The sequence below is a fragment of the Chitinophagaceae bacterium genome (assembly GCA_016717285.1).
Taxonomy (GTDB): domain Bacteria; phylum Bacteroidota; class Bacteroidia; order Chitinophagales; family UBA10324; genus JACCZZ01.
Genome location: JADKFU010000003.1, coordinates 57,672 through 115,342, shown reverse-complemented (window position 1 = coordinate 115,342; position 57,671 = coordinate 57,672). Strand labels below are relative to the sequence as shown.

General features: G+C 41.2%; 47 protein-coding genes, 1 tRNA gene and 4 pseudogenes (2 of these 52 cut by a window edge). 29 read left to right on the top strand and 23 right to left on the bottom strand.

Annotated features, from left to right (window positions below):
• The 3 genes in view from IPO83_05320 to IPO83_05310 are tightly spaced (at most 1 nt apart) and all read right to left on the bottom strand, a layout consistent with a single transcriptional unit that may run on beyond the window.
• Window positions 1-20, bottom strand: partial view of a hypothetical protein gene (locus IPO83_05320; GenBank protein MBK9730693.1) — the beginning only. 709 nt of this gene lie to the left of the window's left edge; the window shows 20 of its 729 coding nt (coding positions 1-20); it begins with the start codon at window positions 18-20; its stop codon lies off the left edge, out of view.
• Window position 21: 1 nt separating this feature from the next.
• On the bottom strand, window positions 22-261 hold the full coding sequence (locus IPO83_05315) for a LamG domain-containing protein (protein ID MBK9730692.1): 240 nt from the start codon (window positions 259-261) through the stop codon (window positions 22-24).
• Window positions 203-598, bottom strand: coding sequence for a hypothetical protein (locus IPO83_05310; GenBank protein MBK9730691.1), 396 nt, complete (start codon window positions 596-598; stop codon window positions 203-205). Before IPO83_05310 ends, IPO83_05315 begins: the two co-directional genes overlap by 59 nt.
• 253 nt (window positions 599-851) lie before the next feature.
• On the opposite strand from IPO83_05310, the gene IPO83_05305 reads away from it, so the two are divergent.
• A complete protein-coding gene (locus IPO83_05305; GenBank protein MBK9730690.1) occupies window positions 852-1,400 on the top strand; it encodes a DUF1415 domain-containing protein in 549 nt (182 codons plus the stop codon).
• Between the two features lie 373 nt (window positions 1,401-1,773).
• Here the strand turns inward: IPO83_05305 and IPO83_05300 are convergent, their stop codons facing one another.
• From IPO83_05300 to IPO83_05280, 5 genes are all read right to left on the bottom strand, one after another.
• Window positions 1,774-3,651, bottom strand: a complete 1,878-nt coding sequence (locus IPO83_05300) for an aryl-sulfate sulfotransferase (protein MBK9730689.1) — start codon at window positions 3,649-3,651, stop codon at window positions 1,774-1,776.
• 190 nt (window positions 3,652-3,841) lie between these two features.
• Window positions 3,842-4,375 (bottom strand): hypothetical protein, encoded by a 534-nt coding sequence (locus IPO83_05295; protein MBK9730688.1) that lies wholly within the window; start codon window positions 4,373-4,375, stop codon window positions 3,842-3,844.
• Window positions 4,356-4,643, bottom strand: coding sequence for a hypothetical protein (locus IPO83_05290; protein MBK9730687.1), 288 nt, complete (start codon window positions 4,641-4,643; stop codon window positions 4,356-4,358). The genes IPO83_05295 and IPO83_05290 overlap by 20 nt, the downstream gene beginning before the upstream one ends.
• A 258-nt stretch (window positions 4,644-4,901) precedes the next feature.
• Complete coding sequence (locus tag IPO83_05285) at window positions 4,902-6,269, bottom strand: alginate export family protein (GenBank protein ID MBK9730686.1); 1,368 nt, start codon at window positions 6,267-6,269, stop codon at window positions 4,902-4,904.
• A gap of 162 nt (window positions 6,270-6,431) precedes the next feature.
• Entirely contained in the window at window positions 6,432-6,605 is a 174-nt protein-coding gene (locus tag IPO83_05280) for a DUF4249 family protein (GenBank protein MBK9730685.1), read from the bottom strand.
• Between the two features lie 159 nt (window positions 6,606-6,764).
• Between IPO83_05280 and IPO83_05275 the strand changes: the two genes are divergently transcribed.
• From IPO83_05275 to IPO83_05240, 8 genes and pseudogenes are all read left to right on the top strand, one after another.
• A complete protein-coding gene (locus IPO83_05275) occupies window positions 6,765-7,076 on the top strand; it encodes a type II toxin-antitoxin system HigB family toxin (protein ID MBK9730684.1) in 312 nt (103 codons plus the stop codon).
• Complete coding sequence (locus IPO83_05270; protein MBK9730683.1) at window positions 7,073-7,429, top strand: transcriptional regulator; 357 nt, start codon at window positions 7,073-7,075, stop codon at window positions 7,427-7,429. Before IPO83_05275 ends, IPO83_05270 begins: the two co-directional genes overlap by 4 nt.
• Before the next feature lie 137 nt (window positions 7,430-7,566).
• Window positions 7,567-8,805 carry a DNA polymerase IV gene (gene dinB / locus IPO83_05265; GenBank protein ID MBK9730682.1) on the top strand — a complete coding sequence of 413 codons (1,239 nt, stop codon included), beginning with the start codon at window positions 7,567-7,569 and terminating at the stop codon, window positions 8,803-8,805.
• A 490-nt stretch (window positions 8,806-9,295) separates the two neighbouring features.
• The gene (tnpA, locus tag IPO83_05260; protein MBK9730681.1) at window positions 9,296-9,757 is read left to right on the top strand and encodes an IS200/IS605 family transposase; all 462 of its coding nucleotides are present in this window, start codon (window positions 9,296-9,298) and stop codon (window positions 9,755-9,757) included.
• Between the two features lie 487 nt (window positions 9,758-10,244).
• Window positions 10,245-13,210, top strand: a pseudogene (locus tag IPO83_05255) (DNA polymerase III subunit alpha).
• Entirely contained in the window at window positions 13,199-13,861 is a 663-nt protein-coding gene (locus IPO83_05250; protein ID MBK9730680.1) for a 2'-5' RNA ligase family protein, read from the top strand. Before IPO83_05255 ends, IPO83_05250 begins: the two are co-directional and overlap by 12 nt.
• Before the next feature lie 49 nt (window positions 13,862-13,910).
• A complete protein-coding gene (locus IPO83_05245; GenBank protein MBK9730679.1) occupies window positions 13,911-14,318 on the top strand; it encodes a GxxExxY protein in 408 nt (135 codons plus the stop codon).
• 113 nt (window positions 14,319-14,431) lie between these two features.
• Window positions 14,432-15,244, top strand: a complete 813-nt coding sequence (locus IPO83_05240) for a LexA family transcriptional regulator (GenBank protein MBK9730678.1) — start codon at window positions 14,432-14,434, stop codon at window positions 15,242-15,244.
• Between the two features lie 695 nt (window positions 15,245-15,939).
• Here the strand turns inward: IPO83_05240 and IPO83_05235 are convergent.
• A complete protein-coding gene (locus tag IPO83_05235) occupies window positions 15,940-17,814 on the bottom strand; it encodes a choice-of-anchor B family protein (GenBank protein ID MBK9730677.1) in 1,875 nt (624 codons plus the stop codon).
• Window positions 17,815-17,958: 144 nt separating this feature from the next.
• Between IPO83_05235 and IPO83_05230 the strand changes: the two genes are divergently transcribed.
• Window positions 17,959-18,771, top strand: coding sequence for a DUF4198 domain-containing protein (locus IPO83_05230; protein ID MBK9730676.1), 813 nt, complete (start codon window positions 17,959-17,961; stop codon window positions 18,769-18,771).
• Between the two features lie 5 nt (window positions 18,772-18,776).
• On the opposite strand, the gene IPO83_05225 is transcribed toward IPO83_05230, so the two are convergent.
• Both IPO83_05225 and rpoN read right to left on the bottom strand, forming a co-directional pair.
• Window positions 18,777-19,385 carry a hypothetical protein gene (locus IPO83_05225; GenBank protein ID MBK9730675.1) on the bottom strand — a complete coding sequence of 203 codons (609 nt, stop codon included), beginning with the start codon at window positions 19,383-19,385 and terminating at the stop codon, window positions 18,777-18,779.
• 37 nt (window positions 19,386-19,422) lie between these two features.
• A pseudogene (gene rpoN, locus IPO83_05220) lies at window positions 19,423-20,986 on the bottom strand (RNA polymerase factor sigma-54).
• A gap of 153 nt (window positions 20,987-21,139) precedes the next feature.
• Here rpoN and IPO83_05215 point away from each other — a divergent pair.
• On the top strand, window positions 21,140-22,663 hold the full coding sequence (locus IPO83_05215) for an asparagine--tRNA ligase (GenBank protein MBK9730674.1): 1,524 nt from the start codon (window positions 21,140-21,142) through the stop codon (window positions 22,661-22,663).
• A gap of 503 nt (window positions 22,664-23,166) precedes the next feature.
• Here IPO83_05215 and IPO83_05210 read toward each other — a convergent pair.
• Entirely contained in the window at window positions 23,167-23,952 is a 786-nt protein-coding gene (locus IPO83_05210) for an SDR family oxidoreductase (GenBank protein ID MBK9730673.1), read from the bottom strand.
• A gap of 131 nt (window positions 23,953-24,083) precedes the next feature.
• Here IPO83_05210 and IPO83_05205 point away from each other — a divergent pair, with 131 nt between their 5' ends.
• From IPO83_05205 to IPO83_05175, 7 genes are all read left to right on the top strand, one after another.
• Window positions 24,084-24,596, top strand: coding sequence for a 3-hydroxyanthranilate 3,4-dioxygenase (locus IPO83_05205; protein ID MBK9730672.1), 513 nt, complete (start codon window positions 24,084-24,086; stop codon window positions 24,594-24,596).
• A gap of 567 nt (window positions 24,597-25,163) precedes the next feature.
• Window positions 25,164-26,138: a hypothetical protein gene (locus IPO83_05200; GenBank protein MBK9730671.1), complete on the top strand. Its 975-nt coding sequence runs from the start codon at window positions 25,164-25,166 to the stop codon at window positions 26,136-26,138.
• Window positions 26,139-26,243: 105 nt separating this feature from the next.
• Window positions 26,244-27,260, top strand: a complete 1,017-nt coding sequence (locus IPO83_05195) for an alpha/beta hydrolase (protein MBK9730670.1) — start codon at window positions 26,244-26,246, stop codon at window positions 27,258-27,260.
• A 146-nt stretch (window positions 27,261-27,406) separates the two neighbouring features.
• On the top strand, window positions 27,407-27,865 hold the full coding sequence (locus IPO83_05190; protein ID MBK9730669.1) for an SRPBCC domain-containing protein: 459 nt from the start codon (window positions 27,407-27,409) through the stop codon (window positions 27,863-27,865).
• A gap of 232 nt (window positions 27,866-28,097) precedes the next feature.
• The gene (locus tag IPO83_05185; protein ID MBK9730668.1) at window positions 28,098-28,547 is read left to right on the top strand and encodes an SRPBCC family protein; all 450 of its coding nucleotides are present in this window, start codon (window positions 28,098-28,100) and stop codon (window positions 28,545-28,547) included.
• 32 nt (window positions 28,548-28,579) lie between these two features.
• Complete coding sequence (locus tag IPO83_05180; GenBank protein ID MBK9730667.1) at window positions 28,580-28,990, top strand: glyoxalase/bleomycin resistance/extradiol dioxygenase family protein; 411 nt, start codon at window positions 28,580-28,582, stop codon at window positions 28,988-28,990.
• Between the two features lie 243 nt (window positions 28,991-29,233).
• Window positions 29,234-29,656, top strand: a complete 423-nt coding sequence (locus tag IPO83_05175; GenBank protein MBK9730666.1) for an isoprenylcysteine carboxylmethyltransferase family protein — start codon at window positions 29,234-29,236, stop codon at window positions 29,654-29,656.
• Window positions 29,657-30,056: 400 nt separating this feature from the next.
• Here IPO83_05175 and IPO83_05170 read toward each other — a convergent pair.
• From IPO83_05170 to IPO83_05160, 3 genes and pseudogenes are all read right to left on the bottom strand, one after another.
• A pseudogene (locus IPO83_05170) lies at window positions 30,057-31,045 on the bottom strand (dihydroorotate dehydrogenase-like protein).
• A gap of 20 nt (window positions 31,046-31,065) precedes the next feature.
• Window positions 31,066-34,662 carry a pyruvate:ferredoxin (flavodoxin) oxidoreductase gene (nifJ, locus tag IPO83_05165; GenBank protein ID MBK9730665.1) on the bottom strand — a complete coding sequence of 1,199 codons (3,597 nt, stop codon included), beginning with the start codon at window positions 34,660-34,662 and terminating at the stop codon, window positions 31,066-31,068.
• 4 nt (window positions 34,663-34,666) lie between these two features.
• Window positions 34,667-36,297, bottom strand: a pseudogene (locus IPO83_05160) (FAD-dependent oxidoreductase).
• A gap of 265 nt (window positions 36,298-36,562) precedes the next feature.
• Here IPO83_05160 and IPO83_05155 point away from each other — a divergent pair.
• From IPO83_05155 to IPO83_05145, 3 genes are all read left to right on the top strand, one after another.
• Entirely contained in the window at window positions 36,563-37,222 is a 660-nt protein-coding gene (locus IPO83_05155; GenBank protein MBK9730664.1) for a DsbA family oxidoreductase, read from the top strand.
• Between the two features lie 345 nt (window positions 37,223-37,567).
• Window positions 37,568-38,995, top strand: a complete 1,428-nt coding sequence (locus tag IPO83_05150) for an alpha-glucosidase C-terminal domain-containing protein (protein MBK9730663.1) — start codon at window positions 37,568-37,570, stop codon at window positions 38,993-38,995.
• A gap of 319 nt (window positions 38,996-39,314) precedes the next feature.
• Window positions 39,315-39,836, top strand: a complete 522-nt coding sequence (locus IPO83_05145; GenBank protein MBK9730662.1) for a nuclear transport factor 2 family protein — start codon at window positions 39,315-39,317, stop codon at window positions 39,834-39,836.
• 232 nt (window positions 39,837-40,068) lie between these two features.
• Here IPO83_05145 and pbpC read toward each other — a convergent pair whose 3' ends face one another.
• On the bottom strand, window positions 40,069-42,372 hold the full coding sequence (gene pbpC, locus IPO83_05140; protein ID MBK9730661.1) for a penicillin-binding protein 1C: 2,304 nt from the start codon (window positions 42,370-42,372) through the stop codon (window positions 40,069-40,071).
• A gap of 232 nt (window positions 42,373-42,604) precedes the next feature.
• Between pbpC and IPO83_05135 the strand changes: the two genes are divergently transcribed.
• Window positions 42,605-43,021 carry a nuclear transport factor 2 family protein gene (locus tag IPO83_05135; GenBank protein ID MBK9730660.1) on the top strand — a complete coding sequence of 139 codons (417 nt, stop codon included), beginning with the start codon at window positions 42,605-42,607 and terminating at the stop codon, window positions 43,019-43,021.
• A 187-nt stretch (window positions 43,022-43,208) separates the two neighbouring features.
• The gene (locus IPO83_05130; GenBank protein MBK9730659.1) at window positions 43,209-45,632 is read left to right on the top strand and encodes a carboxypeptidase-like regulatory domain-containing protein; all 2,424 of its coding nucleotides are present in this window, start codon (window positions 43,209-43,211) and stop codon (window positions 45,630-45,632) included.
• A 144-nt stretch (window positions 45,633-45,776) separates the two neighbouring features.
• Here IPO83_05130 and IPO83_05125 read toward each other — a convergent pair whose 3' ends face one another.
• Window positions 45,777-47,450 (bottom strand): DUF3494 domain-containing protein, encoded by a 1,674-nt coding sequence (locus IPO83_05125; protein MBK9730658.1) that lies wholly within the window; start codon window positions 47,448-47,450, stop codon window positions 45,777-45,779.
• A 215-nt stretch (window positions 47,451-47,665) separates the two neighbouring features.
• Entirely contained in the window at window positions 47,666-48,226 is a 561-nt protein-coding gene (locus IPO83_05120) for a helix-turn-helix transcriptional regulator (GenBank protein ID MBK9730657.1), read from the bottom strand.
• A gap of 604 nt (window positions 48,227-48,830) precedes the next feature.
• On the opposite strand from IPO83_05120, the gene IPO83_05115 reads away from it, so the two are divergent.
• The 5 genes from IPO83_05115 to IPO83_05095 all read left to right on the top strand — a co-directional run bounded on the left by IPO83_05115 (window position 48,831) and on the right by IPO83_05095 (window position 53,775).
• Window positions 48,831-49,277, top strand: coding sequence for a hypothetical protein (locus IPO83_05115; protein MBK9730656.1), 447 nt, complete (start codon window positions 48,831-48,833; stop codon window positions 49,275-49,277).
• A gap of 58 nt (window positions 49,278-49,335) precedes the next feature.
• Entirely contained in the window at window positions 49,336-50,886 is a 1,551-nt protein-coding gene (locus IPO83_05110; GenBank protein MBK9730655.1) for an IS21 family transposase, read from the top strand.
• A 37-nt stretch (window positions 50,887-50,923) separates the two neighbouring features.
• On the top strand, window positions 50,924-51,673 hold the full coding sequence (locus IPO83_05105) for an ATP-binding protein (protein ID MBK9730654.1): 750 nt from the start codon (window positions 50,924-50,926) through the stop codon (window positions 51,671-51,673).
• A 132-nt stretch (window positions 51,674-51,805) separates the two neighbouring features.
• Window positions 51,806-52,279: a T9SS type A sorting domain-containing protein gene (locus IPO83_05100; protein ID MBK9730653.1), complete on the top strand. Its 474-nt coding sequence runs from the start codon at window positions 51,806-51,808 to the stop codon at window positions 52,277-52,279.
• Window positions 52,276-53,775, top strand: a complete 1,500-nt coding sequence (locus IPO83_05095) for a T9SS type A sorting domain-containing protein (protein ID MBK9730652.1) — start codon at window positions 52,276-52,278, stop codon at window positions 53,773-53,775. The genes IPO83_05100 and IPO83_05095 overlap by 4 nt, the downstream gene beginning before the upstream one ends.
• 2 nt (window positions 53,776-53,777) lie before the next feature.
• Here IPO83_05095 and IPO83_05090 read toward each other — a convergent pair whose 3' ends face one another.
• The 4 genes from IPO83_05090 to IPO83_05075 all read right to left on the bottom strand — a co-directional run bounded on the left by IPO83_05090 (window position 53,778) and on the right by IPO83_05075 (window position 56,001).
• The gene (locus IPO83_05090; GenBank protein ID MBK9730651.1) at window positions 53,778-54,290 is read right to left on the bottom strand and encodes a ribonuclease H-like domain-containing protein; all 513 of its coding nucleotides are present in this window, start codon (window positions 54,288-54,290) and stop codon (window positions 53,778-53,780) included.
• 57 nt (window positions 54,291-54,347) lie between these two features.
• Window positions 54,348-54,635, bottom strand: coding sequence for a helix-turn-helix domain-containing protein (locus IPO83_05085; protein MBK9730650.1), 288 nt, complete (start codon window positions 54,633-54,635; stop codon window positions 54,348-54,350).
• A gap of 118 nt (window positions 54,636-54,753) precedes the next feature.
• Complete coding sequence (locus IPO83_05080; protein ID MBK9730649.1) at window positions 54,754-55,680, bottom strand: hypothetical protein; 927 nt, start codon at window positions 55,678-55,680, stop codon at window positions 54,754-54,756.
• A gap of 248 nt (window positions 55,681-55,928) precedes the next feature.
• Window positions 55,929-56,001, bottom strand: a tRNA-Lys gene (locus IPO83_05075).
• A 124-nt stretch (window positions 56,002-56,125) separates the two neighbouring features.
• Between IPO83_05075 and IPO83_05070 the strand changes: the two genes are divergently transcribed.
• A complete protein-coding gene (locus IPO83_05070) occupies window positions 56,126-56,530 on the top strand; it encodes a hypothetical protein (GenBank protein MBK9730648.1) in 405 nt (134 codons plus the stop codon).
• Between the two features lie 655 nt (window positions 56,531-57,185).
• Here the strand turns inward: IPO83_05070 and IPO83_05065 are convergent.
• Window positions 57,186-57,671 carry the final stretch of an AAA family ATPase gene (locus IPO83_05065; GenBank protein ID MBK9730647.1) on the bottom strand. 2,130 nt of this gene lie beyond the right edge of the window, so 486 of the gene's 2,616 nt are visible here — the last part of the coding sequence; the start codon falls outside the window, past its right edge — the gene reads right to left on this strand; its stop codon occupies window positions 57,186-57,188.

Here is a 57,671-nt window from a genome sequence, read left to right as displayed (position 1 = left end):
TCAAGCATATTGTCTTTCAATTCAGTTTGTGTGCGGCATACATTCCCAGATGCGGACTTCATCCAGCTTTCCTAGAAACTGTTCCGATTGACTGGCGTTCTGTGCGCCGATAGCAGTTTGTAGATTATTTTGAAAGAGGTTTCCACTGAAAGGAAGTTCAATCACCAGGCAACCGTCAACATAATATTTCACCGAACTTCCATCATAGGTACCTGCAATATGGTACCATTGGTTGATGACCAGCACAAACGGATTGGTCATTTGCATAAATTGTGTGGGTCCGCTGTTGCCGCTTATATACGTAGTGAGCTCCAAAAGTTAAGGGCCGTAAAAGGTAATTCGCATTGAATGGATTAGTGTGTTTACTCACCACATCATTACCTCCCGGATTGCCATTCCATTTTATAAGTGCTTCCACAGTAATCTGATTTCCGGACACATCAACATCACCTGCTTTTACAAAATTAACAGCGGAAGGAAGGTCAAGCACCTGTGCAGCAGCAGGCGTCAAAAATAAGAGTGCAATCAGCAACGCACTGACGTTCAGGTAACCTGGAATATATGATTGCTTAAAAAAGGAGTTGCAGAATTGCTTCATCAGCAGTTTAAAAAAGAGGTGCGAAGGTAATTATTTCCTCCTTGTCACGCTTATGCTGAAACCTGGAGGGTGTATACCAAATTATCAGTGGAGAAGTTAAACTGTTCCAGGGTTAGGTTGATTCGAATCAATTTTATTTGCTCATGCTTAACTGTGGCCTACCTTTCGGTTCATCGGGTTTATTTTAAGACCGTTACGATACTTGTCGTGCACATAACTTATACTATCTTACTTTAACATTAAGAGATCGACTATGCCATCTGATGAAATCGTAATTGCTCAAACAAAAAATTGGATTACAAAGGTGGTAGTCGGTTGTAATTTCTGTCCGTTTGCGGCGAAGGAAATGAAACGTGGCGCTGTTCATTATGAAGTGATACGTAAGGGAACATCATCCGTAAAATTGCTGCTGAACACTGCGTTCCGGCAATTAGACCATGATAATACGATGGAGACTACGTTATTGATTTTTCCCCTTTCATTCAAGAGTTTCGATGCTTACCTGGAATTAGTTGCAACATCAGAAAAGCATTTGATAAAGTCCGGTTACGAAGGAATTTATCAGTTGGCGAGCTTTCATCCTCATTATTTATTTGAAGGAACAACCGATGAAGATCCTGCTAACTATACCAATCGTTCGTTATATCCAATGTTACATATTTTAAGAGAAGCAAGTCTCACGATTGCGATTGATCAGCATCCAAACGCTGAAGGTATTCCTGATAGAAACATCAGTTACGCGCGGAGAAAAGGGCTTGCACACATGCAGTTGTTGAGAGAGACTTGCTTTGGTGGTGAATAGAGAAGTATAAAAATTGTTGAATTGCTGAATTGTTAAATGGTTGTGGCGAAGCCGGAGGGAGTAATTGCTACATGGCTGAATTGTTAAATTGTTGTGGCGAAGCCGGAGGGAGTAATTGCTACATGGCTAAATTGTTAAATGGTTGCGGCTAAGCCGGAGGAGAGTGGCTAATTGTAAATTGTGTGGCGAAGTCGGAGGGAGTAATTGCTACATGGCTAAATTGTTAAATTGTTGTGGCGAAGCCGGAGGGAGTAATTGCTACATGGCTAAATTGTTAAATGGTTGCGGCTAAGCCGGTGAGTTTATTCTCCGGCTTCGCCGAACAATTAAACAATTAAACAATTAAACAATTAAACAATTCCCCCTTACTGAATCACCAACCGCTGCTCCAATTTCGTTTTCCCGGCAACAATGTCCAGAAAATAAATTCCTTTCTGCAAGGAAGTAAGATCAAGAGTAAGTGTATTGATCCCTGCATGTAGTTTCTCTTTTTGGTAAATACTTTTTGCCCCAAAAGATTTAAAACAGAAATGGTTGCATTATCAGTTGCAGGAATATCTGCAGTTAAGGTGATTAATCCATTTCCCGGATTTGGGTAAACCTGTAAATTTTTATCACTTGCATCAATATCCCTGATACCTACATTAGGATCCCATTCTGTTTTATACAAGCGGTAAGTATATTCAGTGGAATCTTTAAAACGGAATTCCCAGACTATATTCTTATTGGCATCTATTTCTGTTCCATTTGGTAATCCTTGTTTGTCCGGCAAGCCATAACCGATGAGTGTATTGCCATTTGCAAAACGGTGCACGCTTCCCTGGTTGCGGGTGTACATATTGAATCCGTTTACCTGCGGATGCGTGTAATACCACACGCAATTGGCAGTAAGGTTGGTTTCATCCAATACATATTCTTTTGGTTGGGAAAGTTGGTTGAGTGATGCTTGGGAATTACCATTGTCGAACATGAGGATGTGTCCGTTATCAAGCCGTTGTACATTGTGTGCATGGCTGAAGCTACCATTCGGATCATTTGATGTGATGATCACATTATTATCAATGTCCGTCGCTTTAAGACCTTTCCATTGCCAGAGCATACTTCCGTTACTTACTTTCACTTTGACAATACGATCCATATTGCGCAATGAAACTATAAGGTTGCCATCGTTATCTTTAAAAAAAGCATTGATATGCCAGGGATCAACAGTGGAAGTACCCAGGGCGATGTCAGGAGTTGCGTCGCAGGGCGAGAAATGCTCATCAGTTCTCCATTGAAAAATCACATTATTACTTGCATCCAATTCCTGTATCCAGGAAACATTCACCGTGCAGGAACTGCTTCCTCCGGAGCATTGCGAAATGTCCCATCCGCCTTGCCAATCATAAATAGAAAACCACTTTGTTCCATCCGGAAAAAATAAATGTTCATGCTGACTGGGTGCAAGACCATTTTTGCAATGCACTTCATCAATAATTGCATAACTGGAATCCAAAACTAATACGCCGGTATCAACGCCGGGATCCAGGCGGAGTGCTGTGAGATCGCCATTCAGATTAACATGAAAGTTTGAACCATCAACCACCGATGCCCGGTAGAAAATAGAATCCGCATCAGAGGTCATGATGCCGTAACCGATACCTGAAGAAGCGGTAGGTGAAGCGCCGCTGTTTCTGTGAAAGAACAATTCTCCGGGAGCAAGAGCCGCGCTGTTATTGGTGTAAAGGTTGATGAACTTGAAAGTGTTGTCGCGATTGGTGGTGTTGTCGTGAGGCACATAAATGGACTCACGTGGTTCACTTAACAAGTACCCTCCATCATCATGTGTTGCAAGGTATTCTTCCAGTTGTTGCTTTTGCTCAGGTGTCATTTCCTTGCGAACGGAAAAACTGAATGTTGTTCCGGTGAGCACTTGTCCTGATAAGGTTTTTAAACCGCTGTTAACAGTTACTGTTACTGTTTCACCATATGCGAACGGCGTAGCAGGCGTGATGCAAACGGTTTTGCCATCCGTAGAAAGCACTACGTTGGCAGGAACCACTCCGCTTTGTGATCCTGTAAGAACAATCTTATCAGCAGTAACAGATACTTCATTCATCAATTCGCCATTGCGCAAAATCATATGCGCATCGCGGAAGTTGTTGATGGATCCGTTCATCGGGGAGATGTATTCAAATTGTGCCCATGCAGTGGAAACAGAAAAAATCAGCAACGCAAGAAGCGTCAACATTCGGAAAGTAAGATTTCTCAAGGTGGTTGGATTTTAATTTTTAGCTGCCTGTACTTTTACGTATCTCGAACAGGAGCGATGATGAAAAAATGTTTGCAGGAAAACTTTCAGATGAAATTATTGATGGAGTGATTATCGGAGTCAGTTTGATAAATCAATGCAATGATCTATCGCTTGATCCATTTTGCTGTATGCGAAGCCGTCTCAGATGTCAATTGAATGAAATAAGTGCCCGGAGCAAAACCGGTAAAGTCGAATGGCAACTCTTTTGTTGTGACGTCATGTTTAGTCTCGAAGTAAATACTTCTCTGCCCAATGCATCCTTCACCGAAACTTCAGCATTTCCTTTCAAAGGTTCCTGCAGTTTTAGCACCATGTTACCTTTTGAAGGGTTAGGATAAACCGACAGGGCCTGTGCATTTGACAATTGATGAATGTTGGTAGGCAAACCGCTTCCTGTGTCACCTGCGGCAATTTTATCACCAGGAGTTTGTTCGTATGCAAAGTCTTTAATGATGATATTGGGAACGGTACCATTGGTATTCACATCCAACCTTATCCAGCCGTAATAATTATCGACCCCATCCTGAAATCTGACACCAAGGTATTTATCACTTTGATTATTCCAGATATAAGAAACTGCGCCCACTGTTTGAAAAGCAAAATTTACGTTGATGAAACCGTAGAAGGATGGACCGAAAGGAATGCTGTCACCTAAATCATCTTTAAAAGCAAAAAGGAACATACTCAATTGTATAAGAGTGAATCAGGTTGCTTGGATTAGAACCTGCATCTATCTTTTCATTAAATGAAAAATCATTGCCTAATGGCGCCTTCAGGTTCATGGTTACTTTGAATTCCACATGACCGTCGTTGTTCATGTCGATGCCATAGGTAGTAAGCTCAGGATAAGAAGACGGAACGCTGCCACCAAGTTCAACATCAGGATTAATGTCGGTATAGATAATTTGTCCCTGCGCGGCAAAAAGAAGAAGCAACAATAGAACCGGCAAGCAGTGAATATCCTTTTAACTTTTCGGCAAGGGTAACATATTTGTTCATGAGCTGGTTTTAATGCCCGCAAATTAACGCATCTTGGATGAATAACAAAAATCAATTGGTCGTTGGTGAATAGTCAATGGTGAATAGTCATTGGTCATTGGTCATTGATCATTAGTCTGGTTCATTTCCATGAGGGATAAGTATGACAAATGAAATGATGCGTCAGCCAACTAAGGACTAAGGACTTCCGACTAAAGACTCACTGCTCGCTACTCACTCTTCTTACTAAAGAAAACCGGCTTAAACGTCAGCATCACATACACATACACACCGGTGATCAACGGTCCGCCCAATTGTGAGAAAGCGGATGATTTTACAAATTCCATGGAGCGGGTTGGGAAGAAGAATGCCACACCGGTATTAATATTCACATCTTTGGTAATGTCTTTTATAGCGGCAAGGTTCAACTCTGTTCCCAGTGCTTTTCCGAGAGCCTGCCCCGGATTTTCAACGTCTTCTACCTGGTTTTCGAGTGAATAATAGTGATACACTGCCGACAGGTTCCATTTCTTGTATAAATACCTAACTGATAAGTATCCATCAATCAGTCCTCCATTTCTTGTATCAGTTGGCAAATTCACATACACATCCATCTTGCCATAAAATTTATCACCGGCGCCATACTGCGGATTAAACATGTTAGTAGTACCTGTACTTGAAGTATCAAGCGCATCGCTTCCTGTTAAGTAATCAATACCTACACCTATCTGGAAATCTCTGAATACTTCTACCCAGGGGTTCACTGAAAACATAAAGGCCTTTACGGTTTGGAAAGAATCGGGCACAATGTTGCCGCTTTGATTAATGGTGCGCGTGCGGCCGCTTTGCCCGTAAGCCTCCAGGTTAAGCCCCCACTTATGATGGTCAAAAGCAGTGTTGATGCCATAGGTATATCGCATGATAATTCCGGTGGTGTCAGGCGACTGATTACCATCAGCCAGGATAAGTGCTGATGCACTGTAATTGTAATTGCTGTCCGTTTTTGTTTTGTTCACCCATAAAAAATCGAGTGTTTTGTAATTGGATAAAGAGTAAAAGTTGTTAAAGTAAGTTTGTTTTTCTTGGTTGTAAGAAGCGGCCAGGTCAATCTTCCAGCCGCGATCCAGTGCCAGCTTAAGCATACCTCCATCATGCGAACGACCTTGTTGCGGCCAGTCGCCATCCGTAAGCAGTCGCTTGTTGTCATATTTATATTCCTGGCGTCCTAACCGCAGTCCGATCTTCTTGTTAAAATTATATTGTACCCATGCTTCATGTATTCCCAGCGAAGGAACATCGGTTCCCTGTATCTGGTCGCCCCAGATGCGTGCATCCTGAAAGCTGAGGAAGGCATTAAACCTGTCACTGTTATAAGCTGCATTCAGGCGGGTACGTTGCGAAAAAAGAAGCTGTGGATCACTCAGCGAATCAGGCGGCACCCTGTAACCGTATTGCAATTCAAATCTCGGTCTTATGATTGCGGAGAGTGTAAATGACGATTGAGCATTTGCCTTCAGCAGCGGCGTTAGGATAAAAAGCATAATCATTGGAGTGATGCCCGTAATAAATTGGATTCCATTGATCAGAAATTTTCTCATGGTTGGTTGAGTTGAATGGTCGTTGATTGATTTATAGCTGTGAACCCTCGTTCACATTGTGTTCGCCACGAAAGTAAATAGAAAAGAATAGTTCTATGAAAGGAATGAAAGGAAAAATTTTCAACCAACATTTTACAATTCAATAGCTACAATAAACAAGCGCTAATAAATGCTGTCTCTGGCAATTACCCTGGAACCAAAAATACCATATCCCATTTCAATGTTATTGAAAACAGGCGCCGGCTCTGCAAATGGATTTCCTTCCGTGTTATTTTGTATCCGGAGCGATTCATTGTATAAAAATGTGGAGCGATCGGTAGAGGTAAGTTCTACCATCAGCCCACGCCCACCATCGTCATCCGTATAATAAGAAGGAATGATCAGTGTAAAGCTCCTGCTTTCCCCATTACAGGTATCCGGATCAAAAAGTTATTCAGATCGTCTTTTTGATGAAGAATATTAGTTTTCCAATAGAAAACTTTATATTTTTATGGCGTGTTCAATATCATTACCAGAAAAACACTCCTGGACTTTAGTAACCGGTATCCTGAGGCAGCTAATGCGTTGTATGAATGGTACCATGAATTATTGAAGTCAGAGTTAAAGAATTTTAATGAGTTAAAGAGAATCTACGGGAATGCCAGTATTGTAGGTGATGACCGTGTAGTGTTTAATATTATGGGTAACAAATTTCGTTTAGTAGTACGATTTGTTTTTGAATTCAGGATTATTCAGATAAAATGGTTTGGTACACATTCGGAATACAACAAGATTAAAGTAACTACTATTCAATACAAGAAAAGATGAAACTTAAAACTATCAAAACAAAAAAGGAATATGAGGCCCTGCTCAATTGGGTAGATGTTCAGTTCGATAAAAAAATCAGACGCGATTCTCCTGCGGGTGAGCAATTAGAGATTGCTCTTCTTCTGATAGAAAAATATGAAGATGAGCATTATCCTATTCCTTATCCTGATCCAATTGAAGCGGTTAAATTGAAGATGAAAGAAAATGGATGGAAGAATAAGGACCTTGTAGGCAAGATAGGTAACAAAGGGTATGTGTCTGCTATTCTCAATCGTAAAAAACCTATGACCTTGGAAATGGCTCGTCTATTTCATCGTCAGTTGGGCGTTCCTGCTGAAGTGTTGTTATCGTAACAGAATATTGCTGTTTTGATTACTAGAAGTTAAGGATGATATTTGGAATGAAGGGTTTATCATTCCCGACAAGATTTTTTTCCGTTTCTCAAACTATTGATTAAATTACAATCCTTCATTTTGATTGTAATGTAGTCATGATCCTATCTCCGGATAAAACCATAGTCCACCTTGATCTCGATTGCTTCTTTGTAGCAGTATCGAGGTTGATGAATCCTGCCCTTAATGGCAAACCCGTGCTGGTTGGTGGCAGCAGCGACCGTGGCGTAGTGGCGGCCTGTAGTTACGAAGCCCGCAAGTATGGTATCCATTCGGCCATGCCTATGAAGCTTGCCAAGCGATTGTGTCCCGAAGCATTGATTGTGCATGGCGATTACGAGATGTATACTAAAAAGTCAGATGAAGTAACAGAGATCATCCGCGAGAAAGTGCCGCTGTATGAAAAAGCATCTGTAGATGAATTTTATATGGACCTCACTGGCATGGATAAATTTTTCGGCTGTTATAAATGGGCCACTGAACTGTGGCACAAGGTGAGAAAGGAAACAGGGTTGCCCAGCTCGTTTGGATTATCAGTGAATAAAACGGTTTCGAAAGTGGCTACGGATGATGTAAAACCTGACAGTAACCGGAAAGTAGACCGCGGAACAGAGAAAGACTATTTAGCACCGATGAGCGTGAGCAAAATTCCGATGGTGGGAGAAAAAACGTATCACATTTTGCGGCAGATGGGGATTGAAAAAATTCATACGATGCAACAAATGCCTGTGGAGTTGATGAAGGATGTATTGGGTGAAAATGGCGTCACCATCTGGCAGAAGGCAAATGGCATTGATGATACACCGGTGATTCCATACAGCGAACGAAAATCTATTTCATCGGAAGAAACCTTCGACCAGGACACCATTGATATCACAAAGATTAAATCCATCCTCATCCGTATGACGGAGGCATTGCTCTTCCAGTTACGCGATGAAAACAAACTGGCCAGTTGCGTGACGGTGAAAATCCGCTATAGCAATTTCGATACGCACACCATGCAATCGCGTATTCCTTACACTTCATGTGATCACCACCTGATTCCAAGGGTAAAGGAATTATTCGACAAGCTGTACAACCGCCGCATGCTGATCCGCCTGGTAGGCGTGCGGTTCAGTCATCTGGTAGGTGGCGGTTACCAGATCAATTTATTTGAAGATTCACTGGAACAAATACAACTCTACCAGGCCATGGACCGGCTGCGGAAAAAGTATGGCGACAATTCAGTAGTGCGTGCAGCAGGTATGGGATTTCAGTTGCGGGATTTCAATCCGTTTAATGGCATACGGAAAACGGTGGCAGGAGGTGTACAAAAGAAAAATGTAGCGATGGCCTGAGCACGACCGTTCCCGGCATGTCGGGACGGTCTGCGCAAAGGTCTAAATCCGTCCGGGCAGGATTAAATAAAAAACATAAATGGAAAATGAATCAAGCCCCGGCGGGGCGACATTATGGTAGAAAACAAATCAGAAGAACAACCAAGCCCCAGCGGGGCGACATTATGGTAGAAAACAAATCAGAAGAACAACCAAGCCCCAGCGGGGCGACATTATGGTAGAAAACAAATCAGAAGAACAACCAAGCCCCAGCGGGGCGACATTATGGTAGAAAACAAATCAGAAGAACAACCAAGCCCCAGCGGGGCGACATTATGGTAGCAAACAAATCAGAAGAACAACCAAGCCCCAGCATATGGTAGAAACAAATCAGAAGAACACCCGGACATTATGTAGAAAAAAATCAGAAGAACAACCGCAACAACGACAACCAGCCAGGACATTATGGTAGCATCAACAACATTTAAATCACAACAAAATAATTATATCAATGGCCAACACGTATTCACAAATTTCCATTCAGGTGGTTTTCGCCGTTAAAGGACGGGAAAACATCATCATTCAAAAATTTCGCGACGAATTACATAAATACATTGCTGGTATTGTCAATGACAATAAACAAAAATCATTGGCAGTGAATGGATCGACAGATCATCTCCATGTTTTCTTTGGATTAGAACCCTCCATGTGTATATCTGATTTGGTTCGCGACATAAAGGCCGGTTCCTCCAAATGGATCAATGAAAGAGGGTTTATAAAAGGAAAATTTAACTGGCAGGATGGATATGCAGCATTCTCTTATTCAAAATCACAACGGGACAGTGTGATTAAATACATTATGAATCAAGAGCAGCACCACCGTAAAAAATCGTTTCGTGAAGAATACCTGGAGATGTTGCGGAAGGCAGGAATTAAATTCGAATCACAATACCTCTTTGAGTTTTATGATTAGTGAAAATAAATCTAACGAGAAGGTTATGATAGAGGATAATAAAAAATGTAGAATGAACCGGAGGACTAACATGCTAATCTCGTCATTAAGAACCGTAATGAAAATAATGTCGCCCCTACAGGGCTCTGCTCACAGGACGATTGCTTTCTACCATAATGTCGCCCCGCTGGGGCTTACTGCAACACAATGCTTGAGGGGCAAACAAAATGAAAAAAGTTGGATTTCAGGATAGAGAAAAGCAGGTTGCTAATTGCCTGAGCTCCGTAGGAGCGAAATTAGGGCAGAGGAAAACAGATTGATAATTCATCAGGCAATGTAAGGTCAGCATTATGGCAGAAAAAATCAGAAGATCAACAAAGCCCCGTAGGGGCGAAATTATGGTAGAAAAAAATCACAAGCAACAGAGCCCTGTAGGGGCGAAATTATCGTCGCATGCTACATAGAAATAGTATTGCTAAACACGAATGTTGAAAATGTAACTGCAACCATGTACCTCAACTGCCACACCTGCTTCAGCTTTAAATTCGGCTCGATGAAACCGGAAGAATTGCTTCGTGAAGCAACAGTGAATAACGTGCGGAAAATGGTGGTGAGCGACATCAACAATACTTCCGCTATTCTCGATTGTCACCGCTTTGCCAAAGAGTATCCGGAAAATATCCGGTACAACCGGTTTGCGGCATTGATTTCAGAAACGGTGTACAGCAAAAATTTATCGGCATCGCCAAAAATCACGATGGTTTTTTTGAGCTGAATAATTTTCTCACCTTTTGTCTGCAGGAAGTAGAAAAAGGACTGACGGCAAGAGCAATAAAAATCCCTGACCGCGCACCGGAGTTCGAAGAAGTATTTGTTGTGTATCCGTTCGCTTCGCTGCCTGTAGATTTCATAAAGGAAAAACCACTGAGTGCAAACGAATATATCGGCATCAAACCTTCTGACCTCAACCGGCTAAAATTTTCTTCCTGGAAAAATTATCCTGATAAACTGGTTGTGCTGGCGCCGGTTACTTTTAGAAATAAAATCGATTTCAATGCGCATCGCCTGCTGCGTGCAATGGATAACAACATTGTGCTGAGCAAACTTTCTATAGAAGAACAGGCTTCACCCGATGAAATCATGATGCCTGAAGAAGCATTGTTGTCGCTGTACCGGGATTTTCCGCAAATTATTTACAACACCGAAAAATTGCTGGATGAATGCGCAATAATCGATTTCGAATTCGGCGAAAACAAAAACAAAAAACATTTCCTCGGTAGTGTAGCAGAAGACCGTGAGAAGCTCGTGCAGTTGTGTGAAGAGGGAATGACAAAGCGATATACGAATGCGGATCAGAAAATCAGGGACCGCTACAAAAGAGAAATTGAGGTGATTTCGCAGAAACAATTCAGCTCCTACTTTCTCATCAATCATGATATCATTGAGTTTGCGCGGCGTAAAAATTTCTTTTACGTCGGCAGAGGCAGTGGCGCTAATTCCATGGTGGCGTATCTCTTGCGGATTACCGATGTTGATCCCATAGAACTGGATTTGTACTTCGAGCGATTCATTAATCCTTCCCGTAAAAATCCTCCCGACTTCGACATTGATTTTTCTTCTGACGAACGTAACGAGATAATTGAACACATTTTCCGGAAACATGGAAAGTCACGCACCGCCTTGCTTGCTACCTACAGTGAGATGAAAGATGATTCCCTGCTGCGCGAGCTTGGAAAAGTTTTCGGTTTACCCAAAGCGGAAATTGATGCACTGCAGGATTACCGGAACCTGCAGCAAGCACCTGATCACATCACCCAACTTATTTATCAATACAAAAATGTACTCAAAACATTTCCCGCTCATTTAAGTATTCATGCCGGAGGAATTTTGATTGCTGAAAAACCAATGGCGTACTACACTGCGATGAGCAACCCGCCCAAAGGATTTCCGCTTACGCAATTCAGCATGCAGGAAGCGGAAGATGCCGGCTTTGCGAAATTTGATATTCTCAGTCAGCGTGGATTGGGTAAAATGAGAGATGCCGTTAACATCATACAGGAAAATCAGGACAAGCATATTGACATTCATGATGTAAAAAAGTTCATGAAGGATGAAGCCGTACGTGAAAATCTGAAGCAGGCGAAACTGATGGGTTGCTTTTATGTGGAATCTCCTGCTATGCGCATGTTACTCACCAAGCTGAAAGCAGAACAATATCTCGACCTTGTTGCAGCGAGTTCCATCATCCGGCCCGGCGTGGCGCAGAGCGGCATGATGCAGGAATACATTAAACGGTTTCATGAGCCGGATCATGGTAAATCGCGCGCGATTCCTGAATTGTGGGCGATTATGGAAGAAACATTCGGGGTGATGGTGTACCAGGAAGATGTGATCAAAGTAGCTTATAATTTTGGTGGCTTTTCGTATGAAGAAGCAGACAAACTGCGGAGAGGTATGGGCGGAAAATACCGCGGGAGACAGGAGTTTCTGGAGGTGAAAGAAAAATTCTTTTCCAACTGCCGTGAAAAAGGAAAGGCAGAAGATCTGATCAGCAAGATTTGGTTCCAGATGGAAACTTTCGGAGGATATGCCTTTGCAAAAGGACACTCCGCATCGTATGCCGTTGAAAGTTATCAGTGTATGTTTTTAAAAACGCATTATCCGCTGGAGTATATGGTAGCGGTGATCAATAATGAAGGAGGTTTTTTTGGCAAGGAATATTACATTCATGAAGCCCGCATGTGTGGCGCAACCATTCATGCACCGGAAGTGAACAAAAGCCATGTGCTGACAACAATTCATGGAAAAAATATTTATCTCGGTTTAAACCTGATTGCTGAATTTGAATTTTTGTTACAACAGGAAATGGTAGCAGAACGCAACCGCCATGGTGAATTTTCTTCCCTCGAAAATTTTATCAGGCGGGTTTCTATCCCCGTCGAACAATTGCGCCTCCTGATTCGTATGGGTGCTTTTCGGTTTACCGGCCGCACCAAGACACAACTGCTGTGGGATATATATGCCATTCTGGGCCGCCAGAAAAAATCTGTGGCACGAAGTGAATTATTTGAAGGAGAAAATAAAAAATATGTATTGCCTGAATTATTCAGTGATGCATTCGAAGAGGCAAAGGATGCCATTGAAATACTGGGATTCCCATTGTGTTCTCCTTTTGAATTGATCAAACAACCACTGCCATCAAATTTGCTTGCCGCCGATTTTAAAGCACTCAAAAATAAGATGATTGAGATCACAGGCTATTATGTTACCCGTAAACCTACCTCCACCAAAAAAGGCGAACCGATGATGTTCGGCTGCTTTCTCGATCGCAATGGATTCTTTTTCGATACCAATCATTTTCCGGCCGCCACTAAAAATTTTCCGTTTCGTGGCAAAGGATGTTATCTCATCAAAGGAAAAGTGGCGGAAGAATTCGGATTCTATTCTATCAATGTTACAGAGATGCAGAAGCTTGACTACCTGATGTATGAAGAAGATGCGGAAACAAAAGCGAGATCGAGACCTGATCCTGTTATTACACCTGTGTTAGTGCCTGCTTCCAAACAGTATCAATATTTACTGGTGATCAATCCGCCGCCGCATATCAGGAATGAAGTGGAATTGCTGAAGAAAAGTTTTCACCGGCACTTCGATCATTACCAGGCTGTTGTTTCTAAGCCACATATTACGCTCTGTACTTTTTTAATGAGCGGGGCAAAAGAAGCGGAAGTGGTTAAACAAATTGCTGCCGTGGCCGGAAGGCATGCCGCTTTTAACCTGTCGTTGAAAAATTTCGACAGCATTTCATCGCATACCATTTACATCGATGTGTTGAATCCATATGGTCTTGTGAATGTAGTAACGGATTTGAAAAAGGAGTTGCACTTTGCACCGAAGGAAGGCACATTCATGTTGAAACCGCGTCTTACTATTGCACGTGGATTGGACAAAGAAAAATTCAGCCGTGCTTCCGCCATATTTTGTGAGCGGCCCTACACCGCTTCTTTCGTAGCCGGAAGCATGCTGCTGCTGAAAAAGGAAACAGCATTGAAATTTGGAAAGTATGAGGTGGTGCGGGAGTTTAATTTTGAAGGAGTGAGAAGAGGTGTGGCCGTTCATGCATAGAAAAAATGGAACACTGATGACGCGGATTTAACTGATAAAAACTGATATTATGGAACTATTGCATACTGATACTACAGATAAAATCATTAAGGCCTTTTATAAGGTTAATAATGAACTTGGTTTTGGCTTTCTTGAGAAAGTATATCAAAACGCTTTGCTGTTGGAGTTAGTTGAACTGGGATTGCATTGTGAAAAACAGAAGCAGGTAAAAGTTTACTATCGCGGACAAGTTGTCGGCGAATATTTTGCTGACTTAATTGCAAATGACAGTGTAATCATTGAACTGAAAGCCGCAGAAATATTAGTGGAAGCACACGAGTTGCAATTGATTAATTATTTGAAAGCCACAGAGATGGAGGTGGGATTACTTTTAAATTTCGGGAGGAAACCACAGTTTAAAAGAAAAATTTTTACGAATAACAGGAAAAATAATGGAACACAGATAACGCAGATTTAACTGATAAAAACTGATTAAAAATTGATTCAAATAAATTGATTGAAACCGAAATTAAAATCCGCGTAAATCCGCAAAATCCGTGATATCCGTGTTCCACAAAAAAACCATTAACCATGATCTTCAGCAACAACGTTAAACTGCTTCGCACAAGAAGAAGCAAAACCCAGGACATCGTAGCGCGCGAACTCGGCATGAGCCGTTCCACCCTCAACAGCTACGAAAACGGCAGCGTAAAAAATCCAACACTCGAAGCGTTGATGGGCTTCTCGAAATATTATAAAGTATCAATTGATACGCTGGTGAAAATGGACCTCGGAAAACTCTCCGGCTTTCAACTCTCGGAGCTCGAACGCGGACATGATGTGTACATCACCGGCAGCAAACTGCGCGTGCTGGCAACAACCGTTGACAGCGGCAATCATGAAAACATTGAGGCCGTGAATGTAAAAGCCAAAGCCGGTTACCGGAATGGATATGCAGATCCGGATTTCATCAGGAAATTGCCGACGTTTCAGTTGCCGATTCTGTTCAACGACCGGAAGTATCGCATGTTCCAGATTGACGGCGATTCCATGCTGCCGATTCCCGATCAAAGTTGGGTGATTGGTGAATACGTAGAAAACTGGCACGACATCAAAAGCGGACATGCTTATATTCTGCTCACGCAGGAAGACGGCATCGTTTTTAAAAATGTATTCAACCAATTGAAGAAAAAGAAAAAGCTGGAGCTGCATTCATTGAATACATTATACAAACCTTATGAGCTGGATGTAACAGATGTGAAGGAAGTCTGGAAATTCTGCAACTACATCAGCAGCGAAATCCCCGAACCCGTGCGCCACAAAGATGAGTTGCTGGGGTTAGTGGAAAAGATGGAAGAGGAGCTGATGATTATTAAGAATGCGTTGAAGCTGGAGGCAGTGTAACGCATAGCATAATAAAATCGTAAGAAAAACGGTGCGAGTTGTAAACGAGGCCATTAAAAACAGATCCCCGAATATCGAAAGCAAATTTTCGATCTTCGGGGATCCTTTTTCTAAGTTTTTTTTTTTTTTTAAAAATCAATTTTTTTTTTACCCCCCCCCCCCCCCCCGGCCGCGGGGGGGCCCCGCCCGAAGGCCCACCCCAAAAAAAATTAAAAAAAAAAAATTGTTAAAACATGGGGGATTCTAAGAGACGGATTAATTACGATTTGCTTTTCACCATTGAAAATCATGGTTGACTCAAAAAAATTATTCGCACGCAAAATAATGCCGCCCTTACAGGGCTCTGTTTCTGGTTAGACCATTCGTGCTACCATACTGTCGCCCTTACAGGGCTTGCTCTGCCGCTGTTTTAAGAAATCAAATAGCATTACCGATCAATCAAATAGTGAAGCGATATTTTTAAAGAAATAAATCCAACGTAAATGAATCAACGTCCTTAAAAAATAGGTAATGACAAAAAAGATTAACTGTCGACTACCCACCCTTCAATCTATCAAACGTTCAACGCAAAGACTAATGACCAATGTCAAATGACCAGTAACCAATAACCAATAACAATTCCCGTATCCAACCCACTAACGACTAACGACTCAGGACTAACGACTTTCTCGCTACTCACTACTCACTACTCACTACTAATCCTTCACAATCTTCTTCGTCATCACCCGATCGCCCGATTGCAATACGCAGACATATAATCCTGATTGCAATTCGGAAGCATCCACATGCAATAATTGATTACCGGCTTCCATCGTTTCGTCAGCAACGGTTTTTACTTTTCTTCCTGATACATCATAAACAGACAACAGCACAGGCGCAGATTCTTCCAGAGAAAATGAAATATCAAATTGATCGGTAAATGGGTTGGGATAAACAGCCAGTTCTTTTTCTGTTTCATCTCCAGCCAAACTTTCTGTAATCACTTTGCAACCATTTCCTCCGCTGGTGAATGAATAGAAAGGTGAAAAAACAGTTGTGCCACCAGTCGGGCATTTTGCCTTCACTTTAAATTTGTAACTGGTGCAGCTTGCAAGCCCTGTTGCTACAAAGGAATTAGTGGCAGAAGTAAGTGTTTGCGCTACTCCGGTGTTGTTATTCTTAAGTGTGATGGTGTATTTAGATGAATATTCATCACTCCAGTGTAAAGTGGCGGTGCCAGCCGCCAGGTTGTCTGCAAAAAGTCCGGTAGGTACAACGCATTGTGGCAAGGTTGTTTTTTTCAAGGTGGTATTCAGCACCGTTGTTATGCCGTTTGCGAGAGAAACGCCTGTAATGGTTTTTGTATAATAACCTGATTTGGATAATACAACACTATATGAACCCGCAGTTGCATAACCTGTTTTATAATTTCCGGAAAGATCTGTGGTAGTAGTTGTATTGGCCGCACCGGTTATAGATACACTCACGCCGTTCAATATAGCTCCTCCTGTATAATCAGTCACCTTTCCCGTTAGGAAACAGGCAGACACATAATTAGCACCCAACACAAACAAACCTTCTTCAATATCGGCAGCGAGTATGTTGCCTGAAGGAAGATAAGGATATGCTTCCCAGCATCCATTATAGCCATTGCCGGATAATGGAGAGGTATCGTAGTTACCAACCTTAATGAGGTTAGAAGGATCACTTGCATCAGTAATAATAACGCCATCACGATAGTATCCCGTAACCAGAAAATTTCCTTTTACATGCACATTGTGCGCGATGCTGTTAGTGCCCGGGTTGGCCTGAAAACGATCTGTCTCACTGATGTTAGCTAAGTTGGAAACATTGTAAGCCGTTACATAAGAATTGGTTACTTCATCGGTCGTATAAAGATATTTTCCATTGTTTGATAAAGCTGTGTTGTGCGTAAAGTTTCCGGGAGTTGAATGCGAGCCAAGAATAACAGGTGCAACTTTGTTGGCAACATTCACCACTTTAAACAATCCGCTGTAAATCTGTGCCGTCCACATGGTGTCATTTCTTACATAACAATCATGTACATATCCATTGGTGTAAGCGCCAAGATAAGTGGGATTCATCGGATTGATATTGAGGTTCAGAAACAAAACGCCGCCCACTCCAACATTGGAACCATTGATGTAAGCAATGCCATTCCCATCAATAAATAATGTGTGACCTGTCGACAAGCCGAGTGATCCTCCTGTCCAGTTAACAGAGGTAACCGCATTGGGCAGGTTGGCAAGATCAACAATCAGCAAACCGCCTCCGGTTTCATTCACTACATACGCATAATGACTCCATGTTTTTATTTCATGCCAGAACGAATTGCTGGTGGATACAAACTGCACTTGCACAGGATTAGTTGGAACCGTTACATCTACAATAGACAATCCATTGTAAGCTCCGACAAGTGCATATTCATGACCATTGCCATCAGCATATCCCCACAGACTCCCAAGGTCGTTGCTGTAGGTTAGTTTTCCCTTGAATGACATGTTTTGCTGAGCTGAAAGGGTGTAACTGCAGAAGAGTAAAAACAAAAAAATGTGGCTGATTCTTTTCATTTGTTTGGGTTTGTAGTTAACTGGTTTGAAAGAGAGTGATTGGTGAATTAAGGCGAAAATAGGTCAAATAAGGAAACCGGCATGCACCATTGATGAAGGCTTTGTACTTTTCACAATTATTTCATCGATCTCAATCCTTACGTTATGAATTTTCGTTCCGTTGCTATTCTTGCCATAATACTTTTGCTTTCAGCCGCCTTGTTTTCCCACCATTATATTTTAGTTCCTGATAAGTTCATCTATCAAAAAGGCGATTCACTCACTGTGCACTTAATGGTGGGCGAACCATTTGATTTTGAATTCGAACGCGAACTGCAACACCAGATGACACCACATTTTATGCTGTATTCAAAAATGGATTCTGCCAACTTATTACCATTAACAGCTGACAGCATAAAACCCATTTTGAGAACGATTGTAAATTTTGAGGGTCTTGCCCTGATAGAAATGCAACGAACTGCTTCAACGATAGAGCAAAAACGGGGCGCATTCACAAAATATCTTGAAGAAGAAAAAATCACCACCATCAGTTTTGACAGCACCAAATGGAAAAAGGATGTTGTTAAAGAAAATTATTCACGCTGCATCAAATCACTGATCACTTCCGGAAAACCGGGCAATGAAAACCTATATAGTAAAGTAGTGGGACAGCGACTCGAAATATTACTGATGAGTAATCCATACCAGATGGAGCCCAATCAAAAATTGGTTGTAAAAGTTTTGTGGGAAGGAAAGCCGCTGGCTTCGCAATGGATCACTTCCGCCGTGAAGAATACTGATGGAAGCGTGAAAGAGATTTCTGCATTAACAGATAGGAAAGGAATGGCGGCATTTGAAGTTGCATTCAACACCGTGTATTATTTGCATACCATCTATATGCTTAAGCTGAAAGAAAATGCTGCAGCGGATTATGAAAGCATCTGGGCAAGCTACAGTTTTCAGACGGCAGCTAAATAAAGTGATCAGTAAAATTTCAATGCCACCAACTGGCTCATTAAACCAATAAAATAACCTAGTGAAATTTCATTGAGGTCATGTGCGCCGGTCAATAGCCTGCTGCTGCCAACGATGCCTGCTGTCAAAGCCATTGCCATCAACAGAAATGAATAATCGGTTTGTGATAGCAGGCACATAGCAAAAGTGAGGATGAAAAGGCAGGACATGGAAGCTGCGTGAATACTCACTTTCTTAAAAATGGTAATCATGAAACAGGCAAAGAGTGTGATGGTTGCGCCAAGCACCACAATGCTGAGTATTTCAGGCAAGCCTGATTTTCGAAACACCACATACGTCCAGATGTACATCGCTCCACTCGTGATGTACGGCACGAGCCTTTCCTGTTGCGATTCCATTTCGAGCGATGCTACAAATCCCAGTTTCCAGATGAGCAGAATGGCGATCACCGGGAAAAGAAAGGTGTTGATGAAAACGGTTAGAAATATTTTAACCAGTTCTCCGGAATCATAGCTCGAGAACAACAGCGGATTGGTGCAATAGATTAACAGAAATGCATAGGTTGGCAGGATAAGCGGGTGAAAAATATAAGAAATGATTTTAGCGGAAAGCTGCACAGAGAGTCGTTAGCTGCTTGTTCAATTTAAATGTTGATTAAAGTTCTTTCCTTAACCTTGCTACCGGTATTTCTAATTGTTCACGGTATTTTGCAACGGTTCTTCGTGCAATGTTATATCCTTTTTCTTTCAGCAGGTCGGTGAGTTTTTCATCAGACAACGGTTTCTTTTTATTTTCTACGGAAATCATGTCGAGCAATATTTTTTTCACCTCACGTGTGGAAACCTCTTCACCACTGTCCGTGGAAAGTGATTCGGAAAAAAATGATTTTAATCGCAATGTTCCCCATTCAGTTTGTACATATTTGCTGTTGGCAACACGCGACACAGTAGAAATATCAAGACCGGTACCTTCGGCAATGTCTTTTAAAATCATTGGCCGCAACTTGGTTTCGTCCCCGCTCACAAGGTATTCATACTGGTATTCCATAATGGCATTCATTGTGAGCAATAATGTTTGTTGTCTTTGACGTATCGCGTCAATAAACCATTTGGCCGAATCAATTTTTTGTTTGATAAACATCACTGCATCGCGTTGCTGCCTGTCCTTCTTCGTGCCTTTCTGATAATCGCGCAGCATATCGCGAAACTGCTGACTGATGCGCAACTCAGGAACATTCATTTGATTGAGTGAAAGCTCCAGCACACCTTCCGTATTAATGATAAAAAATCAGGAATAATTATTTTTTGAAGGTCACCTGCACCTGTGTAGGCACTGCCGGGTTTCGGATTGAGGTGAATGATGGTATTGATAACCTGTTTAAACAATTCATCATCGATATCCAACTGCTTTTGCAGTTTTTCATAGTGTTTTTTACAAATTCATCGAAGTAATCTTTAATCACCTTCTGCGCCAGTTCGCGTATCTGCTGGTTGCTTATCTTTCTTCCAAGTTGCAGCAACAGGCATTCCTGCAGATCCCGGGCGCCAGCTCCGGGCGGATCAAACTGCTGAATAAGTTTCAGTACTTCCTCGAGTTCTTTTTCCGTGCAGGTTACATTTTGGGAAAAAGCCAAATCATCTACCATGGCATCAAGTGGCCGCCGCAGGTATCCGTCATCATCAATGCTGCCAATGATGTATTCACCCAATCCGTGTTTGTGTTCATCGAGCTCTTCCATGCTCAGTTGCTCTTCAAGGTATTCATGAAAACTTCTGAAAACAGGAATGGGAATTACACGCTTGTCATCCTGCTCCGGATAATTTTCGTCGCGAAGTTTATAATCAGGCGTTTCATCATCATCTGTATAATCGCTCAGATCAGGTTCATCATCCACTACCATTTCTTCTTCCTTTTCCGCTTCGGTTTCATTGGTAGGAACATCTTCTTCAACGGTAACTTCTTTTTCCACTTCTTCTGCAGGCTCATCTGCCGGCTCTTCTTCATCACGTTCTCCTTCTTCCTCTTCGCTTTGCTTGTCGTCGCGTTCTTCTTCCGACGTTTCATCATCAAGCCCTTCTTCCAAAGCAGGGTTGGCTTCCAGTTCTTCTTTAATGCGTTCTTCCAAAGAATCCGTAGGCACCTGCAGCAGTTTGATCAACTGTATCTGCTGTGGCGACAGCTTCTGCAACATTTTCTGAAATTGTCCTTGCTTGAGCATGCGAATTTTATAAAATTAAATTGCGGTAAAGATAAAGAGTAATCAACGTACTCTTCAAGTTTTTATGCTTATAGTGAAGTGAAATTAATGGTTATTTTCGCCCTCTTGTATAGTAGCGCGACGTTCATACTTTTTTGAAATTCCTTAATAAAAATGAAAACAGTTTATATAGCAGACCTGTCAAAGCATGAAGGACAGGAAGTGACCTTGCAGGGCTGGACGGCTAACAAACGTTCAGGCAAGGGAATTTTTTTCATCATCCTTCGCGATGGAACAGGGTTCTGCCAATGTGTGGTGGATGAAAAATCAGTACCGGCAGCAGACTTTGAAAATGCCGGCAGCCTTACGATGGAAAGTTCCTGTACCATACAGGGTTTGGTAGTAAAGGATGAAAGGCAAATCGGAGGATATGAATTACGTGCATCGCAGGTTTCAGTGATCAGCATAGCACAGGAATATCCTATTTCCAAAAAGGAGCATGGTGTTGATTTTTTAATGGACAACCGTCACCTGTGGTTGCGTTCACAGCGTCAGTGGGCCATCATGCGCATTCGCAATGCGATGATTTTTTCGATCCACCGTTTTTTCAACAGGAAGGGATTTGTACAGGCCGATGCGCCCCTTTTTACAGGCAATGCAGTGGAAGGAACGAGTACTTTGTTTGAAACAGATTTTTATGGAAAGCCTGCATATCTCTCGCAATCAGGTCAGTTGTATGGCGAAGCAATGGCAATGGCAATGGGCAAAATTTACACGTTCGGTCCTACATTCCGTGCAGAAAAATCAAAAACACGCAGGCACTTGTCGGAGTTCTGGATGATTGAACCTGAGATGGCGTTCTATGATCTCGACATGAATATGGATCTGATTGAAGCCATGTTGAAATTTGTAATCAAAACATTGCTCGCTGAATGTAAGAGTGAATTTCAGATGATTGGTCGGGATACTACCATTCTTGAAAACCTTTCCGACAAGAAATTTCCACGGCTCACCTATGATGAAACCGTCCGCATCATTAAAGGTGAGCAGGATGTGAATGGAAAAAATGCGATTACTTCACTGGAAGATGAGCTGATTAGTGTACAGAAAAAAATAGCAGCAGCGAAAACTGAAATTGCGGACCGTGAAGAGAAAATGAAAGTGCCGGGGATGAAGAAAGGGGAAATCACCTTTAATCAAACCAGGATCGACAACCTGAAAAATGAGTTGAAAGATTTAGAGGAAGATGAACGCAACATTCCGCAATGGATCAATTCCGCAAAAACATTTGAGTACGGAAATGATTTGGGAGGCAGTGATGAAACTGTGATCACGCGTTTATTCGATGTGCCTATTTTAGTGTATAACTGGCCACATGAAGTGAAAGCATTTTACCTGAAACGCGACAAAGATCCACGATGGGCAAAAGGAGTGGATGTGCTGGCGCCGGAAGGTTATGGAGAAATTGTAGGTGGTGGTGAGCGGGAAACAGATATTGATTTGCTGATCGGAAAGATCATCGAGCATAAATTGCCGATGCAGGCTTTTGAATGGTATCTCGATTTGCGTCGCTTCGGCTCTGTACCACATGCTGGTTTCGGTTTGGGATTAGAAAGATTGATCGCCTGGGTTTGTAAACTGCCGCATGTGAGAGAGACGATTCCTTTTCCAAGGATGTATGGAAGATTGGAGCCTTGAGAATTAGGAATTAAGAATGGAGAATCAAGAATCGAAAAGGTGATTCTTTTTGAGAAACCTGAATAGTCAACTGGTGTTTGTAAAAACGACCGCATTCATTTTCCCGCTTAATCGATAATTGCGCTATCAGTTCTTCATCTGTGCAGTTGGTGAAATCTGTCACAGTTTTATTGCGCTGCCATGCCGTCCCTTGTCTGCCGGTATCTGCCGTCCCAGTTTTGATTGCAGGGCTTTGCGGGTTACCATGATGTAAGAATGTGTACAAAATATTCCTATAAATTGAATACAGGAACCAAGAGTAATCTTTACATTTGACTGACACCGAATATTTTCGAACCAGGGTTGAAGTTTGAAGTTTAGAGATTGCGGCATCTAAGATCTCTGAATAATACCGGACACTTCATGTCTTTGTCGCAGTTCTTTTTGAATTCATATATTCACAACATTACTACATCGGCACATCGAATCATTGGCACATCAAAACATCCGAACCTCATTCACGCTCACAAAGCCCCCGTTCTCCCTCCATCCACCGGCACATTAATTCCTGTGATATAACCCGCAGCAGGCGAAGCCAGAAACGCTGCCGCTGCCGCAATCTCCGAAGGATCAGCAAAACGATGCATCGGAATTTCATCCAGCATCTCTTCCTCAACGTCTTCTATACTGCGCCCTGTTTTTTCAGATTTGCCGCTCACGATTGACTGCAACCGTTCTGTATTCGTAGCTCCGGGAAGTACATTGTTGACGGTGATTCCAAATGGTGCGAGTTCTGTAGCCAGCGTTTTCGACCAGTTGGCCACTGCACCACGAATGGTATTGGAAACACCCAAACCGCGCAATGGAATCTTTACAGAAGTAGAAATAATATTGATGATGCGGCCGTAATTACTTTTTTTCATACCGGGCAACAACGCTGTTGCGAGCACATGATTGCAGATGAGATGATTGCTGAAGGCTGATTCAAATTGCTGCGTGGTGGCATCTACAATATTACCTGCCATAGGTCCACCGGTATTATTTACCAGTATCTGGTAAGTGGTGTCTTTCAATTGATGATGGATCAGTTCTTTCAGTTCATCCGGTTTTGAAAAATCCGCAAGAATGAAATCATGTTGTTGTCCTGAAGAGGTATCCAGTTCGCTGATGGCTTTGAGCAGTGCTTCTTCATTACGGGCAGTAAGGGTGATATTGGCACCGAGTTCTGCAAGCGCAATGGCCACCGCTTTTCCAATGCCTTTGCTGCTGCCGCATACCAATGCGTTCTTTCCGGCGAGATTTGTATTCATCTGTTATTGTGTTTTGTAATTAGCATGAAGCAGTGCTGAATAATTTTCTAAATTTACTTCAACTTTTTATCAGTCGTTAGTCAATAGTCATTAAAGTCATTTTCAATTCTTAATTCTTAATTCTTAATTCCATGATTCAACACGCCTTCAACTTTAAAACCTGGATTGATGAAAACCGCCATCTCCTCAAACCTCCTGTAGGCAACCGGCAGGTGTATGTTGGCAACGACAACTTTATAGTGATGGTAGTCGGCGGACCCAACTCCCGCAAAGATTATCATTACAATGAAACGGAAGAATTTTATTATCAGTTAGAGGGCGATGTAGTGGTAAAGATTGTGGATGAAGGTCAGTTTGTCGACATTCCGATTAAGGAAGGAGAAATATTCCTTTTACCAAAGCAAACACCGCATTCACCGCGGCGCGGTCCCAACACGATTGGACTGGTGATGGAAGTATATCGTCCGGATGCAAAAGATGGTTTTCAATGGTACTGCGAACAATGCGGCAATAAACTGCACGAAGAAAAGCTGCATGTAAAAGACATTGTAAAAGATCTTCCTGTCGTGATGAATAATTTCTACGCTTCTGAAGAGCTGCGTACCTGCAAAAAATGCGGGCATGTGATGGAGCCGCCGAAGTAGGCGATGATTATATCTACTTTTTAGGATGGAAGTGATCCGGTGAGCATTCTGGAAATGGGCGCGATGCGTATTATGCTGTCCCGAATAAATATTCGGTTTGAGTAATAGCAAATTAACAAATTTTAATCAAAATCTAATACCGGAAATAGGCGCTATGGTAGCGCTAACTGAAAGGTTGTGCGTTACTTTAAACAATCATCTGGAATTTTAATTATCTAAAACAACTTTTATGTTTAAAAAGCTTTTTGTTATAACATCAGCGCTTTTTTTCACTTAATTAACAGGATGTAATTCTGATGTCAAGGTGCAATCAGTTGGAGCGAGTTCGAATGCAGCTTCATTTGACAAGCAAGTGGCAAAGTCCTTTATCGACAGGGCGGACCATCAAACTTCAACTAATTGCAAAGCCAAACTTCAGTTCCGGCTGGATGTTCCTTGTTGAGCTTTTGTAATTAACTTCAACATTTTTATTTTTATTCAGACACTGTTACGGGCGGACACAACATCGATTCTCCACCTGCACAAAGCCGTGCATGTTATATTACACTTTAGGACGACACAAAGACAATGAAACAACTGAAAAAAAATATATTGACAACTGACGACAAGAAACGCAAATGGATCGCGGTCGGATTGACTGCTATTATTTCGGGACTTCTGACACTTTGGGGCATTTACGGAATTGGACAATATGGAATTGCCTTATTCATTTTGACACCTCTGTTCATTGGTGCCGGCTCAACAATTTTATATGGACTAAAAAAAGAAATAACAAAACGTGAAGCGTGGCTAACCGGACTTTTGACACTTGGAATTTTTACGGCAGGACTTTTAGTTTTTGCAATTGAAGGTGTAATCTGTATTGCCATGGCTGCACCTTTTGGACTTTTATTGACCTGGGTTGGTAGTTTAATTGGCTATGCAATAATCAACAAGACACCAAATAATGCGCCGACAGCGATGCTGATTTTAATTGGTATTATTCCGACAATGGCATTTATAGAAAAGGACAACGAACCTGCTTTGACTTCGGTTGTAACTTCAATAGAAATCAACGCAGACCCACAAACAGTTTGGAAGAACGTTGTTGAGTTTCCGCAACTTGACGAGCCGACCGAATTTATTTTTAAGACTGGAATTGCATATCCAATAAACGCAATAATCGAAGGAACAGGAGTTGGTGCTATTAGACATTGCAACTTTACGACAGGCAGTTTTGTAGAGCCAATAATAGTTTGGGACGAACCACGACTGCTAAAGTTTGACGTTTTAGAACAACCAGCACCAATGCAAGAACTCAGTTTTTGGGACATTGACGCACCACATTTACACGACTATTTTGTTTCTAAACAAGGACAATTCAAATTGACAGTGTTACCAAACGGCAAGACACTTTTAGAAGGAACAACCTGGTATTATCACAATATAAAACCAGCATTTTATTGGCAACTTTGGAGCGACCAAATTATTCACAAAATTCACGACAGAGTATTGACACACATTAAGACCAACTCCGAGAATGACAGGAAAAGCGGCATATAACAGCACCGAATGGCGGGTTTAAAATGCCTATCAGGTTTTGTGGTGGCAGGCAACCGCTGATAAACCTATAGACTGGATTGCTCCTGAATACACATTAAAAATTAAATGAAAACAATTAAATTCATTTTGCTTATCGTTCTATTTGCCATCATGGGTATTGTGGGGTATGTTTACTTTCTGACCTTTACTCCGCAAGGACGATTAAATTGGGGACAGGCAGTATTTTTAAAATTCACTGCCGGTGATAATGTATCCGAAATGGCGGACAGGATAAAACGGATGACTGTACTGGAACGAAGTCATTTTATAGATCAAATGCCCATAAATTTGGCGGAGGTAAGTGTAGATACATTGAAAATAACAAGCGATAGTCTGACAACCTATATTTTTAAGCCTGAGAACTTTGACAAAAATAGCCCTGTGATAATTTATTATCACGGAGGAGCATTCGTATTACCCTGGACAAATCTTTCTGTATCGTATGCAACACGGTTGTCCAAATTATATCATGCTATTGTAGTGGCGGTTGATTATAGAGTTGCTCCTGAACACTCTTTCCCAATTCCAAATAATGATTGTTTTGCAACTTTTCTTTGGACAATCTCAACCATCGAAAAATGGGGTGGTAACCCAGACAATATAATTGTTGCGGGTGAGAGTGCAGGTGCAACTTTTGCATCACTTGTGGCAATAAAAGCTAAACAACAGAATTTGACTAATATCAAATATCAAATTTTGGAATGTCCGGCTACTTATGCTCCTTTTAAAACAACTGCCTATCAGAAATATAGAATAGGATATTATTTGCAAGAGCCTGAAATGCAATATGCCTTAGAAAGTTATTTGCCAAATGAGGCTGACCGAACTAACCCGTTGGCATTTCCATTTTATTCAGATAGTTTAGCAAATCTACCACCAGCTTATATAATTACCTGTGAGTTTGATCCATTAAAAGATACTGGAAAAGACTTTGCTGAAAAGCTTAAAAAGGCAAAAGTGCAAACCATTTATAAAGAGATGAAAGGTATGGTTCATTGTATACCTGGACCTTTTAATGAAAAGGACAGAGCAAATTTATATAATGAAATATTATCTGAATCGGAGGGATATTTTAAAAATTAATTGTAATCGAATCGTAACAGGAAGACTGGCATCTCATTGAAAATGCGGCCAGTCACCAACAGGGGTTTTGAGGCAGGCGGGTTGATGAGCAAACCTGGAACTTTGTGATTACACGGACTTAAAAAAAGAAACAAAAAAGCGATAACATGAAAAAAGCTCAATACGAAGTAAGCATTAATGCATCAGCAAGTAAAGTTTACGACTTTATGCTCGGCATAAGCAATAAACAAACATACGAGCAATGGACTGCTCTGTTCAATCCTACTTCAACTTATGAAGGGAGTTGGATTAAGGGGAGTAAGATGCTGTTCATTGGGATAGATGATAAAGGTGAAAAAGGTGGTATGGTATCAGAAATCGCTGAAATCATTCCAGACCGTTTTGTTTCAATCCGGCATTTCGGACTTTTAAAAGCAAATAAAGAAATCACGGAAGGACCAGAAGTAGAACAATGGGCAAATGGATTTGAAAATTATACTTTCGAAGAAAACAACGGAACTACTACAGTTACTGTTGACTTAGACATCACGAAAGATTTTTTAGATTATATGAACCAGACCTATCCTAATGCCCTCGAGAGATTGAAAGAAATATGTGAAAAATGAAATAGCACGAAGCCATAACAATTACGAAGAAAGAAACTCAGTTTATAACAGCATAAAAGAAACTGGCGGTGGTTAAATGATGCTTCATACTTCGTGTTAAGTTTTGTGGTGGCACACTGTTAAGTGCTTTGAAATTGTCAACTTCTTGTAGCTGCGATGTTACAGCGACACTAACCTGCAACCAAAAAATTTAGAGAGAATTTATTTAATTTAACAACTTAAAAAAATCGATATGGCAACAAACAAAGTTTCACTTCACAGAGTTTTTACAGCTTCTCCTGAAAAAGTTTATAAAGCTTTCACAGACGCTGACGCCATGGCGTGCTGGCTACCACCTTACGGTTTTGTTTGCAAAGTTCATAGTATGGATTTTCAAATTGGAGGTAAATACAAAATGTCGTTTACTAATTTTGGTACGGGTAGTAGTCAGTCTTTTGGTGGCGAATATTTAGAAATCATACCCAATGAGCTAATAAAATATACGGACCAGTTTGACGATCCGAATTTACCAGGACAAATGATTACCAAAATAGAGTTGCGCAAAGTAATATGTGGTACAGAATTTTTTGCAACACAGGAAGGAATACCTGATGCAATTCCGGTTGAAATGTGTTATTTAGGCTGGCAGGAATCGTTAGACAAATTAAAACGTTTGGTAGAACCGAACATTCCGGATGCTTAACAAAGTAAAAACAAACATTAAAAATTAGAAAAATGGCAAAACAGATTTTTATCAATTTGGCAGTAAAAGACCTTCAAAAATCGATGGACTTTTATACTGCATTAGGTTTTTCAAACAATCCTCAATTTTCGGACGACGCGGGAAAGTGTATGGTTTGGAGTGAAAACATTTTTGTAATGCTTTTGACACACGATAAGTTTGCATCATTTGCAACCAAACCTATTGCAGACACAAAATCAGGTGTAGCAGGACTGTTTTCATTGTCGGTTGAAAGTATTGAGGAAGTAAATAGCATTACAACAAATGGAATAAAAGCCGGGGGAACAGAACCCAGCGAAATGAGAGATTACGGCTTTATGCAACAACGAACCATAGAAGATTTTGATGGACATACCTGGGAGATTTTCTATATGGACCTGTCAAAATTTCCAACCGAAAAATAAGGCCAAATCGGTAACCAGGTTTTTGCTTCAGAAGGACTGAAGTGCTACATTCAAGTTTAGTTCTTCGTTTGAACATTAATGGTAAATTCTGTTTTTGTGCTTCTATTTACGGCCCGAAAGCAAAAGACCCAAACTGTTTTCAGACATGTTGGACAATACTTCTTAAACATTAAGCTAAGCAACAAACGAAGAATGATGTCGCTGTTTTTTCGTAATCTTCTTTACACCACTTTGCAACCTGGCATGGTTGCCGGAGTAATTCCTTATTGGCTTACAGGAAAAAATGCTAAGACAACATTTGCAGCACCCTTTGTTGTGTATCATTTTTTAGGGATGCTGACATTTGCTATCGGATTTGTTCTCATGTTAATCTGCATTATAAGTTTTGCTATTCAGGGGAAGGGCACATTGTCACCCGCTGACCCTACCAAAAAATTGGTGATAGCAGGCCTTTACAGGTTTTCACGTAATCCCATGTATATTGGAGTAATGATGATGTTAATTGGAGAGAGCTTTTTTTTTCAATCAAATGTATTAGGAGCGTATTCCCTGCTGATTTTTATAGCCTTTAATATTTTCATCATCTACTTTGAAGAACCCCGTTTACGAAAAGACTTTGCTGATGATTATGACATCTATGTTAAGCAGGTGCGTAGATGGTTCTGATTTATCAAAATTATAAGTACAAAACCAGATTCTATAGATAGATCCAACCTTAGATAAAATGGAAGTATCAAAATCGGCTTTTAATTATACCAAACGCTAACATTATTTTGGAACTATGGAGGTTTTAGCGCTAAATACAAGTGCTGCTTTTATGTAGAATTGTATATGCTTCGATTTCGGGCACATTCTTTACGAATGTTAAATGATTGTAACAGGAGAAGCAGATTCACCTCTGGCATATTCAACAATTTATGAGAGTGAAAAAAAATGCTTTCTGAGAAAGCAGATAAAGTAAAAAAATAAAGACGTTGAATACTATTTAATGCATCCATCTAAAATCGTTAATCGATGTTCGTTATTCTATTTAAACTATCCTTCACTAAACAACATTGCCTCAAACTCACTTCTGCCCCTCCAGAATCCTGATATAATTCGCTCGCTCATAAGCCGTCGGATCTGAAATATATTGCTGACTCATCACGCCTTTAAAGGATGCAATGGCGGAGAAACCGCTGACAAGCATCCATGCTTCCAACTCTTTATTAATAGTAGTGATGATATCGATACCACCCTTATACAATGCAGAAGCAGTCATGGCTACATCGGCGCCGGCCAGAATGTATTTGATTACTTCGATAGCACTTTGCACACCTGTGGTTGCTGCTAAAGAAACCGGAACACGGCCATGCAACAACGCAATCCAAAGGAGTGGTAAACGGATCTCACTTGACTCACTGTATTGGAGGTTGTGTAAAATTTTCAATTCATTGATATCGAAATCAGGTTGGTAAAAACGATTGAACAACACCAATGCATCAGCACCCGACTGTTGCATCTTCAGGGCCATGTGACCTGTGGAACTGAAGTAAGGATTCAACTTCACGGCAATGGGAATCTTCACTGCACTTTTCACTAATTCAATGATGTGCAGGTAGCGATGCTCTACCGCAGAAGAGGCCATGTGTACATCGCCGGGAATAAAAAAGATATTGATTTCCAAACCATCAGCACCAACTTGTTCCATGTCTCGTGCATAAGTTATCCATCCTTCCGGTGTGATGCCATTCAGACTACCGATGATGGGAATCTTCACGCGTTCTTTTGCCTTGCGGATATGTTCGAGGTATTGATCTGTTCCCAAATGATATTCATCGAGATCAGGAAAAAATCCGGACGCCTCGGCAGAAAGATGGGTAGTGGAACCCTTGATAGCATTGTAATGCGCGGTTTCTTTTTAATCTGTTCTTCAAACAAAGAAAACAAGACCACCGCACCTGCGCCCGCATCTTCCATTCTTACGATGTTGCTTACTTCTTCCGAAAGGGTACAGGCGGAAACCACTACCGGCGAAGTGAGTGGTAAGCCCATGTAATTTGTTTTTAGATTCATGACTGTCAGCTCTTTTAGGTTTATGCAACAGGTACAAAATCACTGGCGCTTTTTGTGGCCAGCTCTTCATAATTTTTCCAGCGTAAATTCACCAGCTCCTGTGCCAGCGTCATCAGGGAAGCAGCTTCTTCAGGATTCGTAAGCGTGAGCACTTTGTATCGGAGTTCATTATATGCGAATTCTTTCAATGGAATAACCGGTCTGGTGGAATCAAGTATGAATGGGTTTTGATTTTTTGTCCGCAGCACAGGATTGTAACGGAGCAAGGGCCAGTAACCACTCGACACCGCTTTTTGCTGCTGCGATAAACCATCTTTCAAATCATAACCATGCGCTATGCAATGACTGTATGCCAATATGAGTGATGGACCATTGTATGCTTCCGCTTCGCGCATCGCCAGCAATGCCTGTTGAGGATTGGCGCCAAAAGCAATCCGTGCGACGTACACATTGCCATAAGAAATTGCCTGGAGGGCAAGGTCTTTTTTGCCACCGCGTTTTCCCGCGGCAGCGAATTTTGCAGTGGCTGCCGTTGGCGTGGCCTTGGAACTTTGTCCTCCTGTATTACTGTACACTTCTGTATCGAGCACAAGAATATTGATGTTTCTACCTGCTGCCAGCGCATGATCCAATCCACCAGAACCGATATCGTATGCCCAACCATCACCACCTACCAGCCAGACACTGCGGCGCACCAATTGGTCGGCAACCGAAAGCAAATGCTTTGCGGTATCATCCGTAATGTTGACCAACATTTCCCTGAGTTCATGTACTCTCTTTCGTTGTGCTGCAATTTCTGATTCCTGAATCTGCGGCGCATTGATAATCGCATCCACCAATTCATTACCTAACTGAGGAGCCAGTTGTTTCAATAGCTTACCCGCCATCAGCAATTGCTGATCAGCCGTGATTCGCATTCCCAGGCCGAATTCTGCATTGTCTTCAAATAAAGAGTTGGACCATGCAGGGCCTTGTCCTGCTTTGTTGGTAGTCCATGGAGTGGTGGGCAAATTTCCACCGTAAATGGAAGAACAACCTGTTGCATTTGCCACCAGCAATCGCTCGCCGAACAATTGCGACAACAGTTTCAGGTAAGGTGTTTCGCCGCAACCTGCGCAGGCACCGGAGAATTCAAACAAGGGTTCTAAAAACTGCGCGCCATGAACAGTTGAAAAATTAATTTCTGAACGGTTGTTCCAGGGCAGCTTTTCAAAAAATGTAATGTTCTCTTTTACTTCTTTGATGATAGGTTCTTTCTCCGCCATGTTAATCGCTTTCACCGAACGGTCAGTTAATGAAGTGGCAGGACAAACTTCCACGCATAAGTTACAGCCGGTGCAATCTTCAGCATAAACCTGCAACGTATATTTTGTTTCAGGAAAGCCACGGGAATTTATAGGTGCAGATTGAAATGCTATGGGCGCATCCTTCAGGAAATCTGCGTGATAAAATTTTGCGCGGATCACACTGTGAGGGCATACATACGCACAATTGCCACATTGAATGCAGGTGTCAGGTTCCCAAACCGGAACGAGATCCGAAATATTTCTTTTTTCCCACTTCGTAGTGCCACTGGGATACGTGCCGTCCTGCGACATCTTACTCACCGGCAATTCATCACCATGTCCTGACATCATCATCGCCGTAACTTCTTTCACAAAATCAGGCGCTTCAGATGGAACTACAGCAAGTAACTGAGAGGTGGAAGTTGACTGATCAGGAACAGTTACTTCATAAAGGTGCGCAAGCGTCGCATCCACTGCGGCGAAGTTTTGTTCCACTACCGATTGTCCTTTTTTCGCATACGATTTCTCAATGGCATGCTTGATTTGTTCGATAGCTTCCGCTCTTGGTAACACACCGCTCAATGCAAAGAAACATGTCTGCATGATCGTATTGATTCTGCCACTCATGCCCGTATCTCTTGCAACGGCAGTAGCATCAATAATATAGAACTTCAATTGTCTGCTGATGATTTCCCGCTGCACATTTCCCGGCAGGTGACTCCACACTTCAGTGGTATCATAAGGACTGTTCAATAAAAAAGTACCGCCTTGCCTGATAAAATCAAGCATCTCTACTTTTCCTGTAAAATTGAATTGATGACAGGCAATGAAATCCGCTTTGGTGATCAGGTAAGGTGCACGTATCGGATGCGGTCCGAAGCGCAGATGCGAAACAGTTCTTGCACCTGATTTTTTTGAGTCATACACAAAATATCCCTGCGCAAACAGTTCGGTGTTTTCTCCGATGATCTTGATGCTGTTTTTATTTGCACCAACGGTTCCATCAGCACCGAGGCCAAAGAAGAGTGCCTGACGCCATTCCGATTCATCCAATGAATAGGCGGCATCATACGTTAAGCTTGTATTCGTAACATCATCATTGATACCGACGGTAAAATGATTTTTGGGTTGTTCCTTCTTACCAGGATGAATATCTTTTTTCAATTCATCAAACACTCCTTTCACCATGGCAGGTGTAAACTCCTTGGAAGAAAGTCCATAGCGGCCACCAATTACATGCGGCAGTTTTGCAATTTTTCCCTGCTGAAATCCTTCCACCAATGAAGCCAGCACATCCTGGTACATCGGCTCGCCGGTAGCACCGGATTCCTTCGTGCGATCAAGTACTGCAATGGATTCCACTGTTCCCGGCAGGGCTTTTAATATATGTCCGGTAGAGAAGGGACGATACAAGCGAACCTGGATAACACCAGTTTTTTCTCCTGTTGCATTGAGTGCATGTACTGTTTCAGCAACGGTTTCACCACCCGAGCCCATGATGATGATTACTCGCTTTGCATCAGCAGCACCCGTATATTGAAAGAGATCATATTTTCTGCCGGTGAGATTTTCAAATTCACGCATAACATTTTCAACAATAACCGGCGTGTTGTCATAAAATGTATTTACTGTTTCCCTGCTTTGAAAATAGACATCCGGATTTTGCGCGGTGCCGCGGATAAACGGATGATCAGGATTCAATGCGCGTTTGCGATGGGCGAATACAAATTCATCCGGGATCATTGATTTGATTTCCCCGTCGCTCAGCATTTCGAGTTTATTCACTTCATGTGAGGTTCGGAAACCATCGAAAAAATGGATAAAGGGAATTCTTGATTTTAAAGTAGCTGCCTGTGCAATTAAAGCAAAGTCATGTGCTTCCTGTACACTGGCGGAAGCAAGCATTGCAAATCCTGTTGTTCTTGCTGCCATCACATCCTGGTGATCGCCGAAGATGGACAAGCCCTGCGCTGCGAGTGAACGCGCTGCTACATGAAAAACAGTGGCGGTGAGTTCACCGGCAATTTTATACATGTTGGGCAACATCAGCATTAATCCCTGTGATGCTGTAAAGGTGGTAGTAAGTGAACCTGTTTGTAAGGCACCATGTACCGTTCCTGCCGCACCGCCTTCACTTTGCATCTCGATGATGTCGGGCACATGACCCCACACATTCTTAATACCTTTTGCACTCCATTCATCGGCCAGCTCTGCCATAGTGGAAGAAGGGGTGATGGGATAAATAGCGCAGACTTCATTTACACGATAGGCTACATACGCAGCGGCTTCATTACCGTCAATGGTGGCTATCAATTTATTTTTTGTTAACATCGTTTCAGTGTTTGTCGGGTTCAGGAATCATTTCAATAGCATGACAGGGACATTGTTCATAGCACATAGCACATCCGGTGCACAGGTTAAAGTTGAACTTGTATCGTTTTCCAGCACCGAGCTTGATGATCGCATCTTCAGGGCAGGCGCCGAAACAGCCATCACATTCAAAGCAATTGCCGCAACTTAAACAACGCTGTGCTTCATAGCGTGCTTCTTTTCGGTGAGTCCGCTAATAACTTCATCAAAGTTTTTTATAGCAATCGAAGGAATAAGCTTGTCCTGTTCCATCAGTGGCGCTTCCGTTTTGTACCACATCTGTAACTTGCGGTATCCTGCGGTTGCATGCTTTTCACCTTTTAGAAATGTTTCCTTCCGAAGGAAAGCATCAATATATTTTGAAGCTTTTTTTCCATGACCGATCGCGATGGTAGCGCTGCGTGTTTCACCCGGCAGCATATCACCGCCAGCGAATATTCCATCAAAACCCGACATCCTTTCTGTATTGATTACAATGGTGCCGTCTTCCTTTAGTTGTATTCCATTTACCTGTCTCAGGAAATTTGTTTCTGCTTCCTGTCCCATGGCTATAATTACCATGTCAGCTTCAAATATTTCAGATTCACCTGTTGTAACAGCTTTCCCTTTTTCCACTTTCATCTTTTCAAGGACCAGGTGATTTTTTTCAATTTTTGAAATACCGGTTAATAATTGAACTGTTACACCTTCCGCCAATGCGTCATCTGTTTCATAGTCATAAGCAGGCATCAGCTTTTTATCGCCCGGAAAAAAAACGATCGCCTCCGAGGCAAAACGTTTTAGAATACGTGAGAGATAAAGCGCGAGTTTTCCGCCGCCATACACCACGATTTTTTTATTTTGATAGGTAGCACTGTCTATCGCAGCATCTTTAAAAAATGAAAAGGCATCTGTTACAGGAATGGATTGGTCGGAAGGAATGCGTTCCGCATTGATCTGTTGTGCACCTGTTGAGAGATATATGGCATCAAACTTCCCGGCTTCTTTTTCTTTCAGTAAATCTTTTACTTCGTGATTCAATGTGAATTTCACACCCATTTTCACGATCCGCTCAATTTCGGCATCAAGAATATTTTTTGGCAAACGGTATTCAGGAATGCCTGTGCGCAGTAATCCGCCCGGTGAAGCATCCCGTTCAAACACTTCTACCTCGTAACCCAAACGCGCCAGGTGATACGCAGCAGACAATCCGGCCGGGCCGGAACCAACTACCAAAACTCTTTTCCCGGCAGGTATTACAAGCGTGTTAATCGGCCATTGCAATCGTATGGCTTCATCACCAATGAATCGCTCCACTGCATGAATATTTACAGTGTTATCAATATGTGTTCTATTACAACCGGTTTCACAGGGCTTCACACAAATGCGGCCCATGATTGCGGGAAAAGGATTGTCCGCCACCAGCGCCTGAAAGGCATCAAAATAGTTGCCTGCCTGCGCATGGGAAAGCCAGGCCTGTATGTTCTCGCCGGCGGGGCATGCACTATTGCAGGGTGGCATGAAGTCCACATAAACAGGACGACGTGTTCTCAGTGGACCGGTTCCCTGCGGATGACCTGTGAGGTCGATGGGTTTCGTGATATCAGTAACGGGCACGATGATTTGGTTTTTTATTCCTTGAAAGAAATTGAAACAAGGCTGAAAATTGAAAGTATTTGGAAGGAAATAGCTTGACAATTGTCATGTTGACTATTGATAATAGTCATGTTTGGGTGTGAAAGCGAAGTTTTGATCAATGGTGCAAATCAATTTGGTTGCAGGAATTTATCTTGAAAACAGCGAACCAATTAACTTGCATCGTGTTTGTGATGCCTGTTGAAAAAACTAAATCTTTATTATGATAGCTATCAAACACAATACGATGAAAGTGGAAATCTGGAGTGATGTGATGTGCCCGTTCTGTTACATCGGTAAAAGAAAATTTGAAACCGCTTTTAACGGCTTTGACCAAGCTGCAAAAGTTGAAATTGAATGGAAAAGTTTTCAGCTTTCGCCCGATATGAAAACGGATTCTGAAACTAACATCAATCAGTTTCTGGCAAGTCACAAGGGGATAAGTATCGAGCAGGCAAAAAAGATGAATGCGAATGTAACAGAAATGGCGAAACAGGCAGGACTGGTTTATAACTTTGATATTTCTGTTGTAGCGAATTCTTTTAACGCGCACCGCTTTTCGCATTTCGCAAAGCAGTATGGCAAGCAGCAGGAAGCGGAAGAAAAACTTTTCGCCGCTTATTTTACAGAAGGAAAAAATATTGATGATTATGATACGCTTATTGTATTGGGAAATGAATTGGGCCTGGATGCTGCCGCTTTGAAAACCGCATTGGAAAATCAATCTTTTACTGCAGACGTTCAGGCAGATATGGAAGAAGCAAATCGGTTGCGGGTGAATGCTGTTCCGTTTTTTGTATTCGATAGAAAATATGCGGTCTCCGGTGCGCAGGACAGCAAAGTGTTTGCGGATGTATTGAAGAAATCGTTTGATGAATGGAGGCAGGAACATCCTGCTGCCGGTTGAAACCGATGACAATGGTTAACACGCTCACCGTATTCAACTGCTGTATAAAATTGAATCCTTGCTGTTGCGAATAACTTGTCCTCAGTTGAAATCATTGTTGATTACCTGTATTGCTTTGGTACCTGTTGACAGTGATTTTAATCAACGGAAAACTTTTTGAAAGAGCTATCGCGTAACCGAATTAATCCAATCTTTAATGCTCTTAAGTTACGGGCCATTCAGGAACCAATGACCTGCTAATGACTATTAACAGATGCTTCCGACGTCAGCATGACAACGAAGGATCCCATAACCTCAATCACGGATGACCTCAATGACTAGTAACCTTAATGACATCATCGTCCCATGACCACCATTAAAAAACTCACCTGTCTCACAGTTGCCTGTTTCCTCATCGGATGCAATAGCACTCCAAACACTACACAAGAAGTAGCGCCGGATTTTGACGACTCACGTTATGAACCGCAACCTTATGTTGAATTAAAACATGCTGAGTGGACAAAGAATGCAACTATTTATGAAGCCAACATCAGGCAATTTACAGCGGAAGGAAATTTTAAAGCATTTGAAGAACATCTGCCCCGGCTGAAAGAACTTGGAGTTGATATTATATGGCTCATGCCAATTAATCCCATCGGAGAAAAAAACAGGAAGGGAACCATGGGAAGTTATTATTCAGTGAAGGATTATTATGCCGTCAATCCTGAGTTCGGTACGCTGGATGAATTCAAAGCGCTTGTAAATAAAATTCATGCGATGGGTATGTATGTAATTATCGATTGGGTGGCCAATCATTCTGCGTGGGATAATCCACTGGTAACTGAACATCCGGAATGGTACACAAAAACAATGGAAGGAAATTTTCAACCAACTCCGTGGTATGACTGGGAAGACATCATTGATTTCGATTACGATCAGCCAGGCCTTCGAAAATATATGACAGAAGTAATGAAGTATTGGGTGAAGGAAACAGACATCGATGGTTTCCGCTGCGATGTAGCAGGGTTTATCCCGGTTGATTTCTGGGATAATCTGCGCACTGAACTTGATCAGATCAAACCTGTTTTCATGCTGGCGGAATGGGAATCAAGAGATCTTCACAAAAAAGCATTTGACATGACGTATTCGTGGAGCCTGTGGGACAAGCTTCATGATGTAACAACCGATGTTAAAAATATCAATGGCCTGGTAGAGTACCTGGCGCATGATGTAAATACTTTTCCACCTGATGCGTACCGGATGAACTTTACTGATAACCACGATAAAAATTCATGGGAAGGAAATCAATATTCCAACTTCGGCGCCGGACTGGAAGCGGCGATGGTGTTTTGCTCGGTCGCGAATGGGATGCCTTTGATCTATAGTGGTCAGGAAGCAGGCCTCGACCGTTCCCTTAAGTTTTTTGACAAAGACCTGATCGAATGGAAAGAGCACAGGAATACAACGATTTACAAAAAGCTCTTTGGATTAAAACATGCTAACGAAGCATTGTGGAATGGTGCAGCCGGCGGTGTAATGACAAGAGTTTACAATGATCAGATGCAACAAGTAATTTCATTCTATCGTGAAAAGAATGGTGATAAAGTTTTACCCATCATCAACTTCAGCGCTCAACCAATTACTGTTAAGCTGCAATCAAAGTTCTTTGCCGGAAACTATCTTGAATTATTCTCCGGACAAACCTTTGCATTGAAAGGAGATGATACTTTCGCATTGGCTCCGTGGAGCTATCTCGTACTTTCTCAAACCAAACAAGTTAATTCCACCAACTGATATGAGGATGTTAAAAATTGTTTTCACAATCATGCTTTTCTCTGTGTTGCTTGTTGATTTGTCTTTTTCACAACCCGGGAAGCCAACTAATTCAGGAAAGACAGTTTCGAAAAGGAAAGTAACGGTCACTTTTCTGCTTGATCTTTCGAATGAAATGAAAAATGTAAAAGACATTTCAACTATTGGAATTCGTGGCAGTGTGCTTCCGCTTTCCTGGGAAAAAACCTATGCGATGTCCGATAAAAACCACGACCATGTTTACGAAGCTACTGTTACGTTCGAAATCATTACAAAAGATTTACTGCTTGAATATAAGTTTATGCATGATAATTCAAGCTGGGAAGAAACGGACAACCGTGTGTTGACTGCCGAAAATCAAGTTACTGTTTTAAAGGTTGCTCAATGGAATGACGGACCCGCTAAAACAATGGACCAACATGTGAAAGATTCCATCGAACAGCGGAATCTGTACAATGAAATTGCATTCATGGACAGCGTTTTATTTGAAGCTTATAACACACAAAACATCGAAAAAGTAAAAACCATATTTGATGAGGACCTTGAATTTTATCATGATAAAGGTGGACTGACCTCCTATGATCAGAACATTAAAAGCCTGCAAGAGAATTTCGCGAAGGGATATAACGTACAAAGAAGGCTGGTGAAGGGAACACTCGAAGTTTATCCGGTTAAAGATTATGGTGCGATGGAAATTGGCGCGCATGAATTTTGCCATGTTGAAAACGGGGAGATGGATTGCGGCACTTTTAAATTTTTAATGATCTGGCAAAAGAAGGAGGGTGTATGGAAAATCACAAGGGTGGCGAGTTATGATCATTAATTCTTTGCTGTGCTGCGCGATCCGTAATGCAACACGATCTGTCATGCTGAGGAACGAAGCATCTGTTTTTTCCCAAGTTGGTTAATAGTTAATCAACTTTAGCAATACACTGGCAACAGTAAATCAGATCTTTCCCCCTGGAGGGGAAACCAAATCCGTGGGGATTGCTGCTCCCGCCGCAACCATGTAACCATTTAACAATTTAGCCATATAACAATTTATCCAGGTACACTCACTCCAAATACTTCACCTCAATAGTAACATCACTGTTTCTCCCTTTATCATCGGTGCAGGAAATTTTAACTGTTCCTTCTTCCGGTGTAAAAAACACCTTGTCATGCACACCAGCCGTTGCAAAAAAGCGGTTGTTGATGTACCAATAAATTGTTTTCACTTCATTATCCGCGTTGCAACTAAGCAGGAGTTGCTGCTGTTCGTCTTTCTCTAACAAGTATTCCAATCCATCTGTTGGCGTGATGATCGACGGAGCATTCTCCGTATAAATACGACTGCAATGGGGATTGTGCTGTGGCACTTTTTCATATGGAATATTTTGAAATTCATAAAAAGAAACTAACTCAGGTTTTAAATTCGGATACAGGATTTTTTTATAGCCATTCTCCGGTAGACAATTCCTGCAATAGGAAATGCTTTCATCAGCAGCCACAAAAACTTCTTTCAGGTGATTGCATTTTTGAGTGCCGGAGACACCCGGAATAAAATAATCCATCACCTGTTCCGTGCAAAAATCATTTGGCACACTGCCAGATGCCGCACAGACATAGCGAAAATCCAGTGACTTCGGCATCTGAAACCATTCATTTGAAGAATTGTAAGCCAGCGTATTAAACAAATCAAAAAGCAAAGGTGTAGCAATATCAGCTCCGGTGAGTTCAGGAATACCATTCCCTGAAAAATTTCCAACCCATACTCCTATTGTATATTCTTTATTGTATCCGATACTCCATGCATCACGTCTCCCGTAAGAGGTTCCGGTTTTCCAGGCAACCTTTGGCAAATGCATGCTGCTCTCATAATTGTTTGGAAGGTCAGGTCTTAAATGTTGGGTGAGAATTTCAGTAGTCATAAACGCAGCACCGGAAGAGATAAGTTGAAATGCTCCTTCCTGATGCTCTTCTTTTGTCCATAAAAGTTTTCTGTAAGAGCCGGTATCAGCCAGGCAGGCATACAGGTTGGTGAGTTCTTCCAGTTTCACACCGCAACCACCAAGTACGGTTGACAATCCGAGCTTATCCTTGTCTGCACCCACTTGTGCAAAGCCTGCCAATTTCATGGCTGCAACAAATGATTGCATACCCAATTGATCCAGCATTTTTACAGCTGGTACATTCAGTGAATTTGCCAGCGCAGTTTCCACAGTTACGTTTCCACGAAATTTTTTATCATAATTCAACGGCATGTAACCATGAAAATTCACAGGCACATCAGCAATCACTGATTTGGGGGTAATCATTCCTTTGTCAAATCCCAGCGCATACAAAAACGGCTTTAACGTGCTTCCTGGCGAGCGGATGGCCTGCACACCATCAACCTGTCCGTGATCTTCGGCATTGTAAAAATCAGCCGCGCCTAAATAGGCCTCCACACGGTTGCTTTCATTATTGACCACCAATACCGCACAATTGGTGATGCCCATGTAGTGAATCCGTTGCACATAATTGTATGCGATGTTCTCTACTTTTTCCTGCTTCATTTTATCGATACAGGAATGTATGATGGCATCGTGCCGGTGGACTTTTGTCATGCGAAGTGATAAGTGCGGCGCAAGTCGCGGAACATTGTGGCGTGTATCATCCAATGGTTCCAGCAAAGCATCCTTGATCTCATCCTGCGGAAAAATTTTGTCTTTTGCAAAACGCCGCAGCCACTTGTTTCTTTCCTGAACAATCAGCATATTATCCTTTCCAATCACCAATGATGACGGCCGGTTGGGAATAATGGTAAGTGCTACGGTTTGTGCAAGACTCATGTAACCGGGCGCTTGCTGAAAATAAATCAATGATGCACTTTTTACGCCTTCAATATTGCTCCCGTAAGGAACAAGATTGAGATAGAGTTGTAAAATTTCTGCTTTGCTATACTTCCATTCCAGTTGTAATGCCCTGAATATCTCCACCACTTTATTCGCGTATGTGCGATTCTTCGGTTCAAGCATCCTGGCTACCTGCATGGTGATCGTAGAAGCGCCGGAGGTTTTTTTTGATTGCAGCATGTTGTTAACAACTGCCCGAAGGATGGCAACAGGGTTTACGCCCGGATGATAATAGAAGTATTTATCTTCCTTATAGATGATGGCTTTTTTGAGTGTAGGTGTGATTTCATTCAACTCTGTTTTCATCCGCCACTTTTCATCACTGCTTAAGAATGCATGCAATACAGTTCCATCGGATGCGGTAACGATTTGTGAATATTTGATATTGATACGCAATGGAAAGAGACTATTCAATAATAGAAATACCAGTTGTATACCGAGGATAACATACAATGAGACGCGGATCCATTTTTTATGGGACATCCAACGGAGCACATTTTTAATCCCATCAATCAATTGTTGTAGCATCCAAAGCAGGAAAAATGATGGTGAAAGTAGCAATTAACGAACCCTGAAATGGAACAGTATCCGTTTGTTTTTTTTGCAGCAGACGCAAACCAGCCACGTCCTGCTCGTATTTATTCGATTACACTAACTGAAAAAAAGAGCGGCGGTACTTCTGTCACAATTATATTTGCATTCAAAGCAAATGAGTATGGAAAACAAACGCTTCCCTGTTCCGCCCTTTACGATGGAAACCGCCCTGCAGAAAGTGCAGGCTGCTGAAGATGCATGGAATACAAAAGATCCTGAAAAAGTAGCGATGGCATATACGCCCGACACTGAATGGAGAAACCGGACAGAATTTATTCGTGGCAGGGAAGAAGTGAAAGCATTCCTGAAACGCAAATGGGATAAGGAGTTGGACTATAAGCTCAAAAAAGAACTGTGGGGTTTTAAAGACAACAGGATGGCCGTACGTTTTGAATATGAATGGCATGATACAGCAGGCCAATGGTTTCGCAGTTATGGAAATGAGATGTGGGAGTTTGATGAAAACGGTTATATGCAAAAGCGGTTTGCCAGCATCAATGATTTACAAATCACGGAAGGTGAAAGAAAATTCAGATAGAAATCATTCAAATTGCCACGGAAGCACGTAATGCACGGAAATTTTTTCTGTGTTCTTTCGTACCTCCATGGCAATTAATTCAACAGACTTCATAAGAGTTGGAATTTATTCCATGTTACATCGTAGTAGTATCTTTGCCTGCACCCCGAGCTTTTCAAATGCCGGAAAATTATAACGGCGTAACTTTTTGAAAAAAATACTCTTCATACTTCTCGTGCTGCTCCCTGCTTTGCTAAGGGCTCAGATTACCACACTTCAGGGTTTTGTGGCGGACTCTGCAAGCAATCTTCCAATTCCCTACGCCACCATAATAATTAACGACAACAATACAACCGGCATAAGCGCGGATTCCACGGGTCATTTTGCAATTAAATCGCTAAAACCAATTACATCATTGACGTTTAGTTTCGTTGGTTATAAGCCCCAACGAATTTTATTCAATGCAACAGACAGGAATGAATGGTTGAATGTTTTTATGATTGCACAAGAGCAGGAGCTGGAAAACGTGACGGTGCTGGCTGGAGAAAATCCAGCCAACAGAATAATAAGAGCAGCCGTAAAAAACCGTGAGCTAAATAACTATGCTAATTTGAATTCCTACGCGTATACGGCCTATGAAAAATTTGTAGTATCAGGTATTCCGGATTCCGGTGCCGTGAAAGATTCGCTGCACACAAAATTGTTTAAGTATCTCGATAGCAATCACCTTTTGATTATGGAATCTGTAGTAAAACGCACCCATCTTGCACCTGATCTCACCAAGGAATTGGTGATTGCACAGAAAGTGTCAGGATTGCAGAATCCGAATTTTACAGTACTCACCTCAGAGTTTCAAACCACTAATTTTTACAAGCCATTCATCAATATTGCTGCTACAGATTTCGTAAATCCGATCAGCCCGAATAGCTGGGAAAAATATTTCTTCAATATCACTGATACCATTTATTCAGGGAGCGATACGGTATTTGTTATGACTTACAATCCGGCGAGAGGAAAGCATTTCACTTCGCTGAAAGGAATGCTGGAAATCAATACGGATGGATACGCGATACAGCGTGTGGTAGCAGAACCATCGGATACCTCGCTTGCAAGTATGTTTGTCAAAATCGAACAACGATATGCAAAGGCCGATTCTGTGCATTGGTTTATTTCACAAATCAACACAGACATCGGGTTTAAAAAATTTGCAATTGAAGGATTGAAAGTAAGCATGTCAGGAACAACGAACATCAAGGAGGCGGACATCAATCCTCCGCTCACTAAAAAGGATTTTGATGGTGTGGGCATTGATATACTTAAAGATGCCGCGACTAAACCCAATGACTATTGGGTAGCGCAACGGACTGATACGCTTTCCGCAAAAGAGAAAGTTACTTATAACATGCTCGACAGCGTAGGGAAAAAGAACAATTTCGATAATAAGCTGAGCGTCTTAAGTTCATTGCAGGATGGAAATTTAAAATTGCCTTATGTAAGTATTCAGTTGTACAACGTGTTAAAATTCAACAGGCAGGAAGGAGTTCGTTTGGGAATGGGACTTGAAACAAACAGCGACCTGATGAGAAAGTTTAAGATAGGAGCTTTTGCCGGATATGGTCTTCGTGATGAGATTTGGAAATACGGTGGCTTTTTTGAATGGAAATTGTATTACCCGAAAAATATAAAGCTAAGGTTGAATTATGACCGTACCTATGAAGAACGGGGCGGGACACATTATTTCCAGGGAAGTTATTTTGGGAACAATGAAAATTTAAGAAGCTATACGATCTCTAATTTTGATTTTGTTGACCGGAGGGAAATTGCTTTTACTTCACGAATACGCAAATATGTAAATCTTGAGCTTACAGCTTTTGATGTAAATAAAAAGCCCACTGACTTTTACCAGTTTGTAAATACTGATTCAGGCGATCCGGTTTTACAGAATCAATTTGACTTTGCCGGATTTAAAGCCTCGGCGCGCTTTTCTTATAAAGAGCGCATTATACAATCGCTCGACCGGTATTACTGGATCAACATGGGTTATCCAACCGTATGGCTACAGATAACACAGGGTATTAATGGATTTCTGAATGGTGAATTCACCTATACCAAATACGAAGGGAAATTCAGTTATTCATTTCCTACCAAATCCATTGGTATTACTTCCATCGCCCTCGAAGGTGGCTGGGTGAATCATTCCATTCCTGCAACGGATCTGTTCAGCGGCAGGTCGAATTTTGCATTTCTTGGATTATTTTCTGCTAACAGTTTTCAAACCATGCGCTCGAATGAATTCATTGATGATGGCTTTGCTTCTTTTTATTTCCGTCAGGATTTTCAAAGCAATGTGATCCGGTGGGGAAAATTTCAACCCAACTTTGTTTTCGTTACCAATATCGGCTGGGGCACTTTATCACATCCTGAAGTTCATCTGAATACTGCAGCAATCAGCATGAATAAAGGGTATTTTGAATCGGGCCTGATGATCAACAATATCTTTGGAAAGAAATTTTTTAACATCGTTCGGTTTAATGCAGGTGGTGGAGTGTTCTACAGATACGGTCCTTATGCATTCAGCAATGTGTTTGATAACCTTGCCTTTAAACTGAGTTGGTCGTATAACTTCAAATAGTGTCTGTAAAGCATTACTTATAACAAAAAAGAGAGTTGCTTCGAAAAGCAACTCTCTTTCTTTGGTCATTGGTCATTTAGTCATAAGTCATTAGTAGTTTGTCAATGGTCAATAATCATACTGATTATAATCAAATCTCAATTCCTAATTCTTAATCACTTTTTGCTCTGCGTTAAAGTCTCCGTTGGTTATTCTTACAAAGTACATTCCTGCAAGCAACTGCTCCAGGTTGAAGCTGATCGTTTCATTGGTACTAATATCATCGCCATTCAGATGGACAACCTGTAGCACTCTTCCGAGCATATCAAGTAACTGCACAGTTACCACACCTTCCCTTGCGTTCTGTATTGAAACATTCAGGTTGTTGTTGGCAGGGTTGGGCCAGGCATTGATTTGTATTTCGTGATCCGTTGTAATCTGATCAGCATCCTGCATCTTTGGTGCAATAATAATTTCAATCTTTTTCGAATGGTGCATACAGCCGGACGATGTATCCGTTACATACACTGAATACGTTCCTGACTCACAGGCACAATAGGTATGAGAATGGATGTTACCAACTGTAGCGTCAGCATTATTATACCGCCAGGTATAAACGTAATTATCATTGGAATGAGTTGCTAGTTTCACACAAGGCGCAGCACAACTTGCAGTGTTGCTTTTGATTTTAATTTTGGCCTTTACCAGATCATACACAGTGACCGTAACCTCATCAGTCGCTGTACATCCATTTGCAGCGGTAGCTGTAACGGTATATGTTGTTGTGTGCGTTACGCTGGTAGTTGGATTGGCAATATTGGGGTCGTCCAACCCTTCTGTAGGCGACCAACTGTATATAGCAGTTGGATCATCACTTGTTGCACTGAGCTGAATGGATTTACCATGGCACTTGAAAACATCTGCCCCTGCATTTACTGTAAGGCTGCATATTGTGCAGGTGGTAACATTGATCACATTGGAAGTAGCGCTGCCGCAGCCATTGCTGTTGGTTACAAAGTAATCGCCACCTGCACTTACAGTGATAGTTGCAGTGGTTTCACCATTGCTCCAGGTGCCACCACAATTTCCTGAAAGCATCACGGTTTCACCATTGCATAAAGTGGTAGGACCATTTGCAAAAATGAGGGAAGCACTCGGCTGCATATCCATATTCACAACGTTGTTATGCAATGCAATTGCTCCTGCACGTGAAAGTCCTCTCCCAAAAAGTGAAGAGGCTTCCAGCAAGCTGATAGCGCCGTTTGCTAGAATGTTACCCCTGAAAACTGAATTTTCTCCAAGAGAAACTGCTCCGTTTACCTGCCACCAAACATTGCACAACGAAGCGGAATTGATGAGGATAACCCTGGAAAATACAGTGGTAGACAAAGCGCCATCAATTTTAAAAATGAAAAGCGCATCAGGATTACACTGTCCATCTAACAACAAATCACCATTGATGGTGGAAGCGGCACCAAGACAGTATACATTTGGGCCAAGAACCTGTCCACCTCCCATAGTGGTACCAATCACTTCACCACAGGTAATTCCTCCCATAAAACTGTATGCAACATCCACATCGGCTGCAGCCTGCGCTGAAATATCATCCGCTACATGTATTTGTCCAATTACAATGCCTGGAGGAAATCCGCTGAAAGCACCCACATTTGTTCCTATATCTCCTGTTACAGCAGATGTTCCATCATTTGAAAAAGCTCCTACCGCTGTGAACAGTGCGAAACTGGAAGTTAAACCAAGAGGAGGCGCTTGTCCTGAGCTGGTATTCAGCATTGCCAACATTAGAAGGCCGGATAAATAATACGGTAAATTAATTTTCATGTTAAGTGGGTTTAATGATTAGATTAATTTTTCACTTAACAAAGTTGAATAAATATAAACATATACTCGTTACACAATTTAATATTTAAGTTACATGATTACTATATGAATATTTATTATAAGGTGTAACCAAATAGTATAGTCTATTGGTGTTGGAGAAATTATCCAATGGGGCATAACGGAGTTTCAGCACCTCACTCATCAATGCAAAACGACTACAGGCTTTCCAGCACCGTCCGTCTTTTATTCTTAAGCGATTTAAAAAAGGAAGGGGTAAGGCCGGTCACTTTCTTAAACTGATTGGATAAATGGGCGACGCTGCTATAATGCATTTTATCCGCAATCTGCGTCAGGTTCAGTTCATTATAAAGAATAAATTCCTTCACTCTTTCAATCCTATGTAAAATGATAAACTGCTCTATAGTAGTTCCTTTCACTTCCGAAAAAAGATTTGACAGAAAACTATAATTATAATGGAGTTTCGCAGTTAAAAACGAAGAAAACATTTCCCTGGGCAACTCATCTGAATAATGCACCATCTCTATGATGATACTTTTTATCCGCTCTACTAAGATTGCTTTTTTATCGTCCATTAATTCAAGACCTGACAATTGTAAAACTGTTTTCAAAAGATATCGCTTGCTGTCTGAAAGCGGTTGCATGATATCTACCTCGCCCAATTCAACAACTGCATGCTTAATTTTTAGCCTTTTTAATTCTGCCTCCACAATCATTTTACACCGGAGACTGACCATATTTTTGATGTATATTCTCATGTCATCAGTTGTATTATCAAATGTCCATGCTCTCTCGCTATTTCTTGTTGCCAAAATTCACCTTTTACAATTCACGTTGTATTTATTGTGACAAAGAAAAAACGAAGCCATCTTCTCTTAAATACGCACCCGTCTTTTATATTTATGGACAATAAAGGGATGTCTGAATAAAGTTACTTTAAATCGGGTAACCGTTGCATAAAAAGTTTGAATAGTAAGGTTAGTATGAATTGATATCAATAGCAGCGGTTCTGACCTGGCGGCGCAAAAATGCAGCGAGGGAAATTTTGGACTGATAAAGAAGATGTTATTTAAGGAAGCCTTTCAATTATGTGAAAGCAAATGGTGCAGCCCCATTTTTAGGAAACATAACCCTACATACACGAGTTTGTCAATGTTGTAAAACAAAACCGGAAAAGGTGTCCTCGCAGAGACTACTTCTATTTCTTTAATTTTCTTTCCTTTACTTTGTTTTACCTGTAAATCAGTGTTTTATGTATTTATAAATTGAAAAACGTTGTATGCAATGTTAGTAAAATGTTGAAAATGTTTACCCCATTTCTTGTTTTTTGCCTTATCTTACAGTGAACAAAACCATCATTTTATGTCAAGTGTCTCTGTAATATTTAGAAAAGATAAACTCAATGCAGATCAGGCAGCTCCAATACATCTGCGCATTATAAAGGATCGAAAGATCAATTATATCTCCACCGGTGTATTGGTTCCAAGTAAATTCTGGGATGAGAAAAACAAAAAAGTGAAGTCCGGTTTTCCAAATAGCAACCGACTTAATTCTTACATATCGAATAAATTTACCGAATTGCAGGACCAGGTATTTGAACATGAAACTGTTTCCAAGTCTCTTACTACACGACAACTTAAGGAAAAGATATACGGTCGGAAACCCACTGATTTTTTTGCATTTGCCGATGAAGCTGGAAAATCCGCTGATACTGACCACGTGAATCCGCGACAAGCTGACCAGGCAAATCCGCGGCAAACTGACCACCTGAATCCGCGGCAAATTGACCACCCCTTAAGCTGCACATAAGAAAGGTTGTTTTAATGGTTTCAAATGTTGGAGGTTGGGTACCAAACCCCTCTGACAGATGGCTAATAAAACAATTCTAATGTCCAAGATAAGACAGATCCTGCGTTTATTTACTCAAGGCAAGAGTAAAGTACAAATCAGTGAACAGACGGGAGCATCGCGTAATACGGTTAAAAAATATATCCGCAGGTTTATCAGCGAGAAGATCACTTATGATCTGCTCAGCAGTATGTCTGATACAGAATTAGAAGTGCTGTTTGGTTCCGTAGAAACAGTAGGTAAGGATCAGCGGTATGAAGTACTACAACAAATGCTTCCCGACCTGGAGAAGCGATTTAAGAAAAAGGGCGTAACGATCAGGATGCTATGGCGACAGTACCTGCAGGCGCACCCGGGAGGATATCAGCATACATGTTTCCATAAATACTTTACGGATTATACCGGACGTGCTAAGCCGGTGATGCATATGGAGCATAAAGCCGGTGATAAGATGTACATAGATTTTGCCGGAGAAAAACTAAGCATCACCGATCAGGAAACTGGCGAGGTTCAGGACGTAGAAGTATTTGTTGCCATACTGGGTTGTAGCCAGCTGACCTATGTAGAAGCAGTAACCACTCAACGCAGGGAAGATTTTATCGGAGCCTGTGAAAATGCACTCCGGTATTTTGGTGGTGTACCAGCAGCTATTGTTCCGGACAATCTTAAATCAGCCGTTACCAAAAGCAGTAAATATGAGCCGACGATCAATGAACTGTTTGCTGACTTTGCTGAACACTATGGTACTTCGATACTTCCTGCAAGAGTTTACCGGCCAAAGGATAAATCATTGGTGGAAGGGATGGTTAAAATTATTTACTCGCGCATCTATGCGCTCATCAGCACACACACCTATTTCACGATTGAATCGCTCAACATTGCTATCGGCGAAGCTTTGGAGTTGTTAAACAATGCACTGTTGCAGGGACGTGATTACAGCAGGCGCATGCACTTTGAGGAAGTTGAGAAAGAAACCCTGCAACCATTACCGGTTTATCGATACCAGTTTAAGCAACAACACATTGCAACGGTCATGAAGAATGGCCATGTCTGTCTTGCTGCCGATAAACATTATTACAGTGTGCCTTATCGCTTTATCGGCAAGAAAGTAAAAATGCTTTTCACGCCTGTACGTATTGACGTCTATTATAAATTTGAACAGATCGCCACTCATCTGCGGCAGGGTCGCAGATATCAATACACTACTATCACAGAGCACCTGGCATCGGCGCACCGGTACTTAAGTGAATGGACACCGGAAAAATTTGTAGAGCAGGCAAAGGCTATTGATGAAGAAGTGGCCGGGTATATTCTGCGGGTAATAGAAAACAAACAACATCCTGAACAAGCTTATAGATCCTGCTTAGGTATTCTCAACCTTGCTCGCAAAGTAGGTAGTGAACGGCTAACCAGGGCTTGTCGCAGAGCGAATGATTATGGGATATATAATTATCCAATCATCGTGCAAATACTGGAAAGGAGGTTGGACGAATTAAGCGCTGAAGAGCAGCATGATGCAGTATCGATGCCACAACATCAAAACATAAGGGGCAGCGATTACTACCAATAGCATTTATTTTTTTACTCAATCATAAAAACCAAATCACATGAACACAGACACACTTGACAAAATGAAACAAATGCATTTACATGGAATGCACCGTGCCTTTAGCACCAGCCTGCAGGCAGAAAGAAATGAACCGTTAACCGCCGATGAGATGACAGCAATGCTTGTAGACAGTGAATGGGATGATCGTCACAACCGGTCCATTGAACGAACTACTAAGAATGCACGCTTCCGGTATAAAGCTACTGTCGAGCAATTGGATTACCGCAGTCAAAGAGGGCTGGATAAAAATCATATCCAACGCCTTGCAGATGGTAAGTACATCACACAGAATGAAAATATCCTGATCACTGGACCTACAGGAACGGGTAAAAGCTTTTTAGCATCAGCACTTGGACAGCAGGCCTGTGGTCAGGGATTTAAGGTATTGTATGCTAATGCAACCCGGCTATTTGCGCAACTTAAAATGGCGAAAGCCGATGGCTCGGCCATCAGGGAGTTCGCCAAAATAGAAAAACAGGATTTGTTCATACTGGATGATTTTGGAATACAGCCCTTTGATCAGGCAAGCAGAACTTCTTTGCTTGAGATTTTAGAAGACCGGCATGGCAAACGTTCTATCATCATCACTTCACAGCTTCCGGTCAAACAATGGTATGAAGTGATTGGAGAAAAAACTGTGGCTGATGCTATACTTGACAGAATCCTGCATCATGCACAACGAATAGAACTCAAAGGAGAATCGCTCAGAAAAAACCAACGTAAAAAATCAGAAGACGACAACGAATAAAAAGTTATTTTTAACAAACTGAAACAACCTTTTTAGTGCAACTCAAGCAACTTAACTTAGGGTGGTCAGTTTGCCGCGAATTTGGGTGGTCAACATCCGCGGATTTTCCATATTATTTCAATTAACAGCAAATTGATAAATAGTATACTTCTATCCACTATCGCTATTGAAGACTTTACGTTAGGTAGTACCGAGATTGATGATCTTTTAGAAATAGCTTCACAATGTCCCTTTACGGGTGGTCCAGCTGTCTATGAAGCCAGGGAACTTCTATTTTTATCCGGAGATGCTACCACTTTTGATGATGCAGAATTGTGCGATACTTCCAGTAGTCCTAAATATTCAAATGAGACTGATTTACACTTTAGCCTTTATCCCAATCCAGCAGCAACATTTATTAATATCATGTGTCCCGAAACATTTCAGGTTAATACTTTTATAATCATTGAGGATCTTTCTGGCAGAAGATTAAAGCGGGAACAGTTAACTGCCGAATTGAATGTAAAACAGATCAGCATTGAAAATTTATCAGCAGGTTTATATTTAGTAAAAATTGAGAGAAATGATGTGGATTTATTCAATCAAAAATTGGTGCTCTTAAGATGAAATTGTTTGTTTCTTGTATTTTCCTTTTTAACGCTATTTACTCCTATGGACAAAATAGAACTTTAAATTGGTTAATTGGAAATGATTCATATCCATTGAACAGAGTTGGCATTGACTTTAGCAATGACACTGCGAAGGTATATGACATTTACAGCCCTATGCCATTATTTGTCACTAATGCCAGTATTTGTGATACTGCGGGACAGATACTTTTTTATACCAATGGGATTTATGTCGCCAATCGTAATCATGAAGTATTGAGCAATTCAGTTGATTTCAATCCTGGGTGGGCTACTAATTATTATCAGTATTCTGGTCATGGGTTTTCACAAGGGTGCTTGTTTATTCCTTATCCTTCTTCAGATTCTTTGTATTGGTTGTTCTATGTTACAGGCGAACAATTTTTTGCTCATGGCTCAACTCAGGTACAACCTTTACATCTTAGTTGTAGCCTAATTGACCTCTCATTGGATAATGGTTTCGGAGGAATTGTAGCTGAGAAAAAAAATGTTTATTGTATAGATGATACAGTGAGTCAGGGTAGACTTACTGCATGTAAGCATGCTAATGGCAGAGACTGGTGGATAATTTCTCACAAGTTTTATTCAAATATATTTTACAAATTACTTGTTACACCCAATGGCATTTATGGACCTTATCAACAAGAGGTTGGTCCGTATCATACTTCAAATGATTTTAGTGGCATGGCAACCTTTTCACCTGACGGGACTAGGTATGCTGTTATTCGACACGATAATTTTGCTGAATTATATGATTTTGATAGATGCTCTGGGGAACTTAGTAGTCCATATATTTTAACAATTCCAGATTCTACGTATCCATATTATTCTCATGGAGGAGCATTCTCAGCAAATAGCAGATTTTTATATGCAGACACCTACAAAAAAATATGGCAATATGATACATGGGCAACAGATCCAGAAAATTCCATGGTTCTAGTTTCTGAATGGGATGGCATTAGTGAGCCATTTAATACATGGTTTTTTCTAGGTCAACTTGCCCCGGATAATAAAATTTATATTTCCACATTCAATAGCTGCTATTCACTACATATAATTGATCAACCAGATAGTTTTGGAATTGCATGTAAGGTAATACAGCGCGGATTGGAATTGCCGGACAGTAACAGTAATTTTTCAGTCCCCAATCATCCTAACTATGATCTTGGGCCATTGTCTGGATCTCCATGTGATACATTGTTGATTTCAACACCACTCACTTCAAAAATTGAAGCTTCTTTTCGCATCGCCCCTAATCCTGTAAGTGAATGGCTCAACATAATTTACAATACGAAAGAAGATTGCCTGCTTACCTTATACGACATCAATGGAAGGAAAATTGGATATGTTAGCTTGTTCTATTATTTCAAAAATAGGTTACTCAATGTTCGTAATTTGACTGATGGGGTGTATTTTGCTGTCATAACGTGTAATGAAGTAAAGCTTTGGAGTGAGAAAATTGTAGTTCAACGATAGCTTTATTTCAGTCTTATTTTTTCAAGATATCTGATTTTTACTTTAAATTTTTGAAATATTTTCAAAGCAAGTTTAACGAGATTCACAACATCTTCTTTATTGTAAAGCAGCACTGCTTTCTTTTTCGTTGGATTGCGCCAATCCCTCCAGATTTGGAAGATGCTGGTTTTGTATTTCATCACTTTGCGTCGGATACCAAATCGGTGCTCCAGGTCTTTAAGTTTAAAACTTCCTTTTTTAATAAAGTCCTTAAATACCTTCATCAGGTTCACGCACCGGAATTTATCCCTGAATTTCCATTTAAAGAATTTTTCCAGCATGCCGGTGTCCGGGCCGTAACAAAAAACACTGCCGTTTACTTTGCTGAATAGTTTTTTGAAGTTTTTCGGTGTCAGCTTCTTCCCGTAGAGCTGCCCAAAGTATTTGTTGTCGTATGAATACCCAATTAGAAAGATTCGCTGGTTTAAATACCATTCTGCATCAATGTAGAGATTGATCACTTTTTCTTTAGCCATATTGTTGATTTTACACAGTGAAATTTTTCCTGAAACCTTTGCCCAGATATATTTTCATCATTTGATGCTGAAGGCTTTTTTATAATGGCGTTTAAGAAAATCTTCCACGTCACTGGTCTTGTATAAAATCTTTGCACCTACCTGGCTAAAAGAGAGTTCCCCGTTGTCGCGGTAGTTCTGCAGTGTGCGCTTGCTCACCTTGAGCCATTTGCAGACTTCGTTATTGTCCAGCCACGGGTCGTCAGGCGCCGTTGTTTTCAGGCGGGTATCAATACCAGCTTTAATTTGATTGAGTTGCTCCAGCAGTTGCTGGAATGCTTTAGATTCGATGGTGATTACGTCCATATTTGTATCCAGTTTTATTAAATGAACTGGATACAAATATGTGAGTATGCAAAGGTGAAATAATAGTAGTAGGGGGTTGTACAACCCTGATATAGTATCTGATATTCAATCGATTATATTACTTTTTTTCTTTCAGCTTTTTTGTAAATTTTTCCAGTTTGGGAAACTGAATCAACCAAAATTCAATGGCACCATAATCAAGTGCATAGTAATGGTTGTATACACTTTCGGGGCTTAAATCTTCTTGTGCTTTTGAATCAAAAGCTTTGCTGATAACCTTAGCTATAGATTTTTCGGTTTTACCCTCAATCAATTTAATCTCCTTTAAGGCCCTGAATATAAAAGCAAGTTGTTTTACAGTCAAGTAAGTTTTGATCTTCTCTACTCCAGATTCTTTTTCAGAGTTTTCATTTTCTACAATCCATTCTTTGATGGAATCTGATAATTCAGTTGTCAACAGTTTTGATGCGAATTTCCGAGTTATCTGTTTAAGATATTGGCAATATTTTTTTGCCGTTCCTGCGAAATTACTTTCAAAATGAAAATTGAGGAATGAATCAATATGCATCAAATCACACTGGCGAAGGGCGAAGGCGAAGAGGAGCTCAAACTGGTAATCCATTACTGTTTTCCTGCTGACTATAACCGCTTGTGCGTAACTGTAAAGGTAGTAGTAGCGGTCTCCGCCAAATGTCAAGTGATTGTTTCCATTCTTGTTCTTGGGCTTATTATAGGCTGGCACGAAAAAATCTAAAAGGAATGGCTCTCGAGCGAAAAAATCATTACTGAATGTATTATACTTTTCTATCAAAAACTTGCGCCGTTTAGGAGAATAATCAACTCTTGGTTCAGCATGATTCACTAATAGGCTCTGAATGATATTTTCAAGATCTTTTCCAATTCCGAATGGACAAGTTTTCCATTCAAAGGATTCTGGTTCTCTTTTAAATTGATATTCGTTCCAAAATATGGTTGCAGTATTAATTGAATACGAATAGTTTTCAAATACTTCTTCTTCTTCAAAAGTGATAGCTTCTTTTTTCATTACAGGAAATGTTGTTTTTGAATTAATACACAGTTATAGAGCTATTAAAAGCTAACACCTTACTCTATTACGATACAAAATCATGGGGGAATTCCAACGTAAATGAGGGAACAGATATAAGGTAATGCATTGAGAAATGGAAAATTTAGGCAAATGGAAAAAAGCTTTGAATGTTTACCCTAAGTTTACCCTTGTCTAAAATATTACTTCTAATACTATGATTTACAGTCTATTACAAATATATTAAGTGTCCTCGCAGAGACTCGAACTCTGGACCCGCTGATTAAGAGTCAGCTGCTCTACCAACTGAGCTACGAAGACATGGTTTAAAATCTGTAATAAAACCCGGACGGCAAAAGTCAGGAATTTTCGGTGAAAGAAAGAATGGTTATTTATAATAATTGTCTAATTTCGTTAGATTAATCATCTGTCAAAAAAAATGAAAATGAAACTTCTCGCATTGATTGTTGCAGTGGCGTTAACTGGTGTCCAGGCCGTAAAGGCGCAGAGCACTTCCATTCAATTGGATGGCAAAAAATATAAGATTGAATTAACGAAAGAAGGATCTAAAGACGCCGCCATTGTTCAAACTATTTTATTTGAGAATGGCATGTTTCAAACTCCGGGCTTTACCTCATTCGGATTTAAAGAATCCAAAGCGTATGCTAAACCTACTGCTGATTATTTTACCTGGATGTCAACAGTTAACAGCGAGAAAGAAGGTGCGATGGGCTGGCAGGGCAAAGTGACCGGTGAAAAGATTGATGGAACTTGTGTATGGAGAAAACCCAATGCACAACCCATACAATACAATTTTCAGGGTACGGAAATCAAGTCTGAAATTAAATAATCAATTAACTGATTAACAAATCCGGATAGAAAAAACTATCCGGATTTTTTTTATTCTATCGTGAGGTGGTCTATAAATATTCCTCCGGAAGCCACAGAAAAACGCAGAAAACATTTTCGTGTATTTCACTGCCTTCATGCCAATTATGCTATTTCCAAAATAACAGGTCTGACTTGTTCGGCTACATCCGCTGTATTAATTCAACACAGAATTGAACTAAGCTCCACGTAACATCTGGAGTTTGCGAAGCAATGCGCTATAAGGATCATGAGCAACCCCTGGCAGTGATGATTCGCAGCAAAGTGGGATTTTTACAATGAAAAATTCGGGTTCAAAGAAGCCTTAATGTCCATGATGGTCTTCGTGATGATGCTCTTCGTTTTTTATTTCGGGAGCAAGTACCATTACAAAACAAAAAAGTGCGCCAACGCCGCCAACTACCATTACAATTTGTGGAAACCAGATTTCAAGTAGCATGGAATGCAATTATTTTTAAGTGTGGTGCGAAAATAAGATGCAAAGCGGAGATTTTCTGATTTGATTTAAGACAATTCTAAAAATTGTTCTTCACCTCTCCGTTCATGTCCCGATTTTTCATCGGGAGCGAAGGACTGATGGCCAGGAAAATAAGCAGCATCAGTATTGAGCACTATAATTAATTCTTTCCCGGCAAATTGAAACCTATTCGTTTGCGTGTATCAGAAGTTTGTTCAGCGAGTTTAAATTCCGCTACGTCTTCCAGAATGATTTTACCGAGCAGATCTGGTGTTCGTAATTCTTTTGGTATCGCAGCCAGCCGCAGGTCACGGTTTTTGACCGACTCTTCAATGATCTTGCGCACATTGCGGGCATTGCCGAAATATTTATCGCGTTTATCATAAAGGAAGGCCAGGAATTTTTTCAGGTGATCGGATGCATCGTCATCCGCTACCAGGTTTTCTGCTTTTAACATGCTCATAGCAATGGCAAATAATTCATCAGGTGAGTAATCTTCGAACAGGAAGGTTTTATCAAATCTTGATTTAAGGCCGGGATTTGATTCTAAAAAATGAATCATATTGTCGGTATAACCGGCCGCAATTACCACCAGTTGACCGCGTAAATCTTCCATTCTCTTCAGCAGCGTTTCAATTGCCTCACT

What these genes read in the sequence shown, in the direction of transcription:
- IPO83_05120 (MBK9730657.1), bottom strand. Translation starts at nt 48,226, where the DNA reads ATGAGAATATACATCAAAAATATGGTCAGTCTCCGGTGTAAAATGATT.
- IPO83_05115 (MBK9730656.1), top strand. Translation starts at nt 48,831, where the DNA reads ATGTCAAGTGTCTCTGTAATATTTAGAAAAGATAAACTCAATGCAGAT.
- IPO83_05310 (MBK9730691.1), bottom strand. Translation starts at nt 598, where the DNA reads ATGAAGCAATTCTGCAACTCCTTTTTTAAGCAATCATATATTCCAGGT.
- IPO83_05095 (MBK9730652.1), top strand. Translation starts at nt 52,276, where the DNA reads ATGAAATTGTTTGTTTCTTGTATTTTCCTTTTTAACGCTATTTACTCC.
- IPO83_05135 (MBK9730660.1), top strand. Translation starts at nt 42,605, where the DNA reads ATGGAAAACAAACGCTTCCCTGTTCCGCCCTTTACGATGGAAACCGCC.
- IPO83_05285 (MBK9730686.1), bottom strand. Translation starts at nt 6,269, where the DNA reads ATGAGAAAATTTCTGATCAATGGAATCCAATTTATTACGGGCATCACT.
- nifJ (MBK9730665.1), bottom strand. Translation starts at nt 34,662, where the DNA reads ATGTTAACAAAAAATAAATTGATAGCCACCATTGACGGTAATGAAGCC.
- IPO83_05110 (MBK9730655.1), top strand. Translation starts at nt 49,336, where the DNA reads ATGGCTAATAAAACAATTCTAATGTCCAAGATAAGACAGATCCTGCGT.
- IPO83_05090 (MBK9730651.1), bottom strand. Translation starts at nt 54,290, where the DNA reads ATGGCTAAAGAAAAAGTGATCAATCTCTACATTGATGCAGAATGGTAT.
- IPO83_05085 (MBK9730650.1), bottom strand. Translation starts at nt 54,635, where the DNA reads ATGGACGTAATCACCATCGAATCTAAAGCATTCCAGCAACTGCTGGAG.
- IPO83_05150 (MBK9730663.1), top strand. Translation starts at nt 37,568, where the DNA reads ATGACCACCATTAAAAAACTCACCTGTCTCACAGTTGCCTGTTTCCTC.
- IPO83_05200 (MBK9730671.1), top strand. Translation starts at nt 25,164, where the DNA reads ATGAAACAACTGAAAAAAAATATATTGACAACTGACGACAAGAAACGC.
- IPO83_05280 (MBK9730685.1), bottom strand. Translation starts at nt 6,605, where the DNA reads ATGGTAGAACTTACCTCTACCGATCGCTCCACATTTTTATACAATGAA.
- IPO83_05235 (MBK9730677.1), bottom strand. Translation starts at nt 17,814, where the DNA reads ATGAAAAGAATCAGCCACATTTTTTTGTTTTTACTCTTCTGCAGTTAC.
- IPO83_05230 (MBK9730676.1), top strand. Translation starts at nt 17,959, where the DNA reads ATGAATTTTCGTTCCGTTGCTATTCTTGCCATAATACTTTTGCTTTCA.
- IPO83_05155 (MBK9730664.1), top strand. Translation starts at nt 36,563, where the DNA reads ATGAAAGTGGAAATCTGGAGTGATGTGATGTGCCCGTTCTGTTACATC.
- IPO83_05175 (MBK9730666.1), top strand. Translation starts at nt 29,234, where the DNA reads ATGGTTGCCGGAGTAATTCCTTATTGGCTTACAGGAAAAAATGCTAAG.
- IPO83_05305 (MBK9730690.1), top strand. Translation starts at nt 852, where the DNA reads ATGCCATCTGATGAAATCGTAATTGCTCAAACAAAAAATTGGATTACA.
- IPO83_05125 (MBK9730658.1), bottom strand. Translation starts at nt 47,450, where the DNA reads ATGAAAATTAATTTACCGTATTATTTATCCGGCCTTCTAATGTTGGCA.
- pbpC (MBK9730661.1), bottom strand. Translation starts at nt 42,372, where the DNA reads ATGTCCCATAAAAAATGGATCCGCGTCTCATTGTATGTTATCCTCGGT.
- IPO83_05105 (MBK9730654.1), top strand. Translation starts at nt 50,924, where the DNA reads ATGAACACAGACACACTTGACAAAATGAAACAAATGCATTTACATGGA.
- IPO83_05080 (MBK9730649.1), bottom strand. Translation starts at nt 55,680, where the DNA reads ATGAAAAAAGAAGCTATCACTTTTGAAGAAGAAGAAGTATTTGAAAAC.
- IPO83_05145 (MBK9730662.1), top strand. Translation starts at nt 39,315, where the DNA reads ATGCATGATAATTCAAGCTGGGAAGAAACGGACAACCGTGTGTTGACT.
- IPO83_05205 (MBK9730672.1), top strand. Translation starts at nt 24,084, where the DNA reads ATGATTCAACACGCCTTCAACTTTAAAACCTGGATTGATGAAAACCGC.
- IPO83_05210 (MBK9730673.1), bottom strand. Translation starts at nt 23,952, where the DNA reads ATGAATACAAATCTCGCCGGAAAGAACGCATTGGTATGCGGCAGCAGC.
- IPO83_05250 (MBK9730680.1), top strand. Translation starts at nt 13,199, where the DNA reads ATGCAGAAGCTTGACTACCTGATGTATGAAGAAGATGCGGAAACAAAA.
- dinB (MBK9730682.1), top strand. Translation starts at nt 7,567, where the DNA reads ATGATCCTATCTCCGGATAAAACCATAGTCCACCTTGATCTCGATTGC.
- IPO83_05195 (MBK9730670.1), top strand. Translation starts at nt 26,244, where the DNA reads ATGAAAACAATTAAATTCATTTTGCTTATCGTTCTATTTGCCATCATG.
- IPO83_05295 (MBK9730688.1), bottom strand. Translation starts at nt 4,375, where the DNA reads ATGTTCCTTTTTGCTTTTAAAGATGATTTAGGTGACAGCATTCCTTTC.
- IPO83_05245 (MBK9730679.1), top strand. Translation starts at nt 13,911, where the DNA reads ATGGAACTATTGCATACTGATACTACAGATAAAATCATTAAGGCCTTT.
- IPO83_05180 (MBK9730667.1), top strand. Translation starts at nt 28,580, where the DNA reads ATGGCAAAACAGATTTTTATCAATTTGGCAGTAAAAGACCTTCAAAAA.
- IPO83_05215 (MBK9730674.1), top strand. Translation starts at nt 21,140, where the DNA reads ATGAAAACAGTTTATATAGCAGACCTGTCAAAGCATGAAGGACAGGAA.
- tnpA (MBK9730681.1), top strand. Translation starts at nt 9,296, where the DNA reads ATGGCCAACACGTATTCACAAATTTCCATTCAGGTGGTTTTCGCCGTT.
- IPO83_05070 (MBK9730648.1), top strand. Translation starts at nt 56,126, where the DNA reads ATGAAACTTCTCGCATTGATTGTTGCAGTGGCGTTAACTGGTGTCCAG.
- IPO83_05315 (MBK9730692.1), bottom strand. Translation starts at nt 261, where the DNA reads ATGACCAATCCGTTTGTGCTGGTCATCAACCAATGGTACCATATTGCA.
- IPO83_05270 (MBK9730683.1), top strand. Translation starts at nt 7,073, where the DNA reads ATGAAACTTAAAACTATCAAAACAAAAAAGGAATATGAGGCCCTGCTC.
- IPO83_05240 (MBK9730678.1), top strand. Translation starts at nt 14,432, where the DNA reads ATGATCTTCAGCAACAACGTTAAACTGCTTCGCACAAGAAGAAGCAAA.
- IPO83_05190 (MBK9730669.1), top strand. Translation starts at nt 27,407, where the DNA reads ATGAAAAAAGCTCAATACGAAGTAAGCATTAATGCATCAGCAAGTAAA.
- IPO83_05185 (MBK9730668.1), top strand. Translation starts at nt 28,098, where the DNA reads ATGGCAACAAACAAAGTTTCACTTCACAGAGTTTTTACAGCTTCTCCT.